The following is a 41,647-nucleotide window of genomic DNA, read 5'->3' as shown; positions in this document are numbered from 1 at the left end:
CTACAACTATACCGAAGGCATGTATGCCAAAGATCATAAAGAATATCCCAACCGTGTAATCTACGGCAGTGAGAACCGCCATGAACTCAGTGCGTGGAAAGCGGCGCGTGACAATGAATATATCTTCGGACAATTTCTGTGGACAGGTATAGATTATCTGGGAGAATCGGGCAGATGGCCGTCAAGAGGATTCTATTCAGGCTTGCTTGATTTTGGAGGATTTATCAAACCCAGAGGCTATTTCCGCCAGTCGTTGTGGTCGGACAAGCCGATGGCATACCTGGGAACCTATCCTACTCCCGGAAAAGGCAGCAAGAGCCAGATGAAAGATGTATGGTCGCAGCTCGATGCCGAGAATGAAGGTAACTATCAGGAGAGAGTTCCGTCGATGGATGCCTGGCCAATCTGGAATTACGATCAGGGGCAGTCTGTCCGTGTGGTATGCTATACCAATGCAGCTAAAGCCCGGCTTTTACTGAATGGAAAAGAAGTAGGACAGACAAAAGATTATGATGACAATACAGGTATCATATACTGGGATATACCCTATCAGAGTGGAAAGCTGGAAGTGGTAGGTATGGATAAAGCAGGAGCGGAAACCGCCCGTTATGCCATAGAGTCGTCTGAGCAACCGTATGCATTAGAGATTGTACGCATTGAAAAGGAAATAAGCAAGGATAAGGGATTGGCACAGATAGTAGTCCGGGTTGTAGACCGAAACGGGGTGCCTGTAATGCTATCGGACAATGAGGTTACCTGCCAGATTATAGGTCCTGCCAGATTGTTGGGTATGGAAGCCAGCAACAACGAAGATATGAGCGACTATACCGATAATAAGCACCGTGTTTATCACGGACATATACTGGCTTACATCCAGGCTACTGGTGAGCAGGGGGATATCAAAGTCAGATTTACCTCACCTTGGCTAAATAGTGCGCAAGAAACAATAAAGGTGAATTAATAATAAGGTTCAACACGCCAACTAAAAAGGTTTCAGTTTTAAGAACTGAAGCCTTTTTAATTGATACTTATTATTGATATTAAACGTAAGGAAATCTAAATCTCACATCCTAGTATATTGCTAATTTTGTTTTTTTAAGAAAACAATTTTATTTTCCGCATTGTTCTAATTTAGAGTAGTTTATTAACAACCTTAAAGAGCACTGTTATGACTAATAATGACGATGACTTGAAAAACAAGTCTCCTTTGGATAATAGGTTAGGGGCTCCCATGAAAAAAGTAGACGGACTGAGTTGTGATAAAAAGAAATCTGAATCAGAACACCTACACGCATTTCGGGAAGATATATACATAGGCAATAGTAAAGAAGGTAAACAGGAGGAAAATGATTTGTAATTTCGCCTAACGTTCTACACTACTCCGAATAGACTCCGCAGTTCATAAAACCTATATTTTTTATTCTCATATTCTTATTTGATGTTGGGATGAGATGTTATGTCATATTAGCAAGCGTAATTCACCCTAAGAAAAACAATCACAAAGAATCATTCTACATACAATACTAACCCTTTTAAGTACTCCCCTTCAGGATGATAAATATTAATAGGATGGTCAGCCGGTTGGCTAAGTTGATGTAGTATCCGAACCTTTCGTCCCGACATAGCAGCAGCGCTAAATACAGCCAGTCGAAAAGCATCTTTAGTTATCACCTGTGAGCAAGAGAATGTAAATATAATTCCTCCCGAAGCTATTTTATCGAATGCAACTGCATTCAATCGTTTATATCCCTGCAAGGCATTCCTTATCGCACCCCTATGCTTTGCAAATGCAGGTGGGTCAAGAATTATCAGATCGTAATCACCTTTATTGATTCCACCTAAATACTTAAATGCATCTTCAGCAAAAGCCTCATGCCTTTTATCATTCGGAAAATTGATCTCAACATTTCTGTTGGTTAGTGTAATGGCTTTCGAAGAACTGTCAACTGAATGGACTAGCTTTGCGTCTCCACGCATCGCATAGAATGAAAAGCCTCCTGTATAACAAAACATATTGAGAACAGAACGGCCTTTTGCATATTTCTCAAGTAAAGCTCTATTATCGCGCTGATCGACAAAGAACCCTGTTTTTTGGCCTTTCACCCAATCAGGATAAAATTTCAATCCATTCTCCATAGCAACTTCAGCAACATCTTTACCTCCATAGAGATATTCATTTTCGGCTCCTAAGTTTGCTTTGAATGGCAAGGTCGTTTCCGACTTATAATAGATATTTTTCAAAGTATCTCCTAAAACGGCCTTCAATCCCTCACAGATCATCATACGATCTTCATGCATCCCTACAGAATGAGATTGAACGACTGCTGTTTCGGCATAGATATCAATAATCAATCCGGGCAAGCCATCTCCTTCGCCATGCACAAGTCGATATGAATTATTATCTGTGGAGAGTAATCCTATAGACTGCCGTAATAAAAGGGCCGAAGTCAATCTTTTCTTCCAAAAGTCGAGATCAATCTTCTCCTCATCAAAAGACAATACACGTACTTCGATACTTCCTATCTGATAGTGTCCGACTGCAATAAACTCATTATTGCTCGTATATATAGATACAACCTCACCTTCGGTTATATCCTCATCTTTTTGTTGTACTGCCCCTGAAAAAACCCAAGGATGGAAACGCCTTAAAGATTCCTCTTTTTTCGGCTTAAGTCTTATTTTTTTATACTTCATACCTGATAAAGCGATAGCTTGAAAGGCTCAAAATTACAATTTTATTTTCAAAGATGCTCCCCAACGCATAGGTTTTCCCTTTTGCGCAAAATAATCGCCCATAGATTCGAAAAGGAAGGCGTTATAATCCCTATCCAGAATATTCTTACCCCATACTTCTAAAGTAAATATACTCTTATCAAAGGCCACATGAGCATTCAATGTTCCATAAAATCCTTGCGACATGATATTATCTTCAGCCCAGTAAACCTTTCCAACTCCTGCAAAATTAGAATCGAATGTTATCCGATCTAAAATAGTATTATGCTTAAAATCATAAGTTACACTTCCCCCTACGCTAAAGGTAGAAGCCGGAGCAAATGGAATATGATTGTTTGTATAGCTTATCTGAATTTTATTTCCTTTTCTATCAATGTTTTCTATTTCATAATCTTTAAACCGCGCATCAGCCAGACCATAGTTTGCATATAGATAAAAACCGTTGCATGGACGAGCCTTAAGACCTAATTCAAATCCCTTACTGACTGCCTTTCCCGCATTACTTACCATACGTCCTCCTCCTGTTTTAATAAACTGAGTTATCTGCACATCACGCACATCCATATAATATAGGGCAAAATTAGCAGACAGAGTATTTTCTACAATTTCAGTCTGTCCCCCAAGTTCATAGTTCCAACTATATTCAGGATCATAAGATATACGATCGTTTATAGGAGTTACATCAGTAGTAGAACCACCTCCCCCAGGCATGCTACTTTTTAGTTTTGCTTCTAACGCTTCCTGAAGTAAGTCTGCAAATATCTGGATATTATTTCCACCTGCTTTATATCCTCTCGAGGCCGAGGCATATACATATGAATTCGGATTAAATTGATATTTCAATACACCCTTTGGCAGTAGCTCGAAGTAATCGGAAGATGAAATACCTGTAAGATCTGTATTTATCACATGAGACATAGGCGGACGCCCCTGTCCAATATTGACCTCTATACCAGCAGAAGTAAAGGCTTTATAATCAAGTTTGGTCTTCTCATAATCGAGGCGTAAACCAAGAGTGAAAGACAAGCCTTGAGCTCCGAATATATTATTGAATGTTGACTGATGGAATGCGGCAAATCCATATACTGGTCGTTTGTACACTCCATCCAGATCAATCTGGCTGTCTGTAAATGTAATCGGGGCCCCTACAGCAGTCAAAGGATCTTGCATAAACCGCTTAATGCCATCCTTCATCATGTATACAGGAGGTCTTGTATTTAGATAATCATAAAATCCATACCCCCCGAATGTCCATTGATAATTTGATTTATTTACCGACTTAAAAGTCACCTCCTGACTTAAAGAGTTTTGCCGTTGTTTCTGATTGATTTGAAAGTATGAAAGAGGGGTATAATCCTGATCCATATTCATTTCATCATTTAAATACTGATAACCTGTCGTTGAATTAATTTCATATCCGTTTCCTTTATACCGCAAAGCTATACCATTGGTAAACAAATGTCTCTTGTAATAGCTGTCCGAATTATAATCGATGTTCCCGGTCGCAACATTAGCATAAGGGAAAGCTCCCTGATCCACATAGTCATAACTCATTGAGTATGTCGCCGACAAACGGGAATTTATATCCCATACATATTTCACACGCCCTCCGGCATTCTTCAGATCATCAACCTTATCTCCTGTATGTAGATTTGTAAAATAGCCATCATCTTGTTTATAGTAAGCACCGACTGAATAGCCCATTTTATTATTTAATCGCTGATAGTGCGATGCATTGGCATTAAATTGCCCATAATTTCCTCCTCCAATTTTAAAGGAAGTCCCTTCATAAGTCAAGGGTGAAAAGGTATAAATATTCATTATCCCTCCCATTGCATTACGCCCATAGAGCGTACCTTGAGTTCCTCTCAAAACCTCAATACGTTGAATATCGAACAACTCGGTGTCGAACGAAGTGGTATTGAAATATGGAATATTGTCTATATACATACCCACAGTCTGATCTCCCGAGCGAGCCCCAATTCCTCTGATATATAGTGGAGCTGTCATTTTCGAACCATAGTCGGCCGCAAAATAATTAGGAACAATAGCACTTAAATCTTTTAGAGAATGCACCTGTAGAGCATCCAAATTCTTTGGAGAAAATACTGATACAGCAGCAGGTAAAAACTTGAGGCTATTTGTTTCCTTCGTTGTCGATAATATTACGATATCATTTTTTAGTTGAGTGTATAATGTATCTTTAGGCAATTCTTGCTTTGCAGATACAGATGTAACAAGAAATAAAACAGAAAAAGTAAAGAACGTTCTTTTTATAAATGGATATTGTCTCATAGAGCATATTTATTAGATAGGACAAAGGAATATAATTCTTCGAGGTCTATCAATCACTAGATGTAGTGATTATGCATCCTACCGCATATATTTTAACTAAAAGGTGACAAACTTGTACAGTTTCTACGTTATTTTTCAATCTGTTTCGATTTTGTTATAAAAAATGAATTCCACTGTACTCTAATAAGTATTTTCTTGTATAGATAAAAAAGTAATAGCATTCTACAGCATTTAACTAGCATCTATTTAGGTTTTAATAACAGTTAGATAAAACAAACACCCTTCTTTTCATCTTTATTCTTAAAACTTAATCTGTATTTTTGCCTCTCAATACAGCAAAAGATGACAACAAGTAAATTCTACAGTAAGGAAGAAGAAATTGCAAATACAATATCTCATGCATTAGGGATATTATTGGGTGCAGTTGGTGGATATGTACTACTTACAGTAGCAATAGAAAATGGAAGCGGCTGGGCCATCGGTTCTGTTTTTGCCTATCTGTCAGGAATGCTATCTTCTTATATAACCTCAACGTTCTATCATGGATCAACTCATCAAAAAAGGAAGGCCATATTACGCAAATGTGATCATGCAGCTATATATCTGCATATAGCAGGCACGTATATACCTTTTATCCTAATAGTGCTTCGTAACAACGGAGCATGGGGTTGGTCATTATTCGCGTTTATTACATTAGCAGCAATAGCAGGAGTGATCCTAAGTTTTACCAACCTGAAGGATCATAGCAATCTGGAAACAATTTGTTTTGTTTTGATGGGATGTGCGATTCTCGTTGCGTTCAAACCGCTATATGATATGTTATCGGCAACAGGAAGGATAGAGTCGCTTTACTGGCTTATTGCAGGTGGAGTTTCTTACATCGTGGGAGCCTTATTTTACTCATGGAAAAGAAAGAAATTCATGCATACAGTATTCCACTTATTCGTTTTGGGCGGAAGTATATGCCACATCATCGCTATTTATATTATTTTATAAAATAACATTTCAGTCGGTTACCCTCTTGCAACTTTTATCTACCTTTGCAGCTTTATGATAAAATAAGAAGTTAATGGAAAGCTTATCTACCAGTCCGTACATGCTCTTCTCCCGCGAACAATGGGCTGCTCTTCGTGACTCGGAACCTATGACTCTTACTTATGAAGAGTTATTAACGCTACAAGGAATTGATCATGAATTATCGATCGACGAAGTTGAAGATATTTATCTGCCTCTTTCTCGCCTATTAAGCTACTATGTAAATGCTCGTAGCGGACGTCAGTCCGTATTAATGAAATTTTTGAAGCAAAAGCCTATGAAAATTCCATTTATCATCAGTATAGCAGGTAGTGTTTCGGTCGGTAAAAGTACTACAGCCCGTGTATTACAGGCCTTGCTTAGCAGATGGAAGGAAAACACCCGTGTAGCATTAGTCGCAACCGATGGCTTCTTATACCCAAACGCTGTTCTTGAAGAAAAAGGGATCATGTTGAAAAAGGGATTCCCTCAATCGTACGACATAAAGACGCTTCTTCAATTTGTAATAGATATAAAATCAGGAAAACATAGAATACAAGTTCCCAAATACTCACATCTGGTATACGATATTATTCCTGATGAATATGAAACGATAGACCAACCGGATATATTGATACTAGAAGGATTGAATGTACTTCAGAGTGGGATGGACTATCCGAATGAGAAACCACGCATCTTTGTTTCCGACTTTGTAGACTTTTCTATTTACGTCGATGCCGACGAGGAGAAATTAGAAGAATGGTACATCTCCCGCTTTATGAAGTTCAGGCAGGGAGCATTTGCCAATCCTAATTCTTATTTTCACAGTTATGCCAAATTAGAGGAAAAAGAAGCAGCAAGAACAGCCAAAACCATATGGAGAGAAATCAACAGAAAGAATCTCCGTAAAAATATTTTACCTACCCGAGAAAGGGCAAGCCTTATACTCCACAAAGGAGAGAGCCATGCGGTAGACTATGTCAGATTAAGAAAATAATAGATTTACAATAAAAATAAAAGGCGATAACCATATCTGTCATCGCCTTTTAGAGTTTATCCTTAATACTTACTATCTTATTTTGTATCTAATCTCTTATATCTAACCAAAGCTTCCAGAAAATAATAATCGGCATATACTAACGGAACATCAATCTCGGAATGATGAGGAATGCTACCGACAGAGTGCATCAATAAAAAGCCGTCATTAGAACCTAATTGAGCTCGATAAGAAGGCGATGCTAAACTTTCAAGCATTTTTATCCCGATATCGATATATCTTTTATCATTTGTAAGTTTGCCCAGATCGAATAAGGCCGAACATACAATAGCGGCAGCCGAAGCATCTTTCAACTTCTCACGAAATTCTACGGCATAAGATACCCCCTGTGGCGTATAACCTTCTTGTCCTACATTAAAGTCCCATAAAGGGACTAGATCTTCCGGTAAATTTTTCAAGTAATAATCCATCAGTTTGATCGCTGTATTGAGATATATAGAATCCTTTGTTTCACGATACATCATAGTATATCCATAAACAGCCCAAGCCTGACCTCTTGCCCACGTAGAATTGTCACTGTATCCCTGTGCGGTCACTTTGGTTATAGGCGCTCCCGTAATCGTATCATAGTGCACAACATGGTAACTCCCAAAATCATCTCTAAAATGATTTTTCAGTGTTGTATTGGCATGAGCCACAGCAATGTCATACAATCGCTTATTACCAGATAATTTGGATGCTTCGAGTAACATCTCCAAATTCATCATGTTATCGATAATAACAGGGTAAAAAGACTCAGATTCCCCGTCCCACGATTTGTGATGATTCCACGATTTTATAACCTGAGTTCTCTCGTCGAAGCGACTGGCTAACGAATTAGCACTTTCTATTATTATATCTTTATATTCAGGCCTAGGAGCTAAACGTAAAGCATTGCCATAACTACAATACATCATAAAGCCCAGATCGTGATGTCCTGTAAACGTTTTTAATGGTTCTAAAGAAGATGTCCACTTCTCTGCCTTACTTTTCCAAGTTGAATCTCCGGTCAACTCATACAAATACCATAAAGAACCGGGAAAGAATCCGGAAGTCCAATCATACATATTCGTAGTAGAAAGCTTTCCGTCTTTGATAGTACGAGGATAATTTTTTCCGGTAGGCTCTCCTACTTTATCTAATATAGCTTGTATTTGATTAGTTGAGAAAGTCACATTATCCTCTATAAAACTGGTTTTAAGATCATCCTTACATGAAGTACAAACTAATAAACTTAAAAATAAAAGGCCAAAAATAATTTTATGTATTTTCATAGTATCAGATATTAATTGCTTATTATTTTGTCGTTTTTTCCTCCTCTATAGTTTTTATAATATTCTCTCCAATACCTATACGATAGCCCTGCGATGAATACAGTATGCCTCCATTCGTAGAAAGATAAACCGTAAGAGGGAAATTATTAGAAAAATCGATCTGTAGAGCTCCGGCTACCGAATTCAACAGTACCCTCTTATCGTCTGTCATCCATAATGATTGCTTCGGCAAATCTTTGAATACAGAGGCATCAAATGCTTTGCTCAATTTATCATCAGGTACAGCGAATAGGATACCTCCACCCCATTCCTCAACAGGTTGTTTCACAAGAGGTAAGTCTTGTAAAATATGCTTGGTCGGTTCCTTATCAGGATCGGCAAAGCAAATCACAAGCCCTTTCTTATTCATAAGCTCTTTTAACGACTTCTTACTACCATCATTCAACGTTACTACAGTATTAGGATCGACAATTCCTTGCACCTGTATACGTCCTTCCACCTTCGGCAATTTTATTTCAAGTGATTTTATTTCTTTTTCTTTCACTTCAAAATAACGGGTATCAATTGTTACGGACCCATCATTAGCACGACTTCCTATCATCAGACGGTAGTATCCGGCATCTACAGATACACTTGCAGGTAAGCTTTTAACCTCATTCTCAAAATCGAGAGTAGTAAAGCTGCCATTCTCAAATCGGGCAATTGTAAAATGAGTTGAATAACCCGGTTTTACTATATTTCCGTTATTATTAGTAAATGTGATTGTCGCTTTTGGTTGTTCCGCTATCTTTTCGTCGAAATATACATCTGTCCATAGATTATCTTCTGCTTTCAGATATTGGGGACGATTGGTTACAGGATCGATCCGAGCAAGAATATCCATAGAACGGCAAAGAGCGACAAAGAAAATATCGCGTGAATGCCTGTCTGCAATTTTCAGCTCATATACGCCTTGCGGAGATATAGGACATTTAAAATAGTTTTGTTCGTCGTCTATTTTTACATTATCTCGTACGAAATCTATCACAGTCTGAATATCTGATCGTGACTTATCGATAAAGACTTCTGATAGCTCTTTCTTAAAGAACCCACGCCATGGTCGTATTAATTCCAATGCAATACGAGGAGACAATATATATTGAGCATACCGATGCTGAAAAGCTGTCATTTTATTAGAAGGGAAGTCATCTCCGATATTCAAATGATCCGATAAATATCCGCAAGGAGTATCTCTAAGATCCTTATCTTTCAATGACTCTATAAAAGAATACAAATATCCATTAGATTTCTTTTCTTTAATAAATGTCATCATATCATTCCAGTTACCTTGAGACTTAGACAGATAATCCCAGACTTTATCCGTATCTAAACTATTATCCAAAGCAAACTTACGGGCATCCGTTTCTGTAATAAATGTCCCCATATAAGCATTACGTATCGAATCTTCATGAGCCAATCGCTTCGCATTTTCGGCAATCTTTTCTGCTGATAATTCTTTTATTGACTGCTCTATCGGAGCTTCCATTATAATGGTTTCTTCAAAGCTCTCGCCTGCTTTATTCTTTAACACAACAGTAAGTCCGCCTGTTTTTATTGTTGATTTGGCATAACCATACATATCTCCTTTGCTTGCCCAGACAAAGATATCTCCCATACCGGATATAATAGAAGCCATACCGTCTTCTTTTGTTTGGCTCGTTGCAATAGGATAAAATTCAGCATAATTGTATACATTAAACCTGACTGTAGCACCATCCACTGCCTTACCATCCTCATCCACAACTTTGACTTTCACATCGCGTGTTGTAGTATAATTGCCTAACAGGTTGATTACAGAGTATAAATCATTTTGGACATTCTTTTCTTCCGGTCCATTATACAGACCGAACACATTTGTATGTACCATCATTGCTCTTTTTACTGGTGCGGAAAACCATGCTACATCCAGTTCAGGTTCAGGCTCACAAGCTCCAATATAGTGCCATTCACCGTCTACCCAAACCTCTACCCAAGCGTGATTATCGTCGGTATGTACCCAACGTGGTGTATAACATTGACGTGCCGGAATTCCAACTGCACGCAATGCCGCTGTAGTGAAAGTTGATTCTTCCCCACAACGCCCCCACGATGTTTTAGCTAATGCCAAAGGTGAAGAGGTACGTCCATCGGTACCCCGATAGGTAACTTTTTCGTGACACCAATGATTCACTTCAAGCACAGCCTTTTCCATTGTCAATCCTTTTACTCTATCTTTCAGTTCGTCAAAAAAGGCTTGACGGGCAGTATCCAAATTTTCATTATTTACACGATATACCAATACAAAATGACGAAATATATCTTCCGGGATTTTTTTGCCCCAATCGAAATAGTCTCGAGCCTCGAAAGCAGCATCAACTTGTCCAAGGAAAAATTCACCATCATAATCAGCCAAATCTGATAACGGCATATAGGCATATAGGAATTCCAATGCTTCTCTTTTCTCGATTGTCAAATCGTCTCTATCAAATACGGAAAACAATTGCTTGCTTCGCCCACCTGCTAAATCTTTACGTTTAAGGAATTGATCGTGAACCTCCGTCCTATACTTTTCATCTTTGAGAAAATGTGTTTCGGATTGGTTACAAGCACTAAAGAATATCAGTACACTAAATATTAATAAGAAGCCGATATTTATTCGTTTCATATCTATCGTATAATTAAGGTTATTTTAATAAAACAATCTTTCAGCATTAAGGGTTATCTTAAGCCCTAAAGAAGGTTAATCCCAGTTAGGATCGTATCCGGTATTCCGCCCACGCCACTCTTTCTTCAGGTCTTGCAACATGGAGGAATTTGCTCTCAAAGAAACATAATAAGATTTGTATTGCCCCACAGGATTAAAGCTTGCGGAAATAGACCAACAGTGAAGATTACGGGTTAAATTACAACTCATATATGCAATCTTCTTCGTATCGAAGTCATAGCTGGCATTGAAGTTGAAATTCCAGTTCTTGGTAGGTTGTATCCCTCCACTTAAACCGAAATTTTTAGTCAATTGTCCTTTATACTCCACGTAGCCTCCACTTTTTGGTGTCCAACGGCTCCTATCCCACGAATAGTTCATGGAAAAATTAAATGAGAGATTCCATTGTATTTCATTTTTCACATAACCGTCATCATCATACTGATTATCATCCTTCTTCTGTTCCAACAGACTTCCTCTCTCTTTATTTCCGTCTTCTTGAATTATATCCGCATCATAGTCATCGCTACTATTGTTGTTCGAAGATTTTTTTGAAGAATTATCATCCTCTTTACCAAACCATTTCTTAAATGTATCCTGATTAATGCTTGGGGATATAGAATATCCTGTACTTTTTAGTCGACCAAAACCTTTACCATGACTGATTCGCAATTCATTTACTTGCTTAACGGTTCCGTTGTTATCCTCTCTATATAGATACGGATCGAATGCCGCTCCTATATTCACAACAAGAGACTTACTCAATTTAAATCGGGCACTCACAGCAATATCACTCCATTTTAAGGAATCCGCCATCATATTATGACTGAAATTTATGCCGAGATTATCGATAAGAGATCTTTTCTTGAATCCAGTGGAATCACTTTGCGAAGGGGTTTTCATTTCCAGATTATTCTCAAAACTGAATGTAATCATACCTGCAGCTCCTTTTGGTGCGGTACCAAACATCCCTTTCGAATATGGTGAATAGATGTGTTCATCATCTCTACCATTAGCGTCAATATAATGATACCTTTCATAAAATCCAAACCGCGGATTGCTAAAATCGGGAGTATAACTAAATGTTACACTAGGCGTAAATACGTGTCGAATTCTTGTTTCTTTTGAAAAAATAGGAATATATTCACCATACATCTTAGTTTGGAAACCAAGATTAAAATTGAAATCGTAAACCCTATTAAATGAATAAACACTATCTTCTTTTATTGACACATGACTTTTAGTCACCGGATCCCAACGCTCATATATTTTATTAGTATACCAACGCTCCCTATAGTTTATCGATGGTGTAATATTCAAATAGTTTAAAGCGCTAAAAGTTGCTGAAATAGGGATAGTATGTTGCATTCCGTTTTTCCATTGCTTGATACCCGATTTGAATAAAAGATTCTCTTTAGTATCGATACTATTTCTGAAATCTCCTGTATAGCTCAACTGTATTTTCTCATACCAACGCTCACTTCCTACAGCTTCTTTTCTCTTAAAAGGAGCAATACGGCTCATTGTCACAGTAAGATTTGGCAATGTTAGGGAGATCGAAGAGTCACTACTTCGTTGCGCTACGTTTACCGAAGCTGACAAGCTCCAAGCCGAATTAGGTATACGTTGAGTCAGGTTGACACTGGAACTTTTTGTATTAGATGTTCCTCTGGGAACATATTTCTGATCAAGGCTATTTTGATTGTAAGAGCTTGTAGAAAAGTTCACACTAGCAGATAAAGTCCTAAACATATTCGATTTAGGATCTTGCGAATGAGTCCAGTTTATAGCCAAATCTTTACTTTGCGAAAAATCAATACCTTTTTCGCCATACTTATTCACCAGATAATTGAAATCAAATGAACCCGAATGTTTATAGCGGTACCTATAGGTAGACCTAGCTTTAAGACCCCATGAACCCTTCGTGTAAATATCTCCGGTCAGAGCTAAATCGACATTATCATTAATAGCAAAATAATATCCTCCATCTCTTAAGTTAAACCCTCTATCAAGCTCATCACCATAAGAAGGCATAATCACACCTGAAGAATATTTTTCGGAGAAAGGAAAAAATCCAAAAGGTAAACCAATTGGAATAGGCAGACCCTCAATAACAAGATAGGCAGGCCCTGTAACCACATTTTTTTTTGGCTTTACTTTTGCCTTAGTTAAGGCTAAATAAAAGTGCGGATGCTCATGGTCATCGCAGGTAGTATATTTACCTTCAAGCATAAAGAAAGAATTATCCTCTTGCTTTTTTGCCCGTCCGGCAACTACATATCCTTCACCCTGCGTAGTTATAATATTGGTACTATATCCTTTTTTCGATTTGAAGTTATATTTCATTGTCTTTGATTCGTAATCCGTTCCTCCATCGGAGAAAACAGGGTATCCGAATTCTTTGCCAACCGAATCAAGACCAAATTTTGCGTAGACAAGGCTGCTATCAATATTCATGAATATCTGCTCACCTTTCAAAGTTATATCTGTATATTTCACTTCACTGTCTCCATACAAATAGCCCCAATTATCAGCAGTAAGGACGATAGAGTCGTTAGCAACGTAATCAACTACGGCATCCAACGGATCTTTCTTTTTCGCAAGAGAATCGGAAGGTAAGGAATCTTGATTAAGGCGAAGAGAATCATTTTTATCTCTCAGAGAATCATTTCCCGAAAAAGGTAAAGTATCATAAAAGCTCAACAAATTCAGAGCAGACTGTCTGGTATAGGAATATTGTGCACCTAAGAAAGGCACAGAAAATAGTATACACAAAAAAACGTACGTCAAGATGCGAATTTTCCTCATCGACAAAACCTAATGCTTATGTATTCGGATGCAAAGCTAATCAATTAAACAAGAAAGCATAATACTAAAAATCAAAAAAAGTATAAAAATTATGCTAGTCCAAGAGATTCAATTCCTAGAAATATACGCTAAAATCCAAAATTAGTTCTATATCTTTATGTCTTATTTAAGATTAAACGTATTTTACCATGAAATATTTTCTACTTATAGTCTCCATCCTTTTTACTTTCCACGAGACCGAAGCTCAGGATTTAGACAATCACTTTATAAACAAAACATTACGCATCGATTATATTTTCTCAGGTGATAAAAACTCTCAAAGCGTTTCGCTTGACCAATTGTACCAGCTACCTCAATGGGCAGGACGAAGACACAATCTATCAGAGTTACTCTGGCAGGGAAACGGGCAAATAAAAATGACCGATATAAAGAATGGCGAGTGCATATACATTGACGCTTTTAGTACATTATTTTCCGAATGGCAATCTACACCGGAAGCAGAAACCATAAGGCGAAGTTTCGAGAATACATTTCTCGTTCCATTTCCCAAAAACAAAGTTGTAGTAGAAATTAGTCTACGAGACAGATCCGGCTCTTACCGAACCACAATGAAACATATTGTAGACCCCAATGATATCCAGATAAAGAAGAAGGGGTTAAAAAATATTCCGAAATACACTATATTGCATCAGGGCAACACGACAGACAAATGCATCAATGTAGTAATTCTAGCCGAGGGATATACTATTACTGAAATGGATAAATTCAGAGCGGATGCCAAAATAGCTTGTGAACAAATCTTTGAACACAGCCCTTTCAATGCATTAAAAAACAAGTTCAATTTCTATGCTGTAGAAACAATATCCGAGGATTCGGATGTAAGCGTACCTCGTGAAAACAGATGGAACAGTACCGCATTTAGTTCACAATTTGACACATTCTATTCTGAGAGATACTTAACAACCACCCACATAAAAGATCTTCATGACGCCATAGCAGGCATACCTTATGCCCATATTATAATACTGGCAAACACAAATGTATATGGTGGAGGAGGTATATTCAACGCCTACACGCTTACCACAACAGGACATAAAGACTTCAAGCCTGTGATAGTACATGAATTTGGACATAGCTTTGCAGGGCTGGGAGACGAATATTATTACGAAAGTGATGTACTGGACAACACATACAATCATGAAGTGGAGCCGTGGGAGCCTAACATTACGACTCTAGTTAACTTCGAATCCAAGTGGGCAAATATGCTTCAACCTCAGACTCCAATACCAACCGACGTAAGCCTGTCGAAAAAATTCCCTATAGGAGTATTTGAGGGTGCAGGCTATTCAGCCAAAGGAATATACCGCCCTGCGATAGATTGCAGAATGAAGACAAATACATGCAAAGATTTCTGTCCTGTATGCCAGAGAGCTATCGAACAATTGGTAAAATTCTATACTGAATAAAAAAAATCCAGTTAAGATTTTATTTATAAGGATAAAACAGCTATTTTTGTCGCTGCTAAATTTGAAAAAACAAAATATCTAATTTATAGTACAATGTCTTCTAAAAAGAAACAAGCCGAAATACGTGAAGAAAAAGACTGGCAAAAGATTGACAGTGCGATTCGGGAATCAGAAAACCTTCTTGAAAAATACCAAAAGCAACTATTGATCGGAATCGGTATTGTAGTTGTTGTCGTTTGCTGCTACCTAGCATTCAAACATTTTTACCTAGGGCCTAAAAACAACGAAGCCCAAATAGCCCTATTCAAGGGTGAGCAATATTTCAGAGCAGGACAAGATTCCTTAGCAATTTATGGCGACGCAAATGGCTATATAGGATTCGAATCTATCATTAGCGAATATGGTTCAACCGATGCAGGGAATTTGGCTAAATTGTATGCCGGAATCAGCTATGCCAACCTAGGTAAATATGACCAGGCATTAGATTACTTAAAAGGATTCAGTGCAAGCGATAAGATACTTTCACAACTAGTAAACGGTTCGATAGGTGATTGCCTTGACAACACAGGAAAATCAGATGATGCTGTTTCATATTATATTAAAGCAGCAAAAGGAGTGGACAACCCTTCACAAAGCCCTATCCTTTATAAAAAAGCAGGTTTAATATATAGAAATCAAGGAAACTATGATAAAGTAATAGAAGTTTTCACGATTGTAAAAAATCAATACATGAATTCTCCTGTAGCAATGGAGGCAGACAAATATATTGATGAGGCAATTCTGTTGAAAGCAGGAGGAGCGAAATAATCTCAAAATAAAAATATACTGAAAGAGGTTTCATCATAATGATGAAACCTCTTTTTAATTTTCCGAAATATATTTATTCTTTATTCATTCGATAAGTTAATGCTCCTGAAGGACATTTACCTATCTGATCTATTATCTGCTCAGTCGTTGCATTTTCGGGAAGTACCCATGGTCTTTCTTGAGGATGATAAACATCCGGAAGCATCTTAACACAAATACCAGCATGCTTACAGAGTTCCGGCTTCCAGATAATAGTAACTTCACCATTAGTATATTCAATCTTCTTTTCCATACATTACTTAGTTTTTTTTGATCTTTTAAATAAGTGTACAATTATATATTGATACCTCTCATCACAATATGCCTCCACTCTGGATGCTTCTTAATATAGCCTGCCACAAAGGGACAAAGAGGAACCAAGCGCAAACCTTTACTTTCAATATCAACAAGCACTTTTCCTATCAACTGACTGCCAATCCCCTGCCCTTCCAGAGCAACCGGAACTTCTGTATGAGTAAGATAAATCTCACCATTATTGGTTTTTATATACTCAATTTTAGGCACAAACTTCTCAACATGGAATTCATACTGACTTCGTTCCGTGTTGTCAAACAATTCGTAATTTTCCATACCTTTATTTTTTTAGATATGTGCAAGATACTAATAAACAACCGAAACTACCATTTATTCAAGAGGAAACTTATCCGTACAAAAAGAGGCCGATCAAAACAGATCAGCCTCTCCTCTATATTATTAATATAATCTACTTTAAGCCTCTTCGCCAAACTCCATCAAATAAGACTTGATAAAATCATCTATATCTCCATCCATTACAGCATTCACATTCGAGGTCTGATGATTGGTACGGTGATCTTTTACGCGGCGGTCATCAAATACATAACTACGAATCTGCGATCCCCACTCAATTTTTTTCTTTCCAGCCTCAACCTTCGATTGCTCTCGGCTACGTCTTTCCAACTCTATTTCGTAAAGCTGGGATTTCAATAAACGTATTGCATTATCTTTATTTCCAAACTGAGAACGACTCTCGGTATTTTCTATAACGATCTCCTTCTCTTCTCCGGTTTCAGCATCTTTATATTTATAATGCAAACGCACACCGGTTTCCACCTTATTTACATTCTGGCCTCCTGCCCCACTCGAGCGGAATGTATCCCATGTAATATCAGACTGATTCACTTCTATGTCAATGCTATCATCTACCAATGGCACCACAAAGACAGATGCAAAAGACGTCATCCGCTTTCCCTGCGCATTATAAGGCGAAACTCGAACTAAACGATGCACTCCGTTTTCAGATTTCAGATAACCGTAGGCATATTCTCCTTCTACCTGTAAAGTTGCTGTTTTTATACCAGCTTCATCCCCGTCTTGCCAGTTGGTAACAGTAGTCTTATAGCCTTTATCTTCGCACCAGCGCTGATACATCCGAAACAACATCGAAGCCCAATCCTGACCTTCTGTTCCTCCGGCTCCACTATTTATCTTCAATACAGCCCCAAGTTTATCCTCCTCTCGGCGAAGCATATTTTTCAGCTCCAGATACTCAACCTGTTTTATGGCATTTTCATAAGCTGCATCTACTTCTTCTTCCGAAGTAACACCCTCTTTATTGAAATCGAATGCCAATTGTAACTCATCGGCAGCAGCTTTTACTTGCTCATAACCCTCAATCCATCCCTTAAGCCCACGAATAATTTTCATTTGAGCTTCTGCCGTTTTGGAATCGTCCCAAAACCCGGGAGCATGAGTTCTTAATTCTTCCTCTTCTAATTGTATTCTTTTCGCATCGACGTCAAAGATGCCTCCTCAACGCATCCTCGCGTTCCAACACTTCTTTGAGTTGGTCTGATGTAATCATATGATGATCTTTTAGTTAGTTACTCATTATAATTTTAGAAATGCAAAGGTAAAAATAAGTTGCTAGTTATATGAGATATATAATAAGTATTTTCATCCTAACAGGTCAAAAGTATTGTACCATTTTAATTAAAAGATGACAAACTTGTACTCTTTTTGTACATTCTCTCCTTTTCCTAACAAATATTCCACTCTTTGATTAAAGTAATAACCTCGGAAAATAAAACCATTATATAGATAAAAACACAGGATATTTATTAATGCATATCTACAGATAAAGCTACAGATAAAGCTTCACATAGAACAATTAACATAAACCGGGAAAGCCTAATTGTTAATTAACACTTGACATTTAATATTTACTCTTTTTTTCTACAATTATACAAAAGATAATTCCTATTTTTGAAAAACAGAAAAACGCACATATACTATCGATATCATTTTATTTATTGTATATCAAACACATAAAACCTTAAACAAATGTCTTTTATAATTATTATTCTTAGTCTTGCATTACTAATTGTACTCATATCCTATTTCAAAGTAAATGCTTTCTTATCATTTCTTATCGTCTCAATACTGGCAGGAATCGCTCTTGGTATCCCTTTAGAAAATCTTCCATCTTCTGTTAATAAAGGCATAGGAGGCATCATGGGAGATCTTACCCTCATTATCGTTTTGGGAGCTATGCTAGGTAAACTGGTCGCAGAAAGCGGAGCCGCACAAAAGATCGCCGACGTAATGGTAAGTGCTTTTGGCACGAAGCATATTCAATGGGGATTGATGATAACCGGCTTTATTGTAGGTATACCTCTGTTCTACGGAATTGGATTCGTACTTCTTGTGCCACTAATATTCTCTATTGTTTACAAATACAAGCTTCCGGCAGTATATATAGGACTTCCCATGCTAGCCGCATTATCTGTTACACACGGATTTCTCCCGCCCCACCCATCTCCGGTAGCCCTTGTTTCTATGTTTAGTGCCAATATAGGTATGACATTAATCTACGGACTTGCCGTTGCAATACCAGCCATTATTCTGGCCGGGCCAGTATTTTCGAAAACACTGAAAAATATAAAATCAGGACCTGTAACCCTGTTCGAACAAAAAGAAATCGATGAAAGCTACTCAATACCCGGCAAAGCTAACAGCTTTCTCAGCGCAACACTACCTGTTTTTTTATTAATCATTGTTACGGTCATTCCTTTTATATTCTCTGGAATGCAGCCAAAAGCTACATCAATCATCGAATTCATCGGCGCACCTTCTATCGTAATGCTCATAGCTCTGATTATAGCAACCTATACATTAGGCATACGGCAAGGACGAAGCATTAAAGATGTAATGGATATATATGGCAATGCGGTTAAGGATATAGCTATGATATTATTGATTATTGCAGGAGCTGGAATATTCAAACAAATAATGGAAGACAGTGGAATCAGCAACGATCTTGCAAACGGGTTGCAACAACTCCCCATACATCCTCTTATTCTTGGATGGCTCATAGCCGCCATAATCAGAGGCTGTGTAGGCTCAGCTACAGTAGCCGCACTCACAGCCGCAGGAGTGATCATGCCTCTGGTTGTACAAACGGGAGTAAACCCAAATCTGATGGTTTTATCTTTGGGTGCAGGTAGTCTTATGTTTTCTCATGTGAACGATGCAGGCTTCTGGATGTTTAAAGAATATTTCAACTTAAGCCTGAAGGATACATTAAAATCATGGTCGGTCATGGAAGCGATTGTATCAATAGTCGGACTATTAGGAGTATTACTACTTAGCGTCATTATATAAAATAAGAAGATCAATTATTAATCAACAAAATAAAAAAATTATGAATACTTATAACGCTGACGAACAATTTGAAAAATTAGGTCTAACACTACCTCCTGCTCCAAGCCCAGTTGGTGTTTACAAACCATATGTAATAGATGGCAAATACCTTTACCTTTCGGGACATGGACCTGTTCAGGAGGATAAATCTCTAATAATAGGACGTATTGGACGCGACATAACTCAAGAAGAAGGAAAACTTGCAGCTCGTCAGGTCGGACTAACAATGCTTTCTACAATCAAAACAAATCTAGGAAGCCTAAATAAGGTAAAACGAGTAATAAAAGTACTCGGAATGGTCAACTGCACCTCCGATTTCGAAAAACACCCTTATATCATTAACGGATGTAGCGAGCTATTCGCGTCTGTATGGGGAGAGGAAAACGGAGTAGGCACAAGAAGTGCTGTAGGATTCGGCTCTCTACCGGATAATATACCTGTAGAAATCGAAGCTTTATTCGAATTATATTAAATAATTAAGATGCCTGACTATGCTTGATTGGTATAAAATAGAAAACATAGACCGGATAGACTCCCCTGCACTCGTCATCTACCCTGACAGAGTGCGGGAAAACATTGACCTGGCAATAAAGATAGCCGGAGGCTGTGAGAAACTTCGCCCTCATATAAAAACAAATAAAATGAGCGAAGTATGCTTAATGATGCAAAAAGCCGGAATTACAAAATATAAATGTGCTACGATAGCTGAAGCAGAAATGCTTGCTATAATCAATGCTCCCGACATACTTTTAGCATATCAACCTGTAGGCCCTAAAATCTTGAGATTTCTCAATTTGATAAAAGCCTATCCGGATACAACATTTTCATGCCTTATAGACAATGAGGTAAATGCCAGAACCATTTCGAACCTATGCAAAGAAAGGAACATCTCTTTAAATATTTATATCGACTTAAATATCGGGATGAACAGAACGGGCGTACAACCGGAAAATGCGGTTGCTTTAGCAAAGACAATACTAGAATCTCCTTGCTTAAAAATTAATGGGCTCCATGGCTATGATGGCCATATACACGACGAAAACATTAATAACAGACAAAAGGAAGCAGACAAGTCTTTTGCTCTGACCGAAAAGGTTTATAAAGAAATATCACTTCTGACAAAACATCCCCTTACAATGATCATGGGCGGAACGCCCACATTTCCTACACATATACACCGTGACAATTGCGAATGCAGTCCGGGTACATTTGTATTTTGGGATTGGGGATATAAACATATGCTCCACGATTTACCTTTCCATTATGCAGCATTGGTTATCAGTCGTGTTATTTCCATTATTGACAAGCATCATGTCTGTATCGACTTAGGACACAAATCCATTGCTGCCGAAAACCCTTTACCCAGAGTCCACTTTCTGAATGCGCCCGAAGCGGAACCTATTGCACAAAGCGAAGAACATCTCGTTCTGAAAATATCTGACAGCAATCAGTACGAGATAGGAAGAGTATTATACGGAGTACCTGTACATATATGTCCGACTGTAGCACTATACGAAAAAGCATATTGCATAAATGATCACAAGCAAACCGACGAATGGAAAGTGATTGCTAGAAACCGTTTTATAAACTATTAAGCCTTAAGAAATGTCTAAACTATTTTTTGTAGACGCTCATCTCGATCTTAGCATGAATGCTTTGGAATGGAATCGAGACCTACGCGAACCTGTAGAAGAAATCAACCGACAGGAAGCCGGAATGACCGACAAACCCGACAGAGCAAAAGCAACCACTACATTACCCGAGTTAAGAAACGGAAATATCGGCTTGGTTGTTGCCACCCAAATAGGACGCGTTATAGAAAAAAACAACAATCTTCCCGGATCGGGATGGCATTCACCCGAACAGGCATGGGCACAAACGCAAGGCCAACTTGCATGGTATCGAGCAATGGAAGAGGAAGGTCAAATGGTAATGATCAGAAACAAAACTGAGCTTGACGAGCATCTGGCTTTGTGGAAGAACGGCAAACCAAATAATAGCAAACCCATTGGTTATATACTAAGTTTAGAAGGTGCAGATTCAATAGTAAACATAAGTTATGTAGAAAGAGCATACAATTACGGCTTAAGAGCAATAGGTCCGGCTCACTACGGTCCGGGAAGATACGCCAACGGAACCGACTCTTCGGGACGGTTAAACCAAATGGGGATAGACCTTCTGAAAGAAATGGATCGTCTCGATATGATTCTTGATGCAACCCACCTGAATGACGATGCTTTCTGGCATGCACTTGATATATATAAAGGAAATATATGGGCAAGCCATAACAATTGTCGCGCATTTGTCGACCACAATCGTCAATTCAGCGACGATATGATTAAAGCTCTTATAGAAAGAGACGCCGTCATAGGGATTGCACTCGATGCATGGATGATGGTTCCAAACTGGATACGTGGTTCATCCACCCCCCAAGGCATGAACTGCAACATGGACATTATGATCAATAATATCGACCGCATATGTCAACTTGCAGGAAACTCAGATCATGCAGCTGTAGGCAGTGACCTTGATGGCGCTTTTGGGACAGAACAATGCCCATATGACCTGAAAACAATAGCAGACCTGCAAAAAACCCCACAACTATTGAAAAACAGAGGATATACCGATAACGATATTGAAAAAATAGCATCCGGAAACTGGATCCGTTTTATGAGAAAAGCCCTATAAACATTTATAAAACTGAATTATTTTTAAGACGGAGAAATAAGCTTATTTCTCCGTCTTTACATATATGTATTTATAGAAGAAAATATTTATCTTCGCACGGCTTTAAATCCGGATCTATATACGAGCACCTCAAAACCCAGCATAAATTTGCTTATATAAAAAGGAATGAGAAAAGAAATAACATGGAAAGTCAACGACTTCAAGAGTCTGACAACAGACGAATTGTATGCAATACTACATCTGAGATGTAAGGTATTTGTCATAGAACAGAACGCACCTTATCTCGACACCGACTATAACGACCCAAAGGCCGTACATATACATGGCTATATAGACAATGAACTCATGGCTTATTGCCGTTTATTCCGATCTGGTGATTACTATCGAGAAGGCAGCTTAGGAAGAGTAATAGTCGCTGAGGAATTTCGAAAATATGGGTATGGACACGACCTGATGAAAAAAGCATTGGAAATAGAGGCCTCTGAATTCGGCTCAAAGGAAATAGTAATTTCTGCTCAGGCACACTTACAAAATTTTTACAGAAGCCACGGTTTTATAAGTTATGGAGAACCATATCTTGAAGACGGCATACCACATATCCGAATGAAAAGAGGATAAGAATTTCAAAAAATTCTTGGAGATTAATATTTTAAACACTAAATTTGCAGCCCGAAAACAGAAGGGAGGTTTGATGATCTTTTGAACTAAACATATTAAGTAATTGCTTAATACCGCTTTAATAGCGGCGTTCGAAAGATTATACCCGCAACCTGAATAAACATCCTTTAGATTGGGAAAATAGGAATCCCACCTTAAAAAATTAGAATTTAAAACAAAAAATAAAAAAATAATTATGATCATTGTTCCATTAAAAGAAGGCGAAAATATTGAAAAAGCCTTGAAGAAATTCAAAAGAAAATACGAAAAAACTGGTGTAGTTAAGGAACTTAGAAGACGTCAAGAATTCCGCAAGCCATCTGTAGTAAAAAGAGCACAAAAACTACACGCCGTATACGTGCAAGCAATGCACCGTTCGGAAGAAGCATAAGCTATTGTCATTTCAATATAATATTATTAACTTCGTCATTCAGGATAAATCTTCGGAAAGATGATGTTATTAATAGAGAAATATATAAAGTATCTCCGTTATGAAAAGAACTTTTCTTTACATACGGAGATTTCTTATTCTACAGACCTCCAACAATTTTCCGAGTTTCTGAAAGAACACTTTCCTGAAATAGATATAAAAGCTGCAGACAGCGATATTATCCGACTATGGATAGTATCTTTAATGGAAGCGAAAATATCAGCACGATCTGTCAACCGAAAACTCAGTACATTAAAATCTTTTTATAAATACTTACTCAGAATAAACGAAATCTCAATTAACCCTGTAAAAAAAATAACAGGCCCAAAAACACCAAAGCCTATTCCGGCGTTTATAAATAACACGGATATGGACAAAATATTAGACAATACCAATTTCGACGACTCTTACGAATCGCTTCGAAATCAAATAATGATTGAGCTTTTCTATGCAACAGGCATACGACGAGCAGAATTAATCGGACTAAGAGATACCGATGTAGATTTTAGTAACGAAACTATTCAAGTAACGGGAAAACGAAACAAACAGCGGATTATACCATTTAGCGATGGCATGAGAACATTATTGGAACAATATATTACAATAAGAGACAAAGAAGTAGAAAATACGACAGGCTACTTATTTGTCCGAGAAAACGGAAAACAACTATATCCCATGCTTGTACATCGTATAATTGAAGAAAATCTGAAACATATACCGACTCTATCTAAAACGAGCCCCCATGTACTAAGACATTCATTTGCCACAAGCATGCTGAACAACGGAGCTGATATAAACGCCGTAAAAGAACTACTAGGTCACTCAAGCCTAGCGGCAACAGAAATATACACTCACACTTCATTTGAAGAATTAAAGAAAATTTATAACAAAGCTCACCCAAGAGCTTAAAAGCAAAGGAGGAATATTATGAATATTGTAATTCAATCTGTACACTTTGACGCAAGTACCCAGCTAAAAGAATTTATCGAAAAGAAATTATCGAAATTAGATAAATTCTCAGATCTTATCGTAGATGCAGAAGTTATACTTAAAGTTACAAAACCTGAAGTTGCTAATAATAAAGAAGCTTCAATCAAACTAAACATTAAAAGCGGAGAGCTTTTTGCAAACAAAACAGCCGATAGCTTTGAAGAGGCCGTGATGCAAAACATCGAAGCATTAGAAAAACAAATACTAAAAGTAAAAGAAAAAAGCCTTGCTAAATAAGGCTAGCGAGCAAAAAAAGAGACGCTTATTTCATATAGAATCAATGAATTACAAACCAAAAGGAGTAACAACTAAAAAATAAACACGCAAAGTATTGTTATTCTAAAAAATAATCTCTAATTTTGTCGCCGTTTCGCTCTCAAAGATAAGAGAATAGCGATAAAATTAGAGATATATGCCTCTTTAGCTCAGTTGGCCAGAGCACGTGATTTGTAATCTCGGGGTCGTTGGTTCGAATCCGACAAGAGGCTCAGACATAGGGAACTAGAAGCGGTAGACTAAGCAGATTAAAGCAGTCGGCATAAAGTTCAAACTTCTATCTTTTTCGCTTTCAATAATAGTACACCTATTATTAAAAAATAGGTGCATATTTATTGAAAATTGATTGTAAAGATAATTTGCCAATGTAGCTCAGTGGTAGAGCACTTCCTTGGTAAGGAAGAGGTCACGGGTTCAAGTCCCGTCATGGGCTCTATAGATAAAAGCATTGATTCTATCAAAAATTTAATATATACATTAACCAATATAATAGAAGATTAATTATGGCAAAAGAACATTTTAACCGGTCGAAACCGCATGTTAACATCGGTACTATCGGTCACGTTGACCACGGTAAAACTACCTTGACTGCTGCTATCACAAAAGTACTGGCTTCCAAAGGTCTTTCTCAAGCAATTGATTTCGATAAAATTGACAATGCTCCAGAAGAAAAAGAACGTGGTATAACAATTAATACATCACACGTTGAATACGAAACAGCTAACCGTCACTACGCACACGTTGACTGTCCTGGTCACGCGGACTACGTAAAGAACATGGTTACTGGTGCTGCTCAGATGGACGGTGCTATTATCGTAGTTGCTGCTACTGATGGTCCGATGCCTCAAACTCGCGAGCACATCCTTCTTGCACGTCAGGTAAACGTTCCAAGATTGGTTGTTTTCATGAACAAATGTGATATCGTTGAAGACGAAGAAATGTTAGAATTAGTTGAACTAGAAATGAGAGAACTTCTTTCATTCTATGAGTTCGACGGCGACAATACTCCTGTTATTCGTGGATCTGCTCTTGGAGCACTTAATGGCGTTGAGCCTTGGGTTAGCCAAGTAATGGAACTTATGAACGCTGTGGATACTTGGATTCCACTTCCTCCACGTGATGTTGATAAACCATTCTTGATGCCAGTTGAAGACGTGTTCTCTATCACAGGTCGTGGTACAGTAGCAACAGGTCGTATCGAAACAGGTATCATCAAAACATCAGAAGAGGTTCAAATCATTGGTCTTGGTGCAACTAACAAGAAATCAGTTGTAACTGGTGTTGAAATGTTCCGTAAGATACTTGATGAAGGACAAGCTGGAGACAACGTAGGTTTGCTTCTTCGTGGTATCGACAAAGATGATATCAAACGTGGTATGGTAATTTGCCACCCAGGTAAAATTACTCCTCACACTCAATTCAAAGCTGAGGTTTATATCTTGAAGAAAGAAGAAGGTGGACGTCACACTCCATTCCACAACAAATATCGTCCTCAGTTCTACCTACGTACTCTTGACGTTACTGGTGAAATCACTCTTCCTGAAGGAACAGATATGGTTATGCCTGGTGACAACATCACTATCAACGTAGAACTTATCTACCCAGTAGCTTGTAACGTAGGTCTTCGTTTCGCTATCCGCGAAGGTGGACGTACAGTAGGTGCTGGTCAGATTACAGAAATTACTGCTTAAGCAATTTCAAATATACTGAAGTCGGTTTGAAATATAGCCGACTTTAATTTACGGGCGTAGTTCAGTGGTAGAGCGTTGGTCTCCAAAACCAAATGTCGGGAGTTCGAATCTCTCCGCCCGTGCTAAAAAAACTCAAAAAGAGTGATGAAAAAAATAATAAATTACATTAAAGATTCTTACAACGAGCTTGTATACAAAGTTTCTTGGCCTTCTCGCACAGAATTAACCAGCAGTGCGGTTATTGTCATGATTGCTTCCATAATAATGGCATTAATCATCTGGGGGGTTGACACTGCGTTTGAGAACGTTGTCAAGCTTTTCTATAGTTTGTAATCTTATCAATAGCTATGACTGAAATCGAAAAGAAATGGTACGTACTGCGTGCTGTTAGTGGAAAAGAAAATAAGGTCAAAGAGTATCTTGAAGCTGAGATAAAGAAATCTGACTTAGGAAAGTATATCTCACAAGTTCTTATCCCTACCGAGAAAACTTATATCATGCGTAACGGAAAGAAGGTTCTAAAAGAAAGAGCTTATCTTCCCGGCTATATATTGATAGAAGCTGCCCTTGTAGGGGAAGTAATCCATGAACTGCGTAATATTAACTTTGTTGCCGGCTTTTTGCCTAACACCACAAATCCTCAACCTCTGAGTCAATCTGAAGTAAACAGAATACTTGGAACAATGGACGAGTTGGACGAGCAAGAAGTAAGTATGGATGTTCAATATTTCGTTGGAGAAAACATTAAAGTGACCAATGGTCCTTTCTCTGGATTCTCGGGAATTATTGAAGAAGTGAACGCTGAGAAAAAGAAACTAAAAGTAATGGTAAAGATATTCGGAAGGAAAACTCCTCTCGAATTGAATTACATGCAAGTTGAAAAAGAGCAATAAGACTGGTTACGCAATCTGAATGCTCAATCTTAAGTTTTAATAAAACTAAAAATTAGAAACAAAAATGGCTAAAGAAATTGCTGGACAATTAAAATTACAGATTAAAGGCGGTGCAGCAAATCCATCTCCTCCTGTAGGACCTGCTCTAGGTTCGAAAGGTATCAACATTATGGATTTCTGTAAGCAATTTAATGCCAGAACTCAAGACAAGGCAGGTAAAATATTACCAGTGGTAATTACTTACTATGTCGACAAGTCTTTTGATTTTGTTGTAAAACAACCACCTGTAGCTATACAATTGCTTGAAGCATCAAAAGTTAAAGGCGGATCGGCAGAACCAAATCGTAAGAAAGTAGCTGAAATTACTTGGGATCAGGTAAAAGCAATTGCTGAAGATAAAATGGTCGATCTTAACTGTTTTACAATCGAATCTGCCATGAGAATGGTTGCTGGTACAGCAAGAAGTATGGGTATTACTGTAAAAGGGGCTTTCCCTGATGTTCAATAATTAAATCTTCAATTTAGAAATGGGTAAACTTACAAAAAATCAAAAGTTAGCTTTCAGCAAAATTGAAGCAGGGAAACTATATACATTAACAGAAGCATCTGCTCTTGTAAAAGAGATTACAACAACTAAATTCGATTCTTCAGTCGATTTAGATGTACGCTTAGGTGTAGACCCACGAAAAGCTAACCAGATGGTAAGAGGTGTAGTATCTCTTCCTCATGGAACAGGAAAACAAGTAAGAGTTTTGGTATTATGTTCACCAGACGCTGAAGCTGCTGCTAAAGAAGCAGGAGCTGACTATGTTGGATTGGACGAATATATCGAGAAAATAAAAGGCGGTTGGACCGATGTGGATGTTATCATCACTCAGCCTGCTATTATGGGTAAAGTTGGTGCTTTAGGGCGTGTATTAGGACCTCGTGGTCTGATGCCTAACCCGAAGAGCGGAACTGTAACTATGGATGTTGCTAAAGCTGTGACAGAGGTTAAATCAGGTAAAATTGACTTTAAAGTAGATAAAGCTGGTATTATCCACGCTTCTATCGGAAAAGTATCTTTTACTCCTGAGCAAATCAAAGATAACGCTAGAGAATTTATCTCTACTCTTATCAAACTGAAACCGACTGCAGCTAAAGGTGCTTATATAAAAAGTGTTTGTCTTTCAAGTACTATGAGTCCGGGTGTAAAAATAGACCCTAAATCAGTAGAAAATTAATTAACAAATTGACTGAAAATTATGAGAAAGGAAGATAAATTCACTATTATAGAAAACATTGCAGCTACAATCAAAGGCTACGATCACTTCTATCTTACCGACATTGCTTCTCTTAATTCTACTAAAACCAGTGAATTGAGAAGAGAATGCGCTAAGCAAGAGATCAAACTTATGGTTGTAAAAAACACGCTATTGCAAAAAGCTCTAGACTCTCTTGAAGGAGATTATTCGGAGCTTAGTAAAGCAATGGTAGGTAACACTGCTATAATGTTTTCTAATACAGCTAATGCTCCGGCTAAGCTGATTGCAAAATACAAAAAAGAAGGCATTCCTTCGCTTAAGGCAGCTTATGTTCAAGAAGGCTTCTATGTGGGTGCAGAAAACCTAAGCGCACTAGAAAATATCAAGAGCAAAAACGAGCTTATCGGCGACGTTATCGCAGCCCTTCAATCTCCTGCCAAGAATGTTATTTCAGCCCTTCAATCAGGTGGAAATACTATCCATGGCGTCTTAGAAACTCTATCTAAGAGATAATATATTTTAAACAAAAGAAATAATAACAATTTTAATTTATACAAAAATGGCAGATATCAAAGCTATTGCAGAACAACTAGTAAATTTGACAGTGAAAGAAGTAAGCGAATTAGCTGAAATTCTAAAAACTGAATACGGTATTGAACCAGCTGCTGCTGCAGTTGCTGTTGCAGCTCCTGCTGGTGCTGCTGCTGAAGCTGTAGAAGAAAAAACAGCATTTGATGTTGTATTAAAATCAGCTGGTGCAAACAAACTACAAGTAGTTAAAGCAGTAAAAGAATTAACAGGACTTGGTTTGAAAGAGGCTAAAGATCTAGTAGATGGTGCTCCTAGCGAACTTAAAAAAGGAGTTACTAAAGATGAAGCAGATGCATTGAAAAAACAACTAGAAGAAGCTGGAGCCGAAGTTGAACTTAAGTAAAAAGATAGTCCTGTGAAAGGATATTTGGTTAGGAACCTTCCTGAAGAAGGTTCTTAACCTTTTTGCGTCAAAAATAATAAGTTCATAAAAATTGGTTATCCATGTCTTCAACAAATACAAATCAAAGAGTAAATTTTGCTTCAATCAAGAATCCTCTACCCTACCCGGATTTCCTTGAAGTACAGCTAAAGTCATTCCGCGACTTTTTACAGCTTGATACGCCTCCTGAGAGCAGGAAAAACGAAGGCTTATATAAAGTTTTCGCTGAAAACTTTCCTATTGCCGACACAAGAAACAACTTTGTATTAGAGTTTTTAGACTACTTTATCGACCCTCCTCGATATACTATCGAAGAATGTATCGAAAGAGGCCTCACCTATAGTGTCCCTCTGAAAGCAAAGCTTAAGCTCTATTGTACAGATCCTGACCACGAAGATTTTGATACAGTTATCCAAGATGTTTATCTGGGACTGATACCATATATGACTGACAAAGGTACCTTTGTCATCAACGGAGCAGAGCGTGTTGTTGTATCCCAATTACACCGCTCACCTGGTGTATTCTTCGGACAAACAATGCATGCCAATGGTACTAAGCTTTATTCAGCTCGTATCATTCCGTTCAAAGGTTCTTGGATCGAGTTTGCTACAGACATAAACAATGTCATGTATGCATATATTGATCGTAAGAAGAAATTACCTGTAACAACTTTGCTTCGTGCCATCGGATTTGAAAGCGACCGTGATATATTGGAAATCTTTGATCTTGCTGAAGAAATAAAGGTTACAAAACAAAATATCAAGAAAGTTTTAGGACGTAAGCTTGCAGCCAGAATCTTAAGAACATGGATGGAAGACTTTGTCGATGAAGACACCGGAGAGGTTACATCAATAGAACGTAACGAAGTTATACTTGAACGCGAAACCGTACTGGAAAAAGAGCACCTTGATCTTATTATAGATTCAAATATTGCTTCAATCCTATTACATAAAGAATCTCAGCATCTTTCCGACTTTGCAATTATTTATAATACATTGCAAAAAGACCCTAGTAATTCGGAAATAGATGCAGTACGTCATATTTACCGACAATTGCGCAGCGCAGAACCGGCTGATGACACTAGTGCACGCGAAGTTATCAATAACCTGTTTTTCTCTGAAAAACGTTATGATCTAGGTGAAGTAGGACGTTACAGACTAAATAAAAAATTAGGTTTAGCTACAAGCGACGACATCCGTGTATTGACCAAAGAAGATATCATTGAGATCATCAAATACCTGATCGAACTGATTAATTCAAAAGCAATCGTTGATGATATCGACCACTTGAGCAACCGTCGTGTTCGTACAGTTGGAGAACAACTTTTCAATCAGTTTGGAGTTGGCCTAAACCGTATGGCACGTATCATTCGTGAAAGAATGAATGTTCGCGACAATGAGGTATTTACTCCGATCGACCTGATCAATGCTAAAACAATCTCATCTGTTGTCAATACATTCTTCGGAACAAATGCTTTATCTCAGTTTATGGACCAAACTAATCCATTAGCAGAGATAACACATAAACGCCGTATGTCGGCCCTTGGACCGGGCGGTCTTTCTCGCGAAAGAGCCGGATTTGAGGTGCGTGACGTTCACTATACTCACTACGGCCGTCTTTGTCCTATCGAAACTCCGGAAGGTCCTAATATCGGTTTGATCTCATCTCTTTGTGTGTATGCTAAAATAAATGATCTGGGCTTCATCGAAACCCCATATCGTAAAGTGACAAACAGCAAAGTTGATCTTTCTGAGAATGGAATCACCTACTTGGCTGCTGAAGAAGAAGAGGACAAACTGATCGCACAAGGTAATGCTCCGTTAAATGACGATGGATCATTTATCAACAGTCGCGTAAAAGCTCGTCAAGATGCTGACTATCCTGTTATCGCCCCTGAAGAAGTAGAACTAATGGACGTATCACCTACACAGATTGCATCTATTGCTGCATCATTAATTCCTTTCTTGGAACATGATGATGCCAACCGTGCACTGATGGGATCTAATATGATGCGCCAGGCAGTACCTCTTATGCGTACCGAAGCTCCAATTGTGGGAACAGGTATTGAAGGACAGCTGATCCGTGATTCGCGTACACAAATTGTTGCTGAAGGAGCAGGAGAAGTAGTATATGTGGATGCAGATACTATCAAAATTAAATATGACCGTACAGCAGACGAAGACTTTGTAGCCTTCGATGATGCTATTAAAGCATATTACATCCCTAAATTCCGTAAAACAAATCAAAACACAACAATTGACCTTCGCCCGATTTGTCGCAAAGGAGATAGAGTTGTATTAAATCAGATTTTGACGGAAGGATATTCTACAGAGAAAGGAGAACTTGCCATAGGTAAGAATCTTAAAGTGGCCTTCATGCCATGGAAAGGTTACAACTTTGAGGATGCTATCGTTCTTAACGAACGCATTGTACGAGAAGATATATTTACATCAGTTCACGTAGAAGAATTCTCTCTTGAAGTTCGTGATACAAAACGTGGAGTTGAGGAACTAACTTCGGATATTCCGAATGTAAGTGAAGATGCGACAAAAGATCTGGACGAAAGAGGAATTATCCGTATTGGAGCCCGTGTCAATCCGGGAGATATCTTGATAGGAAAGATTACTCCAAAAGGAGAATCAGATCCTTCTCCTGAAGAAAAACTACTTCGCGCTATCTTTGGAGATAAAGCAGGTGATGTAAAAGATGCATCATTGAAAGCTTCTCCTTCATTGAAAGGTGTTGTTGTAGGAACAAATCTATTCTCTAAAGCTTCTAAAAAAGGTAAAACAAAACTTTCGAGCAAAGCATTATTACCTAAGCTTGACGAAGAGTATGAAGAAAAGATGGCTAAACTGAAAAGTGTATTAGTAGACAAAATACTTATACTTACTGATGGAAAGACATCTCAAGGAGTGAAAGACTATCTGAATGTAGATATCATAGCCAAAGGTGCTAAATTTACTAAAAGTGCCTTAGACAATATCGACTACGAATCGATACAAGTTAGCAACTGGACTACAGATGCTCACAAGAACGGTTTAATAAGAGACGTTATTGTAAATTATCTACGTAAATATAAAGAGCTTGATGCTGAATTAAAACGTAAACGCTTCGACCTTACTATCGGAGACGAATTACCATCAGGTATTATCCAGATAGCAAAAGTTTATGTAGCGAAAAAACGTAAAGTTCAGGTAGGTGATAAAATGGCGGGACGTCACGGAAACAAGGGTATCGTTTCGCGTATTGTACGCCAAGAAGATATGCCTTTCTTACCGGATGGAACTCCTGTAGATATCGTATTGAATCCACTGGGTGTGCCTTCACGTATGAACCTTGGACAGATTTTCGAAACAGTTCTTGGATGGGCCGGAAAAGAATTAGGTGTTAAATTTGCGACTCCTATTTTCGATGGTGCTAGTCTTGACGACCTGAATACTTGGACAGATAAAGCGGGAGTTCCTAGATATGGTAAAGTCCGTCTTTTCGATGGTGGCACAGGAGACAGATTCGACCAACATGCAACAGTAGGTATTATTTATATGCTGAAACTGGGACACATGGTTGAAGACAAGATGCACGCGCGTTCTATCGGACCTTACTCGCTTATTACGCAACAGCCTCTTGGAGGTAAAGCGCAATTCGGGGGTCAACGTTTCGGAGAAATGGAGGTTTGGGCACTTGAAGCATTTGGTGCAGCTTATATCTTAAGAGAAATCCTTACTATTAAGTCGGATGACGTGGTAGGACGTTCCAAAGCATATGAAGCCATCGTAAAAGGTGAGCCAATGCCACAACCTGGCATCCCTGAGTCATTGAATGTATTATTACACGAAATGCGTGGTTTGGGACTAAGCGTTTCGCTTGATTAATATAAAAAAAACCGTTAGCTATCGCTTACAAGCTTATAGCTTTGGCTAACGGATTCTAAATACTCTAATAAACAGCTATCAGCATCAGCTAATGGCTAACAGCTTTTAAAGAAAGAAAGTATATGGCTTTTAGAAAAGAAAATAAAGTAAAGAGTAGCTTTTCAAAAATAACTGTAAGTCTTGCTTCGCCCGAAGAAATTCTGGAAGCATCAAGCGGTGAAGTTTTGAAACCCGAAACAATCAACTACCGTACTTACAAACCTGAACGTGACGGACTTTTCTGCGAACGTATATTCGGCCCTGTAAAGGACTATGAATGTCATTGCGGAAAATACAAGAGAATCCGTTATAAAGGTATTGTTTGCGACCGTTGCGGTGTTGAAGTTACAGAAAAGAAAGTACGCCGTGAACGTACAGGGCACATTCACCTTGTAGTTCCTGTAGCACATATCTGGTATTTCCGTTCGCTTCCTAACAAAATGGGTTATCTACTTGGTATCCCTACTAAGAAATTAGATACAATCATCTATTACGAACGTTTTGTTGTGATCCAAGCGGGAGCAGCAATCGAAGAAGGAATAGCAGATAAAGACCTCCTTACAGAAGAGGAATATTTAAATATTCTAGACAAACTCCCTAAAGAAAATCAACTGTTAGACGATACCGATCCTAACAAGTTTATTGCAAAAATGGGAGCCGAAGCTGTATATGATTTGCTTGCACGTATCAATTTGGATTCGTTGGCAAATACACTTCGCCACAAAGCAAGTACAGATACATCTCAACAACGTAAGAACGAAGCATTAAAACAGCTTCAGGTTGTAGAAGCATTCCGTGGTTCGAAGAATAAGAATAAACCCGAATGGATGATCGTTAAGATCGTTCCGGTTATTCCACCAGAACTTCGCCCACTTGTTCCGTTGGATGGTGGTCGTTTCGCAACTTCTGACCTAAACGACTTGTATCGCCGTGTAATAATACGTAACAATCGTCTGAAAAGACTAATAGATATCAAAGCTCCGGAAGTAATTTTGCGTAATGAAAAACGTATGCTTCAGGAAGCTGTAGATTCATTGTTCGACAACTCACGTAAATCGAGTGCGGTTAAAACTGATGCTAACCGTCCGTTAAAATCGCTTTCCGATAGTTTGAAAGGGAAACAAGGTCGTTTCCGTCAAAACTTATTAGGTAAACGTGTCGACTATTCGGCTCGTTCGGTAATTGTCGTTGGTCCTGAATTGAAGATGCACGAGTGCGGTATTCCTCAGGATATGGCTGCCGAATTGTACAAACCGTTTGTAATTCGCAAACTGATTGAGCGTGGTATCGTTAAGACCGTAAAATCAGCCAAAAAAATAGTAGATCGTAAGGAACCTGTGGTATGGGATATCCTAGAGCACGTAATGAAAGGACACCCTGTGTTACTCAACCGTGCCCCTACTCTTCACCGTTTAGGTATACAAGCATTCCAACCGAAAATGATCGGAGGTAAAGCTATTCAGCTGCATCCACTTTCTTGTACGGCGTTCAATGCCGACTTCGACGGTGACCAGATGGCGGTTCACTTACCACTAGGTAATGAAGCTATTCTTGAAGCGCAAATGTTGATGCTTGCCTCTCATAACATTCTTAACCCTGCGAATGGAGCTCCTATTACAGTTCCTTCTCAAGACATGGTTTTAGGATTGTATTATATCACTAAAATACGTAAAGGAGCAAAAGGTGAAGGCCTTATATTCTACGGTCCTGAAGAAGCGATAATCGCTTATAACGAAGGAAAAGTAGATATACATGCTCTTATCAAAGTATATGTCGATGATTTGGATGAAAATGGCAACGTAGCCCGCATGATGCGTGAAACTACTGTAGGACGTGTCCTTGTCAACGAGAAAACTCCAGTTGAAGTAGGATTCGTTAACGAAGTTCTTTCGAAGAAATCTCTTCGTGATATCATCGGTAATGTAATTAAAGTAGCCGGGGTTGCAAAAACAGCTCAATTCCTAGACGACATCAAAGATCTGGGCTATATGATGGCATTCCGAGGGGGATTATCATTCAACCTTGAAGATGTAATCATTCCTGAAGAAAAAGAAACGCTGGTTAAACAAGGATATGATGAAGTGGAACAGATTATAGGAAACTATAATATGGGATTCATTACATATAATGAGCGTTACAATCAGATTATCGATACTTGGACACATATTAACTCTAAGCTATCTAATATCCTGATGAAACAACTTTCGGAAGATGATCAAGGATTTAACTCTGTATATATGATGTTAGATTCGGGAGCCCGTGGTTCGAAAGAGCAGATTCGTCAGTTGTCAGGTATGCGTGGATTGATGGCAAAACCTCAAAAGAGTGGAGCTGAGGGTGCTCAGATTATTGAAAACCCAATTCTTTCAAACTTTAAGGAAGGTCTGTCAGTATTAGAGTATTTTATCTCTACCCACGGTGCGCGTAAAGGTCTTGCCGATACAGCCTTGAAGACTGCCGATGCCGGATACTTAACTCGTCGTCTGGTTGACGTTTCGCAAGACGTTATTATCAATGAAGAAGATTGTGGAACACTTCGTGGTCTAGTTTGTACTGAATTGAAGAACAACGAAGAAGTTGTAGCATCTCTTTACGAACGTATATTAGGTCGTGTATCTGTACATGATATTCAACATCCTTTAACCGGCGATATAATCATCAGATCGGGAGAAGAAATCACGGAAGATAAAGCAACTCTTATCCAAAATTCACCTATTGAAAGTGTTGAGATCCGTTCGGTTCTTACTTGTGAATCTAAAAAAGGTGTTTGTGGTAAATGTTACGGACGTAACCTTGCTACAGGCCGTATGGTTCAACGAGGAGAAGCTGTCGGTGTAATCGCGGCACAGTCTATCGGTGAACCGGGTACACAGTTGACACTACGTACTTTCCACGTTGGGGGTATCGCATCTAATATTGCCAGCGAAAGTAGAATAATCGCTAAATACGATGGTGTATTAGAAATTGATGATCTTCGTGTTGTTGATATTGTAGATGAGACAAACAAAAAAGTTCAAATTGTAGTAAGCCGCTTAGTAGAGCTAAGATTGGTAGATCCAAATACAAAAATTGTACTCCTTACTCATAACATTCCTTATGGCTCTAAGCTTTATTTCAAAGATGGAGCTAAAGTGAAGAGAGATGAACTGATCTGCGAATGGGATCCATTTAATGCGGTTATCGTATCCGAGGCAACAGGACGTATCAAGTTTGAAAATGTTATTGAAAATGTAACGTTCAAAGTTGAGTCTGATGAGCAAACAGGATTGAAAGAGAAAATCATTATTGAATCTCGTGACAAAACTAAAGCTCCGGAAGCACATGTATTGGACGAACAAGGTAAAACAATCAAGACATATACACTTCCATTAGGTGCCCACCTTGTTAAAGATGATAACGATACAATCAAGGCAGGTGATGTTCTCGTTAAAATACCTCGTGCAATAGGTAAAGCAGGTGATATCACAGGAGGTCTTCCACGTGTAACAGAATTATTCGAAGCACGTAATCCTTCTAATCCAGCTGTTGTATCTGAAATCGATGGAGAAATTTCATTTGGTAAGATTAAGCGTGGTAACAGAGAGGTGATCGTTACTTCCAAACTTGGAGAAGTAAAAAAATACCTTGTTCCACTATCGAAACAAATTCTTGTACAAGAAAATGACTTCGTAAGGGCCGGTATGCCACTTTCTGATGGAGCTACAACTCCGTCAGACATTCTTTCTATCATGGGACCAACTGCTGTTCAGGAATACATCGTTAATGAAGTACAAGATGTATACCGTCTGCAAGGGGTAAAAATCAATGATAAGCACTTCGAAGTAATTGTACGTCAGATGATGCGTAAGGTAGAGGTGATCGATCCGGGTGATACTCGTTTCCTTGAACAACAAGTTATTGACAAATATGAAGTAATGGAAGAGAATGACAGAATCTGGGGTAAAAAAGTAATACTTGACGCCGGAGATTCTACAACATTCGAACCAGGGCAGATTGTTACTGCACGTAAACTAAGAGACGAAAACTCAATGCTTAAGCGTAGAGACCTTCGTTTGGTAGAAGTACGAGATGCAATTCCTGCTACTGCGAACCAGATACTTCAGGGTATTACACGTGCAGCCCTTCAAACTCAAAGCTTTATGTCTGCTGCTTCATTCCAGGAAACAACAAAAGTACTGAATGATGCTGCTATCAATGCGAAAGTGGACAGGTTAGAAGGTTTGAAAGAAAATGTAATTTGCGGACACTTAATTCCTGCAGGTACAGGTCAGCGTGAATTTGAAAAGCTTGTTGTTGGTACAAAAGAAGATTTCGATAGAATTGCTGCAACGAGAAAGACTGTCGTAGACTTTGACGCCGTAGAATAATTAATTTATTCTTTTATTATAATTAAGAAAGAGGAGCAATATAATATTGCTCCTCTTTTATATTTCCATAAAATTCTACTTCTTTCTTAGTAAGCTATTTTAAATCCTAAACCCTGTAGTCTAATCACTTCTTCTACGGATGCATTTTTAATCGAATAGGCAAAGTATTCCCTTCGCAGAGGATAGTTGTTCCGCAATTGCTTAAAAGCATCGGGAGAAGCCTTTAAATTCACAAAATCATTTATCGGATCATATGTTTTCAATATAGCAGAATAAATCCTATTATCGGAATTATCAAATTTATCCAAGTCAATAACCGAATCCTCTGGAGTAGGCTCTCGAACTAAAGATATAGGCTCTCTATTCAATCCATAGAAATCTGCAATAGAATCCAACGATATGCGTGTAGCGTTTGCTTTTCCATCAGCAGAGTAGCCGGCAATATGCGGAGTTGCAATATCTACCATATCCATATATTCCAAATCAATCTGTGGCTCATTCTCCCAACAGTCAATAACAGCTCCGGAAATCTTGTTCTCTCTTATTGCCTTCTTTATAGCTGATGTTTCAATAATACCTCCTCGCGCTGAATTAATAATAATAGGATTTTTCTTTAATGAGGAAAAAAAAGAATCGTTTGCTAAATGATAAGTCTTGTATATTCCTTCCTTTGTCAGTGGAGTGTGAAATGTTATAATATCAGCTTCAGCCATTATTGTTTCAAGAGCTACAAAATCTTCCCCGTCTCCGACTTCCTGTCTTGGCGGATCGTTAAGTAAGACCCTTAAACCTAAGATTTCACAAGCCTTTGCGACTTTCTTGCCGACATTACCAACGCCTACAATACCAATTGTTTTTTCCTTCAAGTCAAACCCTTTATTTCTGGATATAGTAATGAGCGAGGATATAATATATTGCATTACTGAGCCTGAATTACAACCCGGAGCATTTTTCCATGTTATCCCATTCGCTTCACAATATATAGTATCAATATGGTCGTATCCGATAGTTGCCGAGCAAATAAGCTTTACGTTTGTATCTTTTAAAAGATGCTCATCAAATCGGGTTACTGTCCGTACGATTAGTGTATCTGCATCTTTTATAGTCTGATGAGTAAATGCAGCGCCATCGAGATAGGTTACTTCCCCAAAATATTCGGCTATACCCTTTAAATATGGAATATTTCTATCAGCTATTATTTTCATTCGTTAGTGTATGAAAGATTTCCTCTATAGAATCAATTTCATTTACTTTTTTATCAGCTATCAGATTTCCTTTATCAAGTAATACAAAACGTGAGCAAATTTCTCTTACATCCTGTAAAACATGTGTAGAAAACAGTATGATTTTTCCTATAGATAATTCAATTAATAATTTATTCAGATTTTCACGCTGATTAGGGTCCAAACCTGATGTTGCTTCATCCAGAATAAGGAATAAAGGATCATAGACTAATGCTTGCGCAATTCCTACCCGTTGTCTATTGCCCTTCGACAAATCTCTTATCTTTTTCTTATACTCTTTTTGTAAGCCGGTTTGTTCTATTACCTCACCAACACGCATTTTATCTGCGTTATATATCCCTCTAACGTATTCTAGATATTCTTTTACATACATATCTTCATACAAGGGATTATCTTCCGAAAGGTATCCAATTTGTTTCTTCATACTTAAAGAATTGGTATGAAAATCTTGACCAAAGAAGGTTATTGATCCCATATCGGGAAGTATAATTCCAGATAAAATTTTCATCAAAGTAGATTTTCCGGCGCCATTTACACCTAAAAGAGCAACTATCTCTCCCTTTTGAAGGGAAAAGCTAATATCAGATAATGCAACCTGATGCTCATAACTTTTTGATATATTTTCTATCTGTATCAAATCTATAGCTTTATTATCGAATATATAAAAATAACAAATCTCTCTGAAATATTCAGAGAGATTTGCCCGAATCTACATATTTATGATTCTTATTCTGCAATTGGTGTATAAGCCCTTGATTGTAGCTCTTTATCCATTGTATAAATACCGAATCCATTGTCTTTAATCATTTTCAATGCATCGATATAACCTTGAGCTGTAGCTTCTTCTTCTACCTGTTCGTCGACAAACCATCTCAACATACTTTCTGTTGCATAATCTTTCTCTTCTTTTGCCAATGATACAAGGTCGTTAATAAGACCTGTAACAACTTGCTCATGCTTCAACGTTTCTTCAAAAGCATCTAACGGAGATTTCCATGATTGAGCCACTTTCGCAATCGGTTTCAACTCTACCTTACCTCCTCTTTCGATTACATAATTAAAGAACTTCAATGCATGATCTTGTTCTTCTTTGAACTGAATCTCAAACCAGTTGGCAAAGCCCGGTTTACCATCTGCGGCAAAATGAGCAGCCATAGACAAATAAAGATATGCAGACCAGAATTCTGCATTAATTTGCGCATTTAGCGCAGCTTCTAATTTTTTACTTAACATAATGATGATATTTTGATGATAGCTAAAATTCTGAACAAATTAAAACACGATATTGTTTTAAAAAGTATTGTAATGCAATATTACAAATAAGTTGGCAGCTTATCAAAAAATATAGATATTTGTTAATATCTTATTGATAATAACTATGCGTGACAGATGCAACATCATATAAAAGTATAAAACTCCTCCACAAATACATATATTTGTAAACATTTTATAAGATAATAAAGAACACATAAGATACATGAAGAAATATTGGCATATACTCAAGAATTATTCATCGAGTCTCATTATTTGCCCCTTTCTTGTCCTCATTACAGTAATGAGTGAAACATTACAACCACTCTATATGGCCGACATTATCGACAATGGGGTACTCCCTAAAGATTTGTCCGTGATAACTCATGTCGGTATAAAAATGATTATTGTATCTCTGATAGGTCTCGTTTTCAGTATTATCAATGTATTTGTATCATCACGTACTTCCATCGGATTTGGGACAGACCTCCGTTCTTCTCTCTTTAAAAAGATACAACAACTTTCCTTTTCCGAAATAGATCGCTTCAATTCAGCATCTCTTATTACTCGACTTACAAACGATATTTCACGAATACAGCTGGTTATACTGATGGGAATGCGGTTGATGTTACGCTCGCCTCTCATGCTTATAATGGCCATTGTGTTTGTTATTAAAATAAATATGGATTTGGCCATCATCCTCATCGGAGCTATACCTATTCTTGGGATAAGTGTATTTCTGATACTACGCAAAGGCTTCCCCCTTTTTATGAAGGTACAACAGAAAGTTGACAAATTGAATGGTGTCGTTAGGGAAAACCTCATCAACATCAGGGTAGTAAAATCCTTCGTTAGAGAAGATTTCGAAGCACGAAAATTCAGTAAGAGTAGTGAAGATTTACGCGATATGGTTATCAGGGCTTCCAATATTGTTGTAGCCATATTTCCTGTGATGCAACTTATAATGAACCTATCGGTTATAGTTATCTTATGGGTAGGAGGAGGTAAAGTAATCTCCGGCGAACTGAAAGTGGGAGAGTTGATTTCGTTTGTAAATTATCTGGTTCAGATATTAATGGCACTAATGCTGCTATCTATGGTAATTATGAATATTGCAAGAGCGTCTGCATCCTCCGAACGAATATTAGAGGTAT

Annotated in this window: 35 protein-coding genes and 3 tRNA genes (1 of these 38 cut by a window edge); 27 read left to right on the top strand and 11 right to left on the bottom strand. The window is 38.0% G+C overall.

What is annotated here, in order from left to right; genetic code table 11:
• The coding region (locus tag JGH11_RS20065) for a DUF4982 domain-containing protein (protein ID WP_236263812.1) at nt 1-961 on the top strand (961 nt) is incomplete at its 5' end.
• A gap of 207 nt (nt 962-1,168) precedes the next feature.
• The gene (locus JGH11_RS00505; protein ID WP_201109595.1) at nt 1,169-1,357 is read left to right on the top strand and encodes a hypothetical protein; all 189 of its coding nucleotides are present in this window, start codon (nt 1,169-1,171) and stop codon (nt 1,355-1,357) included.
• 149 nt (nt 1,358-1,506) lie between these two features.
• Here the strand turns inward: JGH11_RS00505 and JGH11_RS00500 are convergent, their stop codons facing one another.
• Nucleotides 1,507-2,694: a class I SAM-dependent rRNA methyltransferase gene (locus JGH11_RS00500; RefSeq protein WP_201109594.1), complete on the bottom strand. Its 1,188-nt coding sequence runs from the start codon at nt 2,692-2,694 to the stop codon at nt 1,507-1,509.
• 33 nt (nt 2,695-2,727) lie between these two features.
• The gene (locus tag JGH11_RS00495) at nt 2,728-5,028 is read right to left on the bottom strand and encodes a TonB-dependent receptor (protein WP_201109593.1); all 2,301 of its coding nucleotides are present in this window, start codon (nt 5,026-5,028) and stop codon (nt 2,728-2,730) included.
• Nucleotides 5,029-5,370: 342 nt separating this feature from the next.
• Between JGH11_RS00495 and JGH11_RS00490 the strand changes: the two genes are divergently transcribed.
• Nucleotides 5,371-6,024 carry a hemolysin III family protein gene (locus JGH11_RS00490; protein WP_201109592.1) on the top strand — a complete coding sequence of 218 codons (654 nt, stop codon included), beginning with the start codon at nt 5,371-5,373 and terminating at the stop codon, nt 6,022-6,024.
• A 73-nt stretch (nt 6,025-6,097) separates the two neighbouring features.
• Entirely contained in the window at nt 6,098-7,039 is a 942-nt protein-coding gene (gene coaA / locus JGH11_RS00485; protein ID WP_201109591.1) for a type I pantothenate kinase, read from the top strand.
• 77 nt (nt 7,040-7,116) lie between these two features.
• Here coaA and JGH11_RS00480 read toward each other — a convergent pair whose 3' ends face one another.
• The 3 genes from JGH11_RS00480 to JGH11_RS00470 form a co-directional block, all read right to left on the bottom strand.
• Nucleotides 7,117-8,352, bottom strand: a complete 1,236-nt coding sequence (locus JGH11_RS00480; protein ID WP_201109590.1) for a glycoside hydrolase family 88 protein — start codon at nt 8,350-8,352, stop codon at nt 7,117-7,119.
• A gap of 22 nt (nt 8,353-8,374) precedes the next feature.
• Entirely contained in the window at nt 8,375-11,035 is a 2,661-nt protein-coding gene (locus JGH11_RS00475; protein WP_201109589.1) for a transglutaminase family protein, read from the bottom strand.
• Between the two features lie 75 nt (nt 11,036-11,110).
• Nucleotides 11,111-13,882: a putative LPS assembly protein LptD gene (locus tag JGH11_RS00470; protein WP_201109588.1), complete on the bottom strand. Its 2,772-nt coding sequence runs from the start codon at nt 13,880-13,882 to the stop codon at nt 11,111-11,113.
• A gap of 188 nt (nt 13,883-14,070) precedes the next feature.
• On the opposite strand from JGH11_RS00470, the gene JGH11_RS00465 reads away from it, so the two are divergent.
• Together JGH11_RS00465 and JGH11_RS00460 are read left to right on the top strand one after the other, a co-directional pair.
• Complete coding sequence (locus tag JGH11_RS00465) at nt 14,071-15,348, top strand: M64 family metallopeptidase (RefSeq protein ID WP_201109587.1); 1,278 nt, start codon at nt 14,071-14,073, stop codon at nt 15,346-15,348.
• Nucleotides 15,349-15,441: 93 nt separating this feature from the next.
• Entirely contained in the window at nt 15,442-16,155 is a 714-nt protein-coding gene (locus tag JGH11_RS00460) for a tol-pal system YbgF family protein (protein ID WP_201109586.1), read from the top strand.
• A gap of 73 nt (nt 16,156-16,228) precedes the next feature.
• Here JGH11_RS00460 and JGH11_RS00455 read toward each other — a convergent pair whose 3' ends face one another.
• From JGH11_RS00455 to prfB, 3 genes are all read right to left on the bottom strand, one after another.
• The gene (locus JGH11_RS00455) at nt 16,229-16,447 is read right to left on the bottom strand and encodes a (4Fe-4S)-binding protein (RefSeq protein ID WP_201109585.1); all 219 of its coding nucleotides are present in this window, start codon (nt 16,445-16,447) and stop codon (nt 16,229-16,231) included.
• Nucleotides 16,448-16,488: 41 nt separating this feature from the next.
• The gene (locus JGH11_RS00450; RefSeq protein ID WP_201109584.1) at nt 16,489-16,785 is read right to left on the bottom strand and encodes a GNAT family N-acetyltransferase; all 297 of its coding nucleotides are present in this window, start codon (nt 16,783-16,785) and stop codon (nt 16,489-16,491) included.
• Between the two features lie 138 nt (nt 16,786-16,923).
• A protein-coding gene (gene prfB, locus JGH11_RS00445) for a peptide chain release factor 2 (RefSeq protein ID WP_201109583.1) occupies nt 16,924-18,037 on the bottom strand; the annotation gives its coding sequence in 2 pieces (ribosomal slippage) (nt 16,924-17,973 and nt 17,975-18,037; 1,113 coding nt in all).
• Between the two features lie 479 nt (nt 18,038-18,516).
• Here prfB and JGH11_RS00440 point away from each other — a divergent pair.
• From JGH11_RS00440 to rpoC, 20 genes are all read left to right on the top strand, one after another.
• A complete protein-coding gene (locus JGH11_RS00440; protein ID WP_201109582.1) occupies nt 18,517-19,836 on the top strand; it encodes a gluconate:H+ symporter in 1,320 nt (439 codons plus the stop codon).
• Nucleotides 19,837-19,876: 40 nt separating this feature from the next.
• On the top strand, nt 19,877-20,347 hold the full coding sequence (locus JGH11_RS00435; protein WP_201109581.1) for a RidA family protein: 471 nt from the start codon (nt 19,877-19,879) through the stop codon (nt 20,345-20,347).
• Between the two features lie 19 nt (nt 20,348-20,366).
• Nucleotides 20,367-21,470 (top strand): D-TA family PLP-dependent enzyme, encoded by a 1,104-nt coding sequence (locus tag JGH11_RS00430; RefSeq protein ID WP_201109580.1) that lies wholly within the window; start codon nt 20,367-20,369, stop codon nt 21,468-21,470.
• 10 nt (nt 21,471-21,480) lie between these two features.
• Entirely contained in the window at nt 21,481-22,563 is a 1,083-nt protein-coding gene (locus JGH11_RS00425; protein WP_201109579.1) for a dipeptidase, read from the top strand.
• A 165-nt stretch (nt 22,564-22,728) separates the two neighbouring features.
• A complete protein-coding gene (locus JGH11_RS00420; protein ID WP_201109578.1) occupies nt 22,729-23,181 on the top strand; it encodes a GNAT family N-acetyltransferase in 453 nt (150 codons plus the stop codon).
• 235 nt (nt 23,182-23,416) lie between these two features.
• Nucleotides 23,417-23,611 carry a 30S ribosomal protein S21 gene (gene rpsU / locus JGH11_RS00415; RefSeq protein WP_201109577.1) on the top strand — a complete coding sequence of 65 codons (195 nt, stop codon included), beginning with the start codon at nt 23,417-23,419 and terminating at the stop codon, nt 23,609-23,611.
• 60 nt (nt 23,612-23,671) lie between these two features.
• A complete protein-coding gene (gene xerC, locus JGH11_RS00410; RefSeq protein WP_201109576.1) occupies nt 23,672-24,559 on the top strand; it encodes a tyrosine recombinase XerC in 888 nt (295 codons plus the stop codon).
• A gap of 18 nt (nt 24,560-24,577) precedes the next feature.
• The gene (hpf, locus tag JGH11_RS00405) at nt 24,578-24,877 is read left to right on the top strand and encodes a ribosome hibernation-promoting factor, HPF/YfiA family (RefSeq protein WP_201109575.1); all 300 of its coding nucleotides are present in this window, start codon (nt 24,578-24,580) and stop codon (nt 24,875-24,877) included.
• A 177-nt stretch (nt 24,878-25,054) separates the two neighbouring features.
• Nucleotides 25,055-25,128, top strand: a tRNA-Thr gene (locus JGH11_RS00400).
• 149 nt (nt 25,129-25,277) lie between these two features.
• Nucleotides 25,278-25,349, top strand: a tRNA-Thr gene (locus JGH11_RS00395).
• 70 nt (nt 25,350-25,419) lie between these two features.
• Nucleotides 25,420-26,607: an elongation factor Tu gene (gene tuf / locus JGH11_RS00390; protein WP_201109574.1), complete on the top strand. Its 1,188-nt coding sequence runs from the start codon at nt 25,420-25,422 to the stop codon at nt 26,605-26,607.
• Between the two features lie 50 nt (nt 26,608-26,657).
• Nucleotides 26,658-26,729, top strand: a tRNA-Trp gene (locus tag JGH11_RS00385).
• Nucleotides 26,730-26,751: 22 nt separating this feature from the next.
• The gene (gene secE, locus JGH11_RS00380; protein WP_201109573.1) at nt 26,752-26,940 is read left to right on the top strand and encodes a preprotein translocase subunit SecE; all 189 of its coding nucleotides are present in this window, start codon (nt 26,752-26,754) and stop codon (nt 26,938-26,940) included.
• Nucleotides 26,941-26,954: 14 nt separating this feature from the next.
• On the top strand, nt 26,955-27,500 hold the full coding sequence (gene nusG, locus JGH11_RS00375; protein ID WP_201109572.1) for a transcription termination/antitermination protein NusG: 546 nt from the start codon (nt 26,955-26,957) through the stop codon (nt 27,498-27,500).
• Nucleotides 27,501-27,564: 64 nt separating this feature from the next.
• Nucleotides 27,565-28,008: a 50S ribosomal protein L11 gene (rplK, locus tag JGH11_RS00370; RefSeq protein ID WP_201109571.1), complete on the top strand. Its 444-nt coding sequence runs from the start codon at nt 27,565-27,567 to the stop codon at nt 28,006-28,008.
• 19 nt (nt 28,009-28,027) lie between these two features.
• Entirely contained in the window at nt 28,028-28,723 is a 696-nt protein-coding gene (gene rplA, locus JGH11_RS00365; RefSeq protein WP_201109570.1) for a 50S ribosomal protein L1, read from the top strand.
• Nucleotides 28,724-28,744: 21 nt separating this feature from the next.
• A complete protein-coding gene (gene rplJ, locus JGH11_RS00360; RefSeq protein ID WP_201109569.1) occupies nt 28,745-29,257 on the top strand; it encodes a 50S ribosomal protein L10 in 513 nt (170 codons plus the stop codon).
• Between the two features lie 46 nt (nt 29,258-29,303).
• A complete protein-coding gene (rplL, locus tag JGH11_RS00355; protein ID WP_201109568.1) occupies nt 29,304-29,678 on the top strand; it encodes a 50S ribosomal protein L7/L12 in 375 nt (124 codons plus the stop codon).
• A gap of 101 nt (nt 29,679-29,779) precedes the next feature.
• Nucleotides 29,780-33,592, top strand: a complete 3,813-nt coding sequence (gene rpoB, locus JGH11_RS00350) for a DNA-directed RNA polymerase subunit beta (protein ID WP_201109567.1) — start codon at nt 29,780-29,782, stop codon at nt 33,590-33,592.
• 122 nt (nt 33,593-33,714) lie between these two features.
• On the top strand, nt 33,715-37,998 hold the full coding sequence (gene rpoC / locus JGH11_RS00345) for a DNA-directed RNA polymerase subunit beta' (RefSeq protein WP_201109566.1): 4,284 nt from the start codon (nt 33,715-33,717) through the stop codon (nt 37,996-37,998).
• Between the two features lie 86 nt (nt 37,999-38,084).
• On the opposite strand, the gene pdxB is transcribed toward rpoC, so the two are convergent.
• The 3 genes from pdxB to JGH11_RS00330 form a co-directional block, all read right to left on the bottom strand.
• Entirely contained in the window at nt 38,085-39,203 is a 1,119-nt protein-coding gene (gene pdxB / locus JGH11_RS00340; protein WP_201109565.1) for a 4-phosphoerythronate dehydrogenase PdxB, read from the bottom strand.
• On the bottom strand, nt 39,187-39,879 hold the full coding sequence (locus tag JGH11_RS00335; protein ID WP_201109564.1) for an ABC transporter ATP-binding protein: 693 nt from the start codon (nt 39,877-39,879) through the stop codon (nt 39,187-39,189). Before JGH11_RS00335 ends, pdxB begins: the two co-directional genes overlap by 17 nt.
• A gap of 89 nt (nt 39,880-39,968) precedes the next feature.
• A complete protein-coding gene (locus JGH11_RS00330) occupies nt 39,969-40,475 on the bottom strand; it encodes a ferritin (protein WP_201109563.1) in 507 nt (168 codons plus the stop codon).
• A 244-nt stretch (nt 40,476-40,719) separates the two neighbouring features.
• Here JGH11_RS00330 and JGH11_RS00325 point away from each other — a divergent pair, with 244 nt between their 5' ends.
• On the top strand, nt 40,720-41,647 hold the 5' portion of the coding sequence (locus JGH11_RS00325) for an ABC transporter ATP-binding protein (protein WP_201109562.1). 797 nt of this gene lie beyond the right edge of the window; 928 of the gene's 1,725 nt are visible here — the first part of the coding sequence; it begins with the start codon at nt 40,720-40,722; its stop codon lies off the right edge, out of view.

The organism is Dysgonomonas sp. Marseille-P4677, assembly GCF_016652235.1.
GTDB lineage: Bacteria > Bacteroidota > Bacteroidia > Bacteroidales > Dysgonomonadaceae > Dysgonomonas.
Note: the sequence above shows the minus strand (reverse complement) of the source record. Positions and strands in the feature narration are given on the sequence as shown.

What these genes read in the sequence shown, in the direction of transcription:
- JGH11_RS00430 (WP_201109580.1), top strand. Translation starts at nt 20,367, where the DNA reads ATGCTTGATTGGTATAAAATAGAAAACATAGACCGGATAGACTCCCCT.
- rpoB (WP_201109567.1), top strand. Translation starts at nt 29,780, where the DNA reads ATGTCTTCAACAAATACAAATCAAAGAGTAAATTTTGCTTCAATCAAG.
- JGH11_RS00450 (WP_201109584.1), bottom strand. Translation starts at nt 16,785, where the DNA reads ATGGAAAATTACGAATTGTTTGACAACACGGAACGAAGTCAGTATGAA.
- JGH11_RS00455 (WP_201109585.1), bottom strand. Translation starts at nt 16,447, where the DNA reads ATGGAAAAGAAGATTGAATATACTAATGGTGAAGTTACTATTATCTGG.
- JGH11_RS00425 (WP_201109579.1), top strand. Translation starts at nt 21,481, where the DNA reads ATGTCTAAACTATTTTTTGTAGACGCTCATCTCGATCTTAGCATGAAT.
- JGH11_RS00480 (WP_201109590.1), bottom strand. Translation starts at nt 8,352, where the DNA reads ATGAAAATACATAAAATTATTTTTGGCCTTTTATTTTTAAGTTTATTA.
- nusG (WP_201109572.1), top strand. Translation starts at nt 26,955, where the DNA reads ATGACTGAAATCGAAAAGAAATGGTACGTACTGCGTGCTGTTAGTGGA.
- rplL (WP_201109568.1), top strand. Translation starts at nt 29,304, where the DNA reads ATGGCAGATATCAAAGCTATTGCAGAACAACTAGTAAATTTGACAGTG.
- JGH11_RS00440 (WP_201109582.1), top strand. Translation starts at nt 18,517, where the DNA reads ATGTCTTTTATAATTATTATTCTTAGTCTTGCATTACTAATTGTACTC.
- pdxB (WP_201109565.1), bottom strand. Translation starts at nt 39,203, where the DNA reads ATGAAAATAATAGCTGATAGAAATATTCCATATTTAAAGGGTATAGCC.
- xerC (WP_201109576.1), top strand. Translation starts at nt 23,672, where the DNA reads ATGATGTTATTAATAGAGAAATATATAAAGTATCTCCGTTATGAAAAG.
- hpf (WP_201109575.1), top strand. Translation starts at nt 24,578, where the DNA reads ATGAATATTGTAATTCAATCTGTACACTTTGACGCAAGTACCCAGCTA.
- rplK (WP_201109571.1), top strand. Translation starts at nt 27,565, where the DNA reads ATGGCTAAAGAAATTGCTGGACAATTAAAATTACAGATTAAAGGCGGT.
- JGH11_RS00435 (WP_201109581.1), top strand. Translation starts at nt 19,877, where the DNA reads ATGAATACTTATAACGCTGACGAACAATTTGAAAAATTAGGTCTAACA.
- JGH11_RS00475 (WP_201109589.1), bottom strand. Translation starts at nt 11,035, where the DNA reads ATGAAACGAATAAATATCGGCTTCTTATTAATATTTAGTGTACTGATA.
- rplA (WP_201109570.1), top strand. Translation starts at nt 28,028, where the DNA reads ATGGGTAAACTTACAAAAAATCAAAAGTTAGCTTTCAGCAAAATTGAA.
- JGH11_RS00490 (WP_201109592.1), top strand. Translation starts at nt 5,371, where the DNA reads ATGACAACAAGTAAATTCTACAGTAAGGAAGAAGAAATTGCAAATACA.
- JGH11_RS00460 (WP_201109586.1), top strand. Translation starts at nt 15,442, where the DNA reads ATGTCTTCTAAAAAGAAACAAGCCGAAATACGTGAAGAAAAAGACTGG.
- JGH11_RS00330 (WP_201109563.1), bottom strand. Translation starts at nt 40,475, where the DNA reads ATGTTAAGTAAAAAATTAGAAGCTGCGCTAAATGCGCAAATTAATGCA.
- tuf (WP_201109574.1), top strand. Translation starts at nt 25,420, where the DNA reads ATGGCAAAAGAACATTTTAACCGGTCGAAACCGCATGTTAACATCGGT.
- JGH11_RS00500 (WP_201109594.1), bottom strand. Translation starts at nt 2,694, where the DNA reads ATGAAGTATAAAAAAATAAGACTTAAGCCGAAAAAAGAGGAATCTTTA.
- JGH11_RS00470 (WP_201109588.1), bottom strand. Translation starts at nt 13,882, where the DNA reads ATGAGGAAAATTCGCATCTTGACGTACGTTTTTTTGTGTATACTATTT.
- JGH11_RS00420 (WP_201109578.1), top strand. Translation starts at nt 22,729, where the DNA reads ATGAGAAAAGAAATAACATGGAAAGTCAACGACTTCAAGAGTCTGACA.
- JGH11_RS00505 (WP_201109595.1), top strand. Translation starts at nt 1,169, where the DNA reads ATGACTAATAATGACGATGACTTGAAAAACAAGTCTCCTTTGGATAAT.
- JGH11_RS00465 (WP_201109587.1), top strand. Translation starts at nt 14,071, where the DNA reads ATGAAATATTTTCTACTTATAGTCTCCATCCTTTTTACTTTCCACGAG.
- rpsU (WP_201109577.1), top strand. Translation starts at nt 23,417, where the DNA reads ATGATCATTGTTCCATTAAAAGAAGGCGAAAATATTGAAAAAGCCTTG.
- rplJ (WP_201109569.1), top strand. Translation starts at nt 28,745, where the DNA reads ATGAGAAAGGAAGATAAATTCACTATTATAGAAAACATTGCAGCTACA.
- JGH11_RS00495 (WP_201109593.1), bottom strand. Translation starts at nt 5,028, where the DNA reads ATGAGACAATATCCATTTATAAAAAGAACGTTCTTTACTTTTTCTGTT.
- secE (WP_201109573.1), top strand. Translation starts at nt 26,752, where the DNA reads ATGAAAAAAATAATAAATTACATTAAAGATTCTTACAACGAGCTTGTA.
- rpoC (WP_201109566.1), top strand. Translation starts at nt 33,715, where the DNA reads ATGGCTTTTAGAAAAGAAAATAAAGTAAAGAGTAGCTTTTCAAAAATA.
- coaA (WP_201109591.1), top strand. Translation starts at nt 6,098, where the DNA reads ATGGAAAGCTTATCTACCAGTCCGTACATGCTCTTCTCCCGCGAACAA.